This is a genomic window from Nocardia yamanashiensis NBRC 100130 (assembly GCF_001613325.1).
In the GTDB taxonomy this organism is placed as follows: Bacteria; Actinomycetota; Actinomycetes; order Mycobacteriales; family Mycobacteriaceae; genus Nocardia; species Nocardia yamanashiensis.
Genome location: NZ_BDCD01000007.1, coordinates 1 through 57,671 on the forward strand (window position 1 = coordinate 1; position 57,671 = coordinate 57,671).

General features: G+C 68.3%; 51 protein-coding genes (1 of these 51 running past the window's edge). 22 read left to right on the forward strand and 29 right to left on the reverse strand.

Features of this window, described 5'->3' with window-relative positions; all coding sequences use genetic code 11:
* Positions 1-96: 96 nt before the first annotated feature.
* Positions 97-1,872: an SDR family oxidoreductase gene (locus NY1_RS06670; protein ID WP_067709542.1), complete on the forward strand. Its 1,776-nt coding sequence runs from the start codon at positions 97-99 to the stop codon at positions 1,870-1,872.
* 60 nt (positions 1,873-1,932) lie between these two features.
* Here NY1_RS06670 and NY1_RS44430 read toward each other — a convergent pair whose 3' ends face one another.
* A complete protein-coding gene (locus tag NY1_RS44430) occupies positions 1,933-3,318 on the reverse strand; it encodes a PDR/VanB family oxidoreductase (protein WP_067709544.1) in 1,386 nt (461 codons plus the stop codon).
* Entirely contained in the window at positions 3,315-4,193 is an 879-nt protein-coding gene (locus NY1_RS06680; RefSeq protein ID WP_067709545.1) for a metal-dependent hydrolase, read from the reverse strand. Before NY1_RS06680 ends, NY1_RS44430 begins: the two co-directional genes overlap by 4 nt.
* A gap of 162 nt (positions 4,194-4,355) precedes the next feature.
* Between NY1_RS06680 and NY1_RS06685 the strand changes: the two genes are divergently transcribed.
* Entirely contained in the window at positions 4,356-5,822 is a 1,467-nt protein-coding gene (locus tag NY1_RS06685) for an ABC1 kinase family protein (protein ID WP_067709547.1), read from the forward strand.
* On the opposite strand, the gene NY1_RS06690 is transcribed toward NY1_RS06685, so the two are convergent.
* Complete coding sequence (locus tag NY1_RS06690) at positions 5,752-7,296, reverse strand: glycosyltransferase family 39 protein (protein WP_369690429.1); 1,545 nt, start codon at positions 7,294-7,296, stop codon at positions 5,752-5,754. The two genes, NY1_RS06685 and NY1_RS06690, sit on opposite strands and share 71 nt — an antisense overlap.
* Positions 7,297-7,485: 189 nt before the next feature.
* Between NY1_RS06690 and NY1_RS06695 the strand changes: the two genes are divergently transcribed.
* Positions 7,486-7,989: a nitroreductase/quinone reductase family protein gene (locus tag NY1_RS06695; RefSeq protein WP_084534764.1), complete on the forward strand. Its 504-nt coding sequence runs from the start codon at positions 7,486-7,488 to the stop codon at positions 7,987-7,989.
* Here the strand turns inward: NY1_RS06695 and NY1_RS06700 are convergent, their stop codons facing one another.
* Complete coding sequence (locus NY1_RS06700) at positions 7,990-8,370, reverse strand: nitroreductase family deazaflavin-dependent oxidoreductase (protein ID WP_067709551.1); 381 nt, start codon at positions 8,368-8,370, stop codon at positions 7,990-7,992.
* Between the two features lie 122 nt (positions 8,371-8,492).
* Here NY1_RS06700 and NY1_RS06705 point away from each other — a divergent pair, with 122 nt between their 5' ends.
* From NY1_RS06705 to NY1_RS06720, 4 genes are all read left to right on the forward strand, one after another.
* A complete protein-coding gene (locus NY1_RS06705; protein WP_067709553.1) occupies positions 8,493-9,011 on the forward strand; it encodes an NUDIX hydrolase in 519 nt (172 codons plus the stop codon).
* A 170-nt stretch (positions 9,012-9,181) separates the two neighbouring features.
* Positions 9,182-9,805 (forward strand): hypothetical protein, encoded by a 624-nt coding sequence (locus NY1_RS06710; protein WP_067709554.1) that lies wholly within the window; start codon positions 9,182-9,184, stop codon positions 9,803-9,805.
* A 470-nt stretch (positions 9,806-10,275) separates the two neighbouring features.
* Complete coding sequence (locus NY1_RS06715; RefSeq protein WP_157762085.1) at positions 10,276-10,710, forward strand: hypothetical protein; 435 nt, start codon at positions 10,276-10,278, stop codon at positions 10,708-10,710.
* Positions 10,711-10,790: 80 nt separating this feature from the next.
* The gene (locus NY1_RS06720; protein ID WP_157762086.1) at positions 10,791-11,264 is read left to right on the forward strand and encodes a hypothetical protein; all 474 of its coding nucleotides are present in this window, start codon (positions 10,791-10,793) and stop codon (positions 11,262-11,264) included.
* Positions 11,265-11,284: 20 nt separating this feature from the next.
* Here the strand turns inward: NY1_RS06720 and NY1_RS06725 are convergent, their stop codons facing one another.
* The 9 genes from NY1_RS06725 to NY1_RS06765 form a co-directional block, all read right to left on the reverse strand.
* Positions 11,285-12,208, reverse strand: a complete 924-nt coding sequence (locus NY1_RS06725) for an SGNH/GDSL hydrolase family protein (protein WP_067709559.1) — start codon at positions 12,206-12,208, stop codon at positions 11,285-11,287.
* 378 nt (positions 12,209-12,586) lie between these two features.
* Positions 12,587-13,267: a TIGR00266 family protein gene (locus tag NY1_RS06730; RefSeq protein WP_067709561.1), complete on the reverse strand. Its 681-nt coding sequence runs from the start codon at positions 13,265-13,267 to the stop codon at positions 12,587-12,589.
* A 62-nt stretch (positions 13,268-13,329) separates the two neighbouring features.
* Entirely contained in the window at positions 13,330-14,472 is a 1,143-nt protein-coding gene (locus NY1_RS06735) for an ABC transporter substrate-binding protein (RefSeq protein ID WP_067709563.1), read from the reverse strand.
* Positions 14,469-15,242, reverse strand: a complete 774-nt coding sequence (locus NY1_RS06740) for an ABC transporter permease (RefSeq protein ID WP_067709565.1) — start codon at positions 15,240-15,242, stop codon at positions 14,469-14,471. Before NY1_RS06740 ends, NY1_RS06735 begins: the two co-directional genes overlap by 4 nt.
* Positions 15,239-16,087 carry an ABC transporter ATP-binding protein gene (locus NY1_RS06745; RefSeq protein WP_067709567.1) on the reverse strand — a complete coding sequence of 283 codons (849 nt, stop codon included), beginning with the start codon at positions 16,085-16,087 and terminating at the stop codon, positions 15,239-15,241. The genes NY1_RS06740 and NY1_RS06745 overlap by 4 nt, the downstream gene beginning before the upstream one ends.
* A complete protein-coding gene (locus NY1_RS06750) occupies positions 16,084-17,037 on the reverse strand; it encodes an ABC transporter permease (protein ID WP_084534718.1) in 954 nt (317 codons plus the stop codon). The genes NY1_RS06745 and NY1_RS06750 overlap by 4 nt, the downstream gene beginning before the upstream one ends.
* Entirely contained in the window at positions 17,034-18,071 is a 1,038-nt protein-coding gene (locus tag NY1_RS06755; protein ID WP_067709569.1) for a TIGR03842 family LLM class F420-dependent oxidoreductase, read from the reverse strand. Before NY1_RS06755 ends, NY1_RS06750 begins: the two co-directional genes overlap by 4 nt.
* A gap of 32 nt (positions 18,072-18,103) precedes the next feature.
* A complete protein-coding gene (hydA, locus tag NY1_RS06760; protein WP_067709570.1) occupies positions 18,104-19,525 on the reverse strand; it encodes a dihydropyrimidinase in 1,422 nt (473 codons plus the stop codon).
* Positions 19,522-20,358: a nitrilase-related carbon-nitrogen hydrolase gene (locus tag NY1_RS06765; RefSeq protein WP_067709572.1), complete on the reverse strand. Its 837-nt coding sequence runs from the start codon at positions 20,356-20,358 to the stop codon at positions 19,522-19,524. The genes hydA and NY1_RS06765 overlap by 4 nt, the downstream gene beginning before the upstream one ends.
* A 344-nt stretch (positions 20,359-20,702) precedes the next feature.
* Between NY1_RS06765 and NY1_RS06770 the strand changes: the two genes are divergently transcribed.
* Positions 20,703-21,983, forward strand: a complete 1,281-nt coding sequence (locus NY1_RS06770) for an aminotransferase-like domain-containing protein (protein WP_233434233.1) — start codon at positions 20,703-20,705, stop codon at positions 21,981-21,983.
* Positions 21,984-22,137: 154 nt separating this feature from the next.
* Complete coding sequence (locus tag NY1_RS06775) at positions 22,138-22,539, forward strand: hypothetical protein (protein WP_067710095.1); 402 nt, start codon at positions 22,138-22,140, stop codon at positions 22,537-22,539.
* Positions 22,540-22,614: 75 nt separating this feature from the next.
* On the opposite strand, the gene arc is transcribed toward NY1_RS06775, so the two are convergent.
* Positions 22,615-24,375, reverse strand: coding sequence for a proteasome ATPase (gene arc / locus NY1_RS06780; RefSeq protein WP_067709574.1), 1,761 nt, complete (start codon positions 24,373-24,375; stop codon positions 22,615-22,617).
* A 244-nt stretch (positions 24,376-24,619) separates the two neighbouring features.
* Between arc and NY1_RS06785 the strand changes: the two genes are divergently transcribed.
* Both NY1_RS06785 and NY1_RS06790 read left to right on the forward strand, forming a co-directional pair.
* The gene (locus NY1_RS06785) at positions 24,620-25,081 is read left to right on the forward strand and encodes a WKL family lipoprotein (protein WP_233434234.1); all 462 of its coding nucleotides are present in this window, start codon (positions 24,620-24,622) and stop codon (positions 25,079-25,081) included.
* 38 nt (positions 25,082-25,119) lie between these two features.
* Positions 25,120-25,542 (forward strand): MTB12 C-terminal domain-containing protein, encoded by a 423-nt coding sequence (locus tag NY1_RS06790; RefSeq protein WP_067709578.1) that lies wholly within the window; start codon positions 25,120-25,122, stop codon positions 25,540-25,542.
* A gap of 200 nt (positions 25,543-25,742) precedes the next feature.
* On the opposite strand, the gene NY1_RS06795 is transcribed toward NY1_RS06790, so the two are convergent.
* Positions 25,743-26,576 carry a tRNA (adenine-N1)-methyltransferase gene (locus tag NY1_RS06795; protein ID WP_067709580.1) on the reverse strand — a complete coding sequence of 278 codons (834 nt, stop codon included), beginning with the start codon at positions 26,574-26,576 and terminating at the stop codon, positions 25,743-25,745.
* Between the two features lie 85 nt (positions 26,577-26,661).
* Here NY1_RS06795 and NY1_RS06800 point away from each other — a divergent pair, with 85 nt between their 5' ends.
* Positions 26,662-27,495 (forward strand): RecB family exonuclease, encoded by an 834-nt coding sequence (locus tag NY1_RS06800; protein WP_067709582.1) that lies wholly within the window; start codon positions 26,662-26,664, stop codon positions 27,493-27,495.
* A 48-nt stretch (positions 27,496-27,543) separates the two neighbouring features.
* On the opposite strand, the gene hisG is transcribed toward NY1_RS06800, so the two are convergent.
* The 3 genes from hisG to NY1_RS06815 form a co-directional block, all read right to left on the reverse strand.
* Positions 27,544-28,395: an ATP phosphoribosyltransferase gene (hisG, locus tag NY1_RS06805; RefSeq protein WP_067709585.1), complete on the reverse strand. Its 852-nt coding sequence runs from the start codon at positions 28,393-28,395 to the stop codon at positions 27,544-27,546.
* 84 nt (positions 28,396-28,479) lie between these two features.
* Positions 28,480-28,743, reverse strand: a complete 264-nt coding sequence (locus tag NY1_RS06810) for a phosphoribosyl-ATP diphosphatase (protein ID WP_067710097.1) — start codon at positions 28,741-28,743, stop codon at positions 28,480-28,482.
* A gap of 66 nt (positions 28,744-28,809) precedes the next feature.
* On the reverse strand, positions 28,810-29,787 hold the full coding sequence (locus NY1_RS06815; RefSeq protein WP_067709587.1) for a GlxA family transcriptional regulator: 978 nt from the start codon (positions 29,785-29,787) through the stop codon (positions 28,810-28,812).
* A gap of 99 nt (positions 29,788-29,886) precedes the next feature.
* Between NY1_RS06815 and NY1_RS06820 the strand changes: the two genes are divergently transcribed.
* Positions 29,887-30,420: a hypothetical protein gene (locus tag NY1_RS06820; protein ID WP_084534719.1), complete on the forward strand. Its 534-nt coding sequence runs from the start codon at positions 29,887-29,889 to the stop codon at positions 30,418-30,420.
* 10 nt (positions 30,421-30,430) lie between these two features.
* On the opposite strand, the gene NY1_RS06825 is transcribed toward NY1_RS06820, so the two are convergent.
* The 4 genes from NY1_RS06825 to NY1_RS06840 are packed head-to-tail and all read right to left on the reverse strand — an operon-like array spanning position 30,431 to position 34,592.
* Positions 30,431-31,042 carry a TerD family protein gene (locus tag NY1_RS06825; RefSeq protein ID WP_267888396.1) on the reverse strand — a complete coding sequence of 204 codons (612 nt, stop codon included), beginning with the start codon at positions 31,040-31,042 and terminating at the stop codon, positions 30,431-30,433.
* 36 nt (positions 31,043-31,078) lie between these two features.
* Positions 31,079-32,881: a choline/carnitine O-acyltransferase gene (locus NY1_RS06830; protein ID WP_067709591.1), complete on the reverse strand. Its 1,803-nt coding sequence runs from the start codon at positions 32,879-32,881 to the stop codon at positions 31,079-31,081.
* Complete coding sequence (locus tag NY1_RS06835) at positions 32,878-33,708, reverse strand: class I SAM-dependent methyltransferase (RefSeq protein ID WP_067709593.1); 831 nt, start codon at positions 33,706-33,708, stop codon at positions 32,878-32,880. Before NY1_RS06835 ends, NY1_RS06830 begins: the two co-directional genes overlap by 4 nt.
* 11 nt (positions 33,709-33,719) lie before the next feature.
* Positions 33,720-34,592, reverse strand: coding sequence for a HalD/BesD family halogenase (locus tag NY1_RS06840; RefSeq protein WP_067710101.1), 873 nt, complete (start codon positions 34,590-34,592; stop codon positions 33,720-33,722).
* Positions 34,593-34,795: 203 nt separating this feature from the next.
* Between NY1_RS06840 and NY1_RS06845 the strand changes: the two genes are divergently transcribed.
* A complete protein-coding gene (locus NY1_RS06845) occupies positions 34,796-36,181 on the forward strand; it encodes an NAD(P)/FAD-dependent oxidoreductase (RefSeq protein WP_218028322.1) in 1,386 nt (461 codons plus the stop codon).
* Between the two features lie 139 nt (positions 36,182-36,320).
* Positions 36,321-37,238, forward strand: a complete 918-nt coding sequence (locus NY1_RS06850) for a toprim domain-containing protein (protein WP_067709596.1) — start codon at positions 36,321-36,323, stop codon at positions 37,236-37,238.
* Here the strand turns inward: NY1_RS06850 and NY1_RS06855 are convergent.
* The 4 genes from NY1_RS06855 to metH all read right to left on the reverse strand — a co-directional run bounded on the left by NY1_RS06855 (position 37,186) and on the right by metH (position 44,049).
* Positions 37,186-37,599 (reverse strand): MmcQ/YjbR family DNA-binding protein, encoded by a 414-nt coding sequence (locus NY1_RS06855; protein ID WP_067709598.1) that lies wholly within the window; start codon positions 37,597-37,599, stop codon positions 37,186-37,188. The two genes, NY1_RS06850 and NY1_RS06855, sit on opposite strands and share 53 nt — an antisense overlap.
* 60 nt (positions 37,600-37,659) lie before the next feature.
* The gene (locus NY1_RS06860) at positions 37,660-38,331 is read right to left on the reverse strand and encodes an HAD family hydrolase (RefSeq protein WP_267888397.1); all 672 of its coding nucleotides are present in this window, start codon (positions 38,329-38,331) and stop codon (positions 37,660-37,662) included.
* A 102-nt stretch (positions 38,332-38,433) separates the two neighbouring features.
* Positions 38,434-40,326 carry a serine/threonine-protein kinase gene (locus tag NY1_RS41785; protein WP_233434250.1) on the reverse strand — a complete coding sequence of 631 codons (1,893 nt, stop codon included), beginning with the start codon at positions 40,324-40,326 and terminating at the stop codon, positions 38,434-38,436.
* Between the two features lie 144 nt (positions 40,327-40,470).
* Positions 40,471-44,049 carry a methionine synthase gene (metH, locus tag NY1_RS06870; protein ID WP_067709600.1) on the reverse strand — a complete coding sequence of 1,193 codons (3,579 nt, stop codon included), beginning with the start codon at positions 44,047-44,049 and terminating at the stop codon, positions 40,471-40,473.
* Positions 44,050-44,213: 164 nt separating this feature from the next.
* Here metH and NY1_RS06875 point away from each other — a divergent pair, with 164 nt between their 5' ends.
* Together NY1_RS06875 and NY1_RS06880 are read left to right on the forward strand one after the other, a co-directional pair.
* Positions 44,214-45,107: a PAC2 family protein gene (locus tag NY1_RS06875; protein WP_067709602.1), complete on the forward strand. Its 894-nt coding sequence runs from the start codon at positions 44,214-44,216 to the stop codon at positions 45,105-45,107.
* A 70-nt stretch (positions 45,108-45,177) separates the two neighbouring features.
* A complete protein-coding gene (locus NY1_RS06880) occupies positions 45,178-47,730 on the forward strand; it encodes an AMP-binding protein (RefSeq protein ID WP_067709604.1) in 2,553 nt (850 codons plus the stop codon).
* Here NY1_RS06880 and NY1_RS41790 read toward each other — a convergent pair.
* Positions 47,632-47,937 carry a hypothetical protein gene (locus tag NY1_RS41790; RefSeq protein WP_084534721.1) on the reverse strand — a complete coding sequence of 102 codons (306 nt, stop codon included), beginning with the start codon at positions 47,935-47,937 and terminating at the stop codon, positions 47,632-47,634. The genes NY1_RS06880 and NY1_RS41790 overlap by 99 nt on opposite strands.
* A gap of 244 nt (positions 47,938-48,181) precedes the next feature.
* Here NY1_RS41790 and NY1_RS06885 point away from each other — a divergent pair, with 244 nt between their 5' ends.
* Positions 48,182-49,321, forward strand: a complete 1,140-nt coding sequence (locus NY1_RS06885) for a hypothetical protein (protein ID WP_067709606.1) — start codon at positions 48,182-48,184, stop codon at positions 49,319-49,321.
* Here NY1_RS06885 and NY1_RS06890 read toward each other — a convergent pair.
* Positions 49,318-50,292: an alpha/beta hydrolase gene (locus NY1_RS06890; protein ID WP_233434235.1), complete on the reverse strand. Its 975-nt coding sequence runs from the start codon at positions 50,290-50,292 to the stop codon at positions 49,318-49,320. The genes NY1_RS06885 and NY1_RS06890 overlap by 4 nt on opposite strands.
* A 95-nt stretch (positions 50,293-50,387) precedes the next feature.
* On the opposite strand from NY1_RS06890, the gene NY1_RS06895 reads away from it, so the two are divergent.
* On the forward strand, positions 50,388-51,146 hold the full coding sequence (locus tag NY1_RS06895; protein WP_067709608.1) for a DUF2127 domain-containing protein: 759 nt from the start codon (positions 50,388-50,390) through the stop codon (positions 51,144-51,146).
* A gap of 61 nt (positions 51,147-51,207) precedes the next feature.
* Here NY1_RS06895 and NY1_RS06900 read toward each other — a convergent pair whose 3' ends face one another.
* On the reverse strand, positions 51,208-51,630 hold the full coding sequence (locus NY1_RS06900) for a VOC family protein (protein WP_067709610.1): 423 nt from the start codon (positions 51,628-51,630) through the stop codon (positions 51,208-51,210).
* Positions 51,631-51,863: 233 nt separating this feature from the next.
* Between NY1_RS06900 and NY1_RS06905 the strand changes: the two genes are divergently transcribed.
* The 3 genes in view from NY1_RS06905 to NY1_RS06915 are tightly spaced (each overlapping or abutting the next) and all read left to right on the forward strand, a layout consistent with a single transcriptional unit that may run on beyond the window.
* Positions 51,864-53,504 carry a TIGR02677 family protein gene (locus NY1_RS06905; RefSeq protein WP_369690430.1) on the forward strand — a complete coding sequence of 547 codons (1,641 nt, stop codon included), beginning with the start codon at positions 51,864-51,866 and terminating at the stop codon, positions 53,502-53,504.
* The gene (locus tag NY1_RS06910; protein WP_067709611.1) at positions 53,504-54,916 is read left to right on the forward strand and encodes a TIGR02678 family protein; all 1,413 of its coding nucleotides are present in this window, start codon (positions 53,504-53,506) and stop codon (positions 54,914-54,916) included. The genes NY1_RS06905 and NY1_RS06910 overlap by 1 nt, the downstream gene beginning before the upstream one ends.
* A protein-coding gene (locus NY1_RS06915) for an SbcC/MukB-like Walker B domain-containing protein (protein ID WP_067709613.1) crosses the window boundary here: on the forward strand, positions 54,916-57,671 show its 5' portion. Its footprint extends 1,594 nt past the window's final position; the window shows 2,756 of its 4,350 coding nt (coding positions 1-2,756); its start codon is at positions 54,916-54,918; its stop codon lies off the right edge, out of view. The genes NY1_RS06910 and NY1_RS06915 overlap by 1 nt, the downstream gene beginning before the upstream one ends.

Sequence of the window (57,671 nt, forward strand, 5' to 3'; positions counted from 1 at the left end):
ACCCCCGGGAAATTGTCTCAGACAATTCATTGACACCCGGGTGCGCGGCGGCACAAGCTGGACTCGACCCGATGGTCCGAGACAGGGAGTGCCGCAGTGTCGCCGCAGATTTCCGAACCCATCCAGCGCACCGTCCGCAGTGGCGAGGTCGAGCTCGCCGTCTACGAATACGGGGTGTTCGACGGCCCGACGCTGGTGCTGGTGCACGGCTGGCCCGATACGCACCGGCTGTGGGACAACCTGCTCCCCCGCTTCACCGATCGCTTCCATGTGGTCAGCTACGACGTGCGCGGGCACGGGGGCAGCACCGATCCGGGCGATCATCGCGAGTTCCGGATTCCGGAGCTGGCCAAGGATTTCTTCGCGGTCATCGATGCGGTGAGCCCGGATGCGCCGGTGCACGTGCTGGCGCACGACTGGGGTTCGGTGACGGTGTGGGATGCGGTGTGCGAACCGGACGCGGAGCTGCGGGTGGCCTCGTTCACTTCGGTGTCCGGGCCCAATCTCGATCATGCAGGCATTTGGGCGCGGCGGCGGTTCGCCCGGCCGACGCCGGGCAATCTGGCCGGACCGCTGTCGCAATTGGCTTCGGTCGCTTATCAATTCGCGTTCATGACGCCGGTGGTGCCGGGTGCGGTCATGCGGCTCGGTGGCGAGCGGATGTTCCGGCTCGGGTTGCGGCTGGCGCAGGGCACGCCCATGGATCGGGTGACGCTGGCCGAGACCTTCCCCGACGACGCCGCCAACGGGTTGCAGATCTATCGCGCCAATCTGGTGGTGGGCAAGGTGCTTTCGGCGCGGGAGCGGCGTACGAAGGTGCCGGTGCAGTTGATCGTGCCCGCCTACGATCCGGCGGTGCGGCCCGCGGTGTTCGACGATGAAGCCGAATGGACCGAGCGGCTGTGGCGGCGGGATCTGAAAGCCGGTCACTGGGTGCCGTATTCGCATCCCGAAGCGCTCGCCGGCGCGGCGATCCAGCTCATCGACGCGGTGTCGGGCCAGGAACCGGCGCGTGAGCTGCGGCGCGCGGAAGTGGGCCGTCCACGAGGCCGGGCATTCGAGGATCACCTGGTGGTGGTCACCGGTGCCGGATCGGGCATCGGCCGCGAAACCGCCCTCGCCTTCGCCCGCCTCGGCGCGGAGGTCGTGGTCTCCGATATCGACCCCGCCGCCGCACGCGAAACCGCCTCGCTCATCGCCGAATTCGACGGTCTCGCCTACCCGTACGCCCTCGATGTAGCGAATGAGGCCGCGGTCGAAGCCCACGCCGAGGAGGTCGCGGCCGTGCACGGAGTGCCCGATGTGGTGGTGAACAATGCCGGTGTCGCGCAGGCCGCCCCGTTCCTGCGCACACCCAGCGCCAGTTTCAAACGCGTCATCGACATCAACTTCTTCGGTGTCGTGCACGGTTCGCGCGCCTTCGGCAAGTTGATGGCCGAGCGTGGATGGGGCGGGCACATCGTGAACGTCTCCAGCATGGCCGCCTACACCCCGCAGCAGGGGTTCAGCGCATATTCGACCAGCAAGTCGGCGGTCTTCACCTTCTCCGATTGCCTGCGCGCGGAATTGGCGGCCGACGGTATCGGCGTGACCACCGTGTGCCCGGGGATCGTGCACACCAATATCGTGCGCACCACCGAGTTCTCGGGGGTGTCGGCCGAACAGCAGGACCGGCGGCAGCGGATCTTCGACCGGCTCTACCGGATGCGCAGTTATCCGCCGTCGAAGGTGGCCGGGGCGATAGTCGCTGCGGTGCAGCACAATCGGGCGGTGGTGCCGGTCACGCCGGAAGCCTGGGCCGCGTACTACGGCACCCGCCTGACCCCGCCGAGCCTGATGCGTTTCGGCATCGCCCGCGCCCGCCTGGCCTGAGCTGAGTGAACGCCGCGCAGGCCCCCTGCACCCACGCGGCGTCCCATCACACCGGATCGGTCAAAGATCCGGAGGTATCGGGTGATTCAGGTCCAGCACCAGGCGCTCGCCGTGGGGCGCCCGCGAGAGGCAGAGCAGCATGTCGCCCTGCGCGCGCTGGGCGGCATTGAGCACGGTGTCGCGGTGTTCGACGGTGCCCGACAGCACACGCACCTTGCAGGTGGTGCAGAAGCCCTGGCGGCAGGAGTAGGGCACCGCCGGTTCGGCCTCCGCTACCACCGACAGGGCGGTGCGATCGGCGGGGACGTCGAGAACTCTTCCGCCCCTGCCCAATTGGACGGTGAAGGGCGCGCCGTCGACGATCGGCGGCGGTGCGAAGCGCTCACAGTGCAACTCCACGTCCGGTGCGCCGGCCACGCGGGCCGCCACTACCTCGAGCAGCGCCGGTGGGCCGCAGACGTATACGGCCGCCGGCCCGTCGATATCCGGCACCAGCTCGGGCCCCGTGGGCAGCCCCGAGCGGTCGTCGGTGCGCACGGTGACCCGCGACCCGTACCGGCTGATCACGTCCAGAAACGGCAGCGAATTCCGGTGCCGCCCGGTATAGATCAGCGACCAGTCCAGCCCGGCCCGTTCTGCCGCGCGCATCATCCCGAGGATCGGCGTGATCCCGATGCCGCCGGCGACGAACCGCACCAGGTAGCGCGCCCCGGCCGATCGATTCCCGCCCGATCGATTCCCGCCTGACCCGGCCCCGCCGGACCCTGCCTCGCCAGGCTCGGCCCCGCCGGACCGGGCCCCATCGGACCCTGCCTCGCCAGGCTCGGCCCCGGCGGGCCCTGCCCTGCCAGGCTCGGCCCCGCCTGACCCGGCCCCACCGGACTCTGCCTTCACCGACCTCGGCACCGCGCTCTCGACCCTCCGCGACGGTCCGATCACGGTGAACGGGAAGGCGTTTCGCGGGCCGCGCACCCCGACCCGGGTACCGATCGCCAGCGCGTCGTGCAGTTCGACCGATCCACTCCCGCCCGCGATCCGCCGCACGGCGACGCGATAGTGGAACGGGTCGTCGCGGTCCCCGCACAGCGAGTACTGCCGGACCAGCCCCGAGGGCAGCACCAGATCCACGTGCGCGCCCGGCTGCCAGGGCCGCAGCGCCGCGCCGCGCGGGTGCGCGAAGACGAGGCTCACGACGTCGGCGTCCGCGGCCACTACTTGCCGATCCACCAGCACGAGTTCGCGGGTGCCGGTTCGCGGCGGTGCGAGCGGTGGCCGCCCGTGCGGTGACAGCCAGGCCAGCACCCGCGCCCCCGGTGCGATCAGTTTGTCCGCGACCATCAGCAGTGGATCGCGGCGCAATGGCGCCCAGAACGCGGGCGGCACACCGCGCCTGCGCATTTCGGCGATCCGGCCCTCGATGGTCTGCGGCTGGGGAGCCCGGGTCATGAAGCGTGCGCGATCTTGGCCGCAGGCGATTGCGCCAGATACGCGACGGCCTGCGCGGTATCGCCGGTGTCCTGCGGGTCGTAATCGGCCCGCACGAACGACGCGAAACCCCGCCCGATCAACCGCCAGCGTGGCAGCACGCCCCGCCGCATACCGCTGTTGACCTCCCGGACCACCCGCACCGGACCCATACTCGGCAGCGTCGGATCCTGCCGCACCAGCCACCACGCGATGGCGAGCAGCCCGACCGGCAACCCCACACTGACCCCGAGATAGATGGTCACCAAACGCGGCCGCCGCGCCCCGAAGTACCGCGCCACATTCCACGCCACACTGCGATGCTCGACCTCCTCGGCCCCGTGCCAGCGGAACAGATCGGTCAGCGCCGGGTCCGCGCCCAGCGCTTCGAAGTCCTGATTGAGCAGCCAGTCCCCGCCGATCGCGGTGAAATGCTCGATCCCGGCGATGGCCGCGAGCATCTGCACCACCACCCGGTGCCGCAGCGGTTCCGGCAGCGTATCCAGCCGGATGATGGCCCGGTCGAAGAGATATTCGGCCTCGGTCAGGATGGGTTCCGGGTCGATCCCGTGCCGTCGCAGGAATTCCCACGTCGCCTGATTGTGCGATTCGGCGTGCACGGCTTCCTGTCCCATGAAGCCGATCATCTGCTCGCGCAGTTCGTCGTCGGCGACATAGGGCAGCGCCCGCCGGAACATCTCCACGAATCCCCGCTCCCCCAGCGGCAGGATCAGGTTCAGCCCGGAAATGGCATGGGAGGCAACGGGTTCGCCCGGGATCCAGTGCAGCGGCGCCCGCCGGAAGTCGAATCGCACCGCGCGCGGGCGCAGCGCCACCGCGCCCACCTTCTCGTTCATGGTCCTCACCCCTTCGCCGCGGCCGCCGGACGGCCCCGTTGCCGCCCGCGTCCGCCACGGCGGATCGAGTCCCCTCCAGAGTATTACTGTCCCAGACAATTTCGCTACCATGGTCATCCACGGCATGACACACTGGGACGGTCGATCTTCCGGAGGTCACGAATGCCCGAACCGCGCCAGGGTGGATTGCGACGATTGCGCCGTCGCAGCGCGTCCGAGAACACCGGACAACCGCCGACTTCGCCGATCCTGCGAAACGCCAAGATGGCCACGCTGCCGGTGGCGTATGCCGCGCGCAAGGCCGGGGGTCTGGGCCGGCGCGCGACCGGGATCGCCAAAGCTCAGGTGGATCTGGATATCCAGGCGCGCACCGCCCAGCACATGTTCGAGGTGCTCGGCGAGCTCAAAGGTTGCGCGGCCAAGTTCGGGCAGTTGCTGGCGCTCTACGAACTCGCGCTGCCGCCCGAGCTGGGTGCGCCCTATCGGGAAGCGCTGAGCCAGCTGCAGGATTCGGCCCCGGCCATGCTGCCCGCCGCCGTCGATCAAGCCATGGCCGCCCAGCTCGGCCCGGACTGGCGGGAGCTGTTCGCCGACTTCGATTTCCGGGCCACCGCCGCCGCCTCGGTCGGGCAGGTGCATCGCGCGACCTGGCACGACGGGCGCAAGGTGGCGGTGAAGCTGATGTATCCGGGGGCGCGGGAGTCGGTGCGCTCGGATCTGGCGCAGATCCGGCGCATGGCGCCGCTGGCGACCATCTTCGTGCCCGGCGCGGACGTGAACTCGGTGGCCGAGGCCTTCGTCGCCTGCATCGACGACGAACTCGACTACGCCCGGGAAGCCGAGACCCAGCGCGTCTTCGCCGACGCCTTCGCCGACGATCCGGACTTCGTGGTGCCGCAGGTGGTGCATCAGCAGGGCGATGTGGTGATCAGCGAATGGCTGGACGGGATTCCGCTGGGCCGGGTGATCGCCACCGGCGCGCAGGCCGAACGCGATCGGGTCGGCATGCTGGTGCTGCGGTTCGTCATGAGCTCGTTCACCCGCACCGGGCTCATCTACACCGACACCCATCCCGGGAATTTCCGGATCATGCGGGACGGGCGGCTGGGCATCGTGGACTACGGGGCGTGCTCGCCGTTCCCCGACCACTTCCCGCACCTGTTCGCCGAGCTGGCCGATTGCCTGTTCAACGGCACGCACGCCGAACTGGACGCGGCGCTGCGCCGGCACGGCTTCCTGGAGGCGGACCGGGAATTCGATATCGAGGCGTTCGTCGCGCTGCTGGAGCCGATCAGCGCGCTCATGTTCCCGCGCACCGTGCACCTGACCACGCCGTGGTTGCGCGAGCAGGTCAAGCGCGCCACCTCGCTGCGATTGACGAATGTGGCGCGGCAGCTCACCACGCCCGCCGAGTTCACCCCGCTCGGGCGCACGCTGCTCACCACCATCGGGGTGCTGTGCCAGCTGAATGCCGAGGGGGCGTTCCGGGACGAATTGTTCGTCTACTGCCCCGAATTGGCGGGGGTGTACGAGCGTTTCCTGTTGCGTGAGGGCGCCGCTACAGGTGCATCCACTTCGGCCACAGCTGGTCCCACGCTTGTTTCCGTCCCGTGCACTTCCAGATGGTGACGTCCTGGGTATTGCCGGGGAATCCGATGCGGGTGTTCACCTTGCCGACCGGATCGACGTGCTCGAACTGGGTGCGCAGGACGGCTTCGTAGCCGCCGACGGCGATCACGGCGGTGGCGTCGTCGGGCGGGGTGCCGAAGTAGCCGAAGCCGCGGCTGGGGCTGTAGATGGGCGGGAGCTGGTCGCGGCCCATCTGGTCGAGAGCGGCTGCCTGCCAATAGGTGTCGGTGAGGATGATCGCGTGGTCTTTCTCGGCCCTGGGTAGCGCGGCGTAGACGCGGATGACCTCGTCGGTGAGGTCGTGCCAGCCGAAGGAGCCGTAGACGCCGATATTGATGGCGGCCTCGGCGTCGTCCTTGTACGGCTGGATCGAATCGGCCGAGCGCCAGGGAGTGGCGTAGAGCACGAAACCCGTTGCGCCGAGGGCCAATACGGCGGTGGCGGCGATCAGGGTGCGACGCCAGATCGGTTGCAGGCGTTCGGCGGTGGTGACCAGGCCGACCGCGCCGGCGGCGATCATGACCGCGTACATGCCGGCCGCGTAGTAGATGCGGCCGCCGGTGACCAGGAACGCCACGTACAGCAGGATCAGGGTCGCGCCCAGGAATCGGTACGGGCGCAACGACTCCCACAGCAGCAGCACCCACAGGCCCCACAGCAGCAGGAGGGCGCCGAGGTAGCCGGCGAGGCTGACCGACATCGGCACGAACAGCAGGCGACCGCCCAGGATGTCCTGTTCGGCGCCGATCACCTTGCCCATCTCCAGCTGCGGCCAGTCATTGTGCGCTTGCCACAGCAGTTCCGGGATGGTCGCCAGCACCACCACGACCCCGCCCGCCCACAGCAGCGGGCGGCGCACCAGCTCCCGGGGACCGAAAACCAGGCTGCTCACCGCGACCGCGATCCAGAAGAACGGGATCAGCCATTTCACCTGCATGTCCACCGCGGTGACCAGGGCGGCCAGGAACAGCAGGCGGTCATCACGCGTGCGCACCCAGCGCACCACCAGCCAGGTGATGATCACCCACAGGGCGGTGTCGACGGCATTGGTGGTGAGCATGGTGCCCTGCAGCAGCAGGAACGGGGAACTGGCGTAGCCGAGCGCGGCCAGGGTCTGCGCCCAGCGGCCGCCGCCGAATTCGCGGGCGAGCATGGCGCACAGCACGATCGCGAGGACGGTCAGCAGCACCGAGGGCAGGCGCAGTACGAAGAACGAGCCCGGGGCGATGAGGTCCATGAACCGGGCCAGCAAAGGCAGCACCGGTCCCTGATCGGCGTAACCCCACGACGGTCGCCGGCCCGCTGCCAGGAAGTACAGCTCGTCGCCGAAGTATCCATACCGGGTCGCGGACAGCAGCAACACCACAGCAGCCGGTACCGCGACCGCGGCCACCGCGCGCCACGACATGGGCGGGCGATCCTCGGGGGCGGCGTGACGCCCGGATGATCGGGGCTGGGGCGGGCGATCGACCACGTCGGTCAACGATTCTGCTCCTCGACTGCGGGTACTGATCCGGTTACCAGCGAATCTACAGCGCGCGACCGTACCACCCGGTCCGCGAAACACCCCCGGCCATGCGCCCACCGCCCGCGCGTACCAACCGGCCTATAGTCGATGCCGTATCAGCCTGCCGTGCAACGCATTTCCGCGAAGGAGACCGGCATGTCCGAGCAAACCCCCGAAACCAACCCGTACGGCACGCCCACCACCAGTGGCCCCGAGCCCATCCGCTCCTACCAGAGCACCGTCAACAAGGTCGTCCGCACGCTGTTGCGCGTGCCCGTGCTGGGCCGCCAGGTCGGCAAACGCCTGGTCGTGCTGTACGTGACCGGCCGCAAGTCCGGGAAGGTCTACGACGTTCCCGTCGCCTACACCCGGCACGAGGGCGCGCTGCTGGTCGGCACCGCCAAGCATCCGTGGGTGCGCAATATCCGCAAGGACGTGCCGATCCAGATCTCGATGGGCGGCCCGAAGCTCACCGCCGACGCCGAGGTCTTCGAGGACGCCGAATCGGTGGTGCGGCTGTCGACGGTGATCGCCCTGGACAACAAGCAGTGGGCCAAATTCAACGGCATCGGCTTCGATGCGGCCGGTCAGCCCAATAGAGCCGACGCCTACCAAAGCTGGCAGCAGGGCGCCGTCATCATCAGCATCACCCCGCGCTGATCACGCGGCCTTGCGCGCCTGCACGTAGTACTCGACCTTCAAAGCGACCAGGAACTGCCGCACCAGCGGCGGCGCCCAGGACACCGCGGCATCCTGCCCGACGACGGGGTCGGTCAGGGTGATCGTCTTGCCGCGCGTCTCGAATTCGAACTTCCCCGCGGCCCGAATGTTCTTCACCCAGTCCACATCCCGCCCGTAGGTGAGCGCGATCCGGTATCCGCCGTCCCGCGCGAACACCGCCACCGGCACCCGATACACCTTCCCCGACTTGCGCCCCGTATGGATCACGATCCCGAACCCCGGCAGCACCCGCGCCGCCACCCCCAGCACCGGATTCGTCACCCGCTTGTTGATCCTGGCCAGCGCCTGCGGAAATGGCATGAGCTCGTCCTCTCCGACGAAAACTGTTGCGCCCCAGACGCTACGCCCCCGCACCCCGATCCGCCCGCTATCCCGCCGCGCCTCCCGCATAAGGTTCATCACAACGGGAAGGAGCCGCGAAGATGCCGGAATTGATCGCCGTCTACAACGCCGCAGGCAAAGAAGTAGGCGCCGCGGACCGTGCCGACGTCTACGCCCAGGGCCTCTGGCACGCCAGCGCCGGCGTCCTGGTCCGCTCCACCGACGGCAAACGCGTCTACGTCCACCGCCGCACCGACACCAAATCCGTCTTCGCCGGCATGCACGACTGCCTCGCCGGCGGCGTCCTGGCTCCCCACGAAGACCCCGCCGAAGCAGCGATCCGAGAACTCTCCGAAGAACTCGGCATCCACCTCCCACCCCACGCCGACCGCCCCCTCCCGGTCGCCAGCGCCTCCTGGGACGGCGAATGGCAAGGCCGCCCCATGCGCTGCCACCTCTTCGCCTACGAACTCCGCCACGACGGCCCCTTCACCCACCAACCCGAAGAAATCGCCGCCGGCTGGTGGTGGACCGACGAAGAACTCCGCTCCCACCTCGAAAACCCCACCTGGCCCTTCGTCCCCGACACCCGAACCCTCATCCCCGACCTGCTGCGCTGATCGGCGGCGGGACAGTAGGCAATTCGGTAAGCCAGGTCATCGTCTGATCCCACTCAATTACATTGGCTTACAAACGATCCCGTGCTCGAACAGTTGAAACAGCGATACACCATCGAACGATTCGGTTAGTACATCGCTGTTGTGTCGATGCAAAAAAGAGGGGGATCAACGTGATCGAGGTACCGGCAATCGTCGCCTATCTTGCCGGCGCGGCGGGACTTGCAGGGGGACGCTGGATAGACCGCCATTTCGATCTGGCGCTCAAAGCGCTCACCGATGCGGTCATCCGGAAGATCGGCGGCCAGTCTGTCTCGCAACTGCGAGACAACCCGGACAGCGTCCGGGCCCGCAACCAGGTCGCCGACGCGATCACCCGCGAGGCAGCAACCGATGAGAAGTTCGCCCAGGAACTGGCAGAAATCCAGCGAAAGCTCGACAACCTCGACGGACGAGCCTGGATCGCCCGATTCGACAACTCCACCCACATCGTGACCCAGTCCGTCGGAACCGGCCTCGCCGTCGGCAACGACTACACCCACAACGTCAACACCACCGTCGACGTCCCAGGCCCAGACGACCTCTCCAGAGCCCCAGCCTGGACCCGAACCCTCCTCTGGATCGGTTACGCCATCGCCTTCTTCGGCTTCTTCGTCATGATCGCCGCCATGAACCACGGCCCCTCCGACACCAGCGCCCAAACCGGTTTCGCCATCTTCGCCACCGGCGGCGTCCTCGTCGCCTTCGGCCAACTCGGCGCCCAAACCTCCAAACCAGGCCGCAGAGACCGGATATAGCCACGCCGATAACCCAATTGACACAGGGATATTCCACTGTGAGCATCGCGTGGTGGAGACGCTGCGAATTATCAAGGGGGATGCGACGTGTCCTCAGGCCAAGGGGCCGAAGGTCATTGCGCATGTTTGTAATGACCTAGGTGGATGGGGGAAGGGGTTCGTGCTGGCGGTGTCGAAGCGGTGGGCGGAGCCGGAGCGGGCCTATCGCGAGTGGCATCGTGGGCGGGCGGGGAACGCCCGAGGGGTCGCGGTCACGGTGTACGACTTCGACTGACCGATCCAGGGATGCAGCGAGCGGTTACTTCGACCGAAAGCTGTTGACTGCCCATACAATTCGGGGCATCGCGCATTTCTGAAACGCAAACACTTCGCATTAGTCGCGGATTAATCTGCCTACCGTCTACAACCGACGGACAGGTAGGGAATTCGCAATGACTCATGGAATGGGTTGGGCCGTCAAAGGACTCGTGTTGGCGGCGACGGTCGTCGCGCTGACGCCGTCCACGGCGTCGGCCAAGATCTTCAGCGCCTGGGTCACCGATCTGAAATGGAACTCCCAGAGTGAAGTCGTGGTCGGGCAGCAGTACTGGGTGCGCTCGCAAGCCGGGGGTGAACCCCGGCGGGTCAGTTTCTATGACGGCGATACGTGTATCGGAAGCAACGTCACGCCGCCCGATCCGAGCGGGGAGGGGAACTATTCGCAGTATGTCGTCTGGGTTCCGACGACGGCGGGCACGCACACGCTGAAGATCGTTCAGGGGGATGCGGATGTGGTGACGTTGACCATCAACGCGCGCCCGGCCGCTGCCGGGTCGACCCCGGAGGTGCAGCCGAAGCAGGATGCGTGCAGCACCGGCACCGGCAGCTTCGGCAGTGGTTCGTCCAGCGGAAGCTTCGGACTCTGACCGCAAGCCCTACGCCGACCGATTCGCGGGCAGTGGAAGCGATCTCGCGTCCGGAAAACACGCACCAGGAGAACAGAACTGTGGAAGCAAGCACCCCGACCCGCCGTGCAATCAGCTGGGGCATCAAGGGAGTTACCATCGCCGCCGCCATCGCGGCCCTGAACCCGGCTCCGGCAGCTGCCACCATCGAGAAATACTGGGTGGCCGACTCCCGAGGCAACATCACCACCGAAGTAGTTGCGGGGCAGGCATATCGAATTCACGCCATAACCACCGGATCGGTGCAACGAATCGCGTTCTGGGAGGCCGACAAATGCATCGGCAGCGACGTCGCCTCGGTATTCGGCGGCGCCGACGCGACAGCGAGCGTCGTATGGGTGCCCGGAACAGTGGGCGTGCGTTCGCTCGCCATCGTGCAAGCCGGCGCGGACTACGAGAACCTCACCGTGACCGTCGCTCCCGCACCCGCCGGGAGCACCCCGGCCGAGCAGCCGAAACAGGATGCCTGCATCGGCGGTGGCGGGAGCATCGACACCAGAAGCCTCGGCTTCTGAACCGGACCGCCACCCTCGCGCTACGAGGCCGCGCGCGTCAACTGTTCGACAATGATGCGCGCGAAGTTCGTTTCGCCCAGACCAGTCGGGTGCAAGGGGACCACTCCGTCCTGCGGCCGGCGGGCGACGATGCCGTTGACCCAGTTCTCGGTCGGATCGCAGCTGTCGTGTCCGGCGGCGGGGCCGATGAAATCGACGAATTCGGCGTGGTTCTCGGTCGCTGCTTTGCGGGTCAGGTCGGCCAGGCGGTCGACCAAGTCCTGAAGGTAGGTGGCGTCTCGGGGCCAGACCGGTTGCGAGGCGCAGCCGCCGTCGCGCGTGTATAGGCCGTAGCTGGTCACCAGGACGCGCGCCCGGGGCGCTTTGGCATGAATTGCGTTCAGTACGGCCACTATCGACGGTCCGACCGCGTCTACTTCTTGCGCGCCGCGGTCGATGCCGTCGGCGGTGAGGGTGTCGCGGCAGGAGGTGCCGTCGGGTTCGGGCTGGTGGTTGACGCATTGGTTGGCGATGGTGAGCAGACCGGTGTCGTTGCCGCCGATGGTGAGGGTGACCAGCGTCGTGTCCGCAGACAGGGCGTCGAGTTGGACCGGGACGGTCGATTCGGCTGTTCTGCCGGTTTGCGGGGTGGTGAGGATGTTCTCGGTGCGGGCGCCGGTGCAGGTCACGTCGCGGAAGACCTTGACGCCCAGCTGGTTTGCCACCAGTTGGGGGTAGTTGACGGCGCTGCGGTAGCAGGGCTCGCCCTTGGCCGACGGGGAGATCCCGGGGCCTGCGGCGAAGGAATCGCCGAGTGCCACGTACTCGGCCAGGAGTGCGTTGTCCGCCTTCCGCTCGTCACCCGAGGGCGACTCGGCGGAACACCCGCTCACGACCGCCACGCCGATGGTCAGCGCCGCGACTGCGGCACGCACCGGGGTGCGCGGGGAACTCGGCAACCACATACCGACAACCATAGGTGCCCGCGCCGGGGCTTCGGACGGCTCGAGGGCCGGGAACGCAGTGAGCCCACCGGATCCCGCGCGATCCGGTGGGCTCGGGTACTACGGTGCTTACTTGCCCGCAGTTCCGGTGAACAGACCCTGAATGGTCTTGATCAGAACTTCGGACAGGAAATCCGCTGCGGATCCGGACACGTGGTACTCCTCATCTATCTACTGACATGTCAGACGTGTGAAGCATGCATGATTCACATTCTCCGGGGTGGCGTTTTCGCGAAGAAAGTCGGGAAGACCGCCGCCGGTCCGCACGAGGATTCCAGATAGAACGTGTTTCAGCTGGAGTTATGTTCGGTGAGTGGGACTGTGCAGTGGGTCACAGGACTAGCCGCTGGAGGCGGCGGAGCCGGCCCAGGCCGCGAAAGCGCCCGGGTTGCGGGTTTGCAGCAGGACGCGGCCGGGGCCGACGAAGTCGAAAACGAAGCCTTCGCCGGATTTCAGCGATTGCAGGGAGCGGCCGGAGACGGCGCGGCGGATGGTGAAGTTCATGGCCAGGTCGTAGGCGACGACATGGCCGGTGTCGATGGTGACGGGTTCGCCGGGGGCCAGGTCGATGACGTCGATGGCTCCGAAGACGCCGAGGACCACTTCGCCTTGGCCGTGGGCGCGCAGGCCGAAGCCGCCCTCGCCGCCGAAGAGATTGGACAGGCCGCCCCATTTGGCTTCGACCGCGACGCCGTGCGAGTTGGCGATCCAGCCGCCGCGACTGATGAAGAAGGGGCGGTCGGGGGTGATGGCGAGGGCGAGCATATCGCCGGGCAGGGCGGGGGCCACGTCCACCCAGCCGCCCTGGGGCGGTGCGGTGAACGTGGAGACGAAGAACGACTCCCCCGCCAGGACCGAACGCTTGAGGCCGGCGAGGATGCCGCCTTCGGCCTTGGCGGCCAAGGTGACTCCGGCCGAATGCGCGACCATGGCCCCGCTCTCGACCCGCATGGGTTCGCCGCCGGCAAGGAAGCAGCGGGCAATGGTCGAGGAGGGATTGTGCCGCAGTTCTACCTTCATGACCGCGACACTAACAGCGTGGACCGACTATCGTGCAGGGTCGAACAACCTGCTCGCGGTGCCTATTTGCCGCCCTCGGACAGGGTCACCGGCTGCGGTGCGTAGCTCGCGCCGTTCACGTCCACGCCTTGGGTTTTCAGCAGATCCAGGGCTTTGGTGACGTATTCGGTGGAGTAGGCGGCCGCGTCGGGATCCTTGGTCAGCACCGTCGCGCCTTCCTGGTTGCGCGCGGTCTTGGCGATGGACACGGTGCGATCCCAGGCCGCTTTGTCGATCATGCCGATTCCGTTGGGAGACGGCCAGATCAGCTTGTTCACCTCGGTGATCTGCCATTGCTGATGGCTCGCGCCCAGCGTCGACCCGGCCGCCACCGTGATATCGCGGCATTTGTCCACATTGTCCCGGCAGAAGGCCCAGCCCTTCAGCGACGCGGCGATGAACTTCACCGTCCGATCGGCGTAGTCCTTGTCCTGCAGCTTCTCGGTATTGGCCCAGATGGCGTCCTGCAACATGGCCACGCCCTGATCGTTCCAGTCCAGCGCCGTGAAATCGGCTGCGGTGTACAGCTTTCCGGTGGCCGGGTTCTTGGTCTCGAGCAGCTGCGCGTACTCGTTGTAGGACATGGCCTGCGCGGCGTCGATATCGCGGGCCAGGAAGGCGTTCATATCGAACTGCTGCTGCACGAGCTTCACGTCCGTGGACGGATTCAGCCCGGCCTTGGTCATGCCCGCGAAGAGCTCGAATTCATTGCCGTAGCCCCAGTTTCCGACCTTCTTGCCGCGCAGATCGGCCGCACCGTTGATGTTCGCCGACTTGAACGACACCTGCTTGGTGCCCGAGCGCTGGAAGATCTGCGCCACATCGGTGATCCCGGCCCCGGCTTCCCGGGAGGCGAGCGCCTTGGGCACCCAGGCGATGGCGTAATCGGCCTGCCCCTGCGCGAGCACGGTCTGCGGCACGATATCGGTTCCGCCGTCGAGGATTTCGACCTCCAGGCCCTGTTCTTTGTAGAACCCTTGGTCCACGGCGGCCAGATACCCCGCGAACTGCCCCTGCTTGAACCACTGCAACTGCAGCTTGACCTTGGTCAAACCGTCGGCGGTGGTCCCGCTGTCGGAGGCGCTGCATCCGGTCAGGGCGGCAAGGCCCAGTGCGGCGGCGGCCAGGACGGCTCGAAACCGGTATTGCTTTACGGTACTTCTCATTTGGATCTCCCAGGGATGGTGCGGGGTCTGCGGGTGAGCTGCTCGAGCAGCAGCACGGCGGCCAGGAACACCAGGCCGAGCGCCATGGCGGCGACGACGTAGGCCCAGGCGCGCGGGTAGGCGGTATTGGCGGCGGCCGAGGTGATGCGGCTGCCGAGCCCGTGCTGCAATCCGCCGAAGTATTCGGCGATGATGGCGGCGATCACCGCGCCCGGGGCGGCGATGCGCAGCCCGGTGAACAGGTGCAGCAGCGCGGCGGGCAGCCGGACGGTGCGGGTGATCTGCCAGCCGGTGGCGGCATAGGCGGTCATGAGGTCGGCGTGCACGCGCGGGACCTGACGCAATCCCTTTGCGGCGCTGACGAAGACGGGAAAGAACACCACGATGGTGGCGACCAGGCGGCGCGGGGTGTCGGTGGTGGTGGAGTACATGGAGTTCAGCAGCGGCGCGAGCGCGACGATGGGCACCGCCGCCGCGCCGGCCGCGAGCGCGCCCAGGATGCCGTCGGCGACGGTGAACCGCACCGCCAGCACCGCGGCGGCGATCCCGAGCACCGCGCCGACGATCAGCCCGATCAGCGCATTGGATCCGGTGGCGACGGCCGCTTTGAGGATCGCGTCGAAGTTGTCCCCGAAGGCTTTCGCGATCGCCGACGGTGCGGGCAGCAGGAACGACGGCACCCCGGCGGCGACGGTGAGCACCTGCCACAGCAGCAGGATCCCCACCCCGAACACCACCGGCGGCAGCCAGGTCGAGAGCACTCGTCTCATCGAATATCCCGTCCCGCAACGCTTTCGGCATCCCCGTGCCCGTCCCGCAGCGCCGCGCGCACGGCCGCCACGGCGGTAAAGAACTCGTCGCTCGAGCGCACGTCCCCGTCGCTGTCGCGTCCCCATCCGCCGGTGTCCAGCACGGCGGTGATCCGCCCCGGCCGCGGCGACATGACGACCACCCGATCGGACAGGAACACCGCTTCGGGAATCGAGTGCGTCACGAAAACCACTGCGGCCCCGGTCTCTTCGGCGATCCGCAAGAGCTCGCCCTGCATCCGTTCCCGGGTCATCTCATCGAGGGCCCCGAACGGTTCGTCCATCAGCAACAGCGGCGGTTTCCGGGCCAGCGCCCGCGCGATGGCGACGCGCTGCTGCATCCCGCCCGACAGTTCGGCCGGATACCGCGCCGCGAAATCGGACAGCCCGGTGATCTCGAGCAATTCCGCACTGCGCGCGCGTCTTTCGCGCTTTCCCACCCCGTGCAATTGCAGGGGCAGCTCCACGTTCTCGGCGACGGTGCGCCAATCCAGCAGTCCGGCCTGCTGGAACGCGATCCCGTACTCCTGATCGAGCCGGGCCTGCCGCGCGGTCTTGCCGTGCACCACCACGGTTCCCGTACTGGGCTGTTCGAGATCGGCGACGATCCGCAACAGCGTGGACTTCCCGCACCCGGACGGCCCGATGAGCGAGACGAACTCCCCCGCCGCCACGGTCAAGCTGATGTCGCTGAGCGCGGTGACCTGCCCCGCCGCGAAGATCTTCCCCACCGCGCTCAATTCGACGGCGGGCGTCGAATCCGGTCTGGCCGTATCGCTTTCGGCGAGGGGTGTGCCGACGGTCAACGCGAACCTCCTGAAGATTCACCGGTCCCGGCGGGCCGGTTGTACCGGCGCAGCGCGAGTTCGATGAGCGAAACGATCCCGGTCAGCACCACGCCGAGCAGGGCGGCGGCGATGACCGCCGCGTAGAGCCGGGCGGCATTGCCGGTGGACTGCTGGGAGAAGACGATGATCTGCCGTCCGATCCCGCCCGCGGTGCCGGTGGAGATCTCCGCGACCACCGCGCCGATCACCGCCGCGGCCGCGCCCAGCCGCAGCGCGGGCAGCAGATGCGGGACGGCGGCGGGCAAGCGCAGGTGCAGCAGTGTGGCCCACCAGCCGGCGGCACAGCTGTGCAGGAGCTCCACCGCGGCCTTGGATGGTGATTGCAGCCCGCGCAGCATGCCGATGGCGACCGGGAAGAACACCAGGTAGGCGGCGATGACCACGATGCTCATCCACGGCTTCCAGGGCTGCCCGGCGATATGGATCTTGCCGCCCCACCCGGCGACCAGCGGCGCGAGGGCGATGAGCGGAACGGTCTGGGAGACGATCACATACGGCAGCAGGCCGCGCTCGACCCACCCGAACCGCTGCATGAGCACGGCCAGCGCGATCCCCACCACGGTGCCGAGCACCAGGGCCAGCAGGGCCAGTTCGAGGGTGAATCCGGCGGTGCGCAACAGGGTGCCGCCGACGGTGGACTTACCGTCCTTCTCCCCCAGGACGGTCACCACCGCCCACACGTGCGGCAGCGCGCCGTCGGTGGTGCGCGGCAGGATGCGCTGTTCGCCGATGCTGACGCCATTGGCCGGCACCAGGTATTTGATCAGCTCCCACACCGCGATCAGCAGGCCGAACGCGGCGATCGGATAGAGCAGCCCGCGCACCCCGGGCCGGACGCCGCGCCGTCTGGGCAGCACCGCAACCGGTTCCGGGGCAAGCGTTTCCGATAGGTCGGACAGTGCGGTCACGAGATGTTCTCCGTCGCCGTCACCGGATGCGCCAGCCGCGGCAGCACCGATTCGCCGTACGCGTCCAGCGTCGAGGTCTTGGCATCGTGCTGGAGGTAGACGGCGAACTGGTCGACGCCGAGCGCCTCCAGCTCCCGCAACCGCGCGAGATGATCATCGGGCGTGCCGAGCAGGCAGAACCGGTCCACGATCGCATCGGGCACGAAAGCGGCGTGGGTGTTGCCCGCCCGCCCGTGCTCGTTGTAGTCGTAGCCCTGCCGTCCGGCGATGTAGTCGGTGAGCGCCTGCGGCACGTCACTGTCGGTGCCGTACTTGGTGACGATGTCGGCTACGTGATTGCCGACCATGCCGCCGAACCAACGGCATTGCTCCCGAGCGTGTTTCAGGCCCGCGGCGGTGCCGTCGGTGATGTAGGCCGGCGCCGCCACGCAGATGGTGACCGCGTCCGGATCGCGTCCGGCGCGTTCGGCGGCGGCCCGCACCCGGGCGATGGTCCACGCGGTGATGTCCGGGTCGGCGAGCTGGAGAATGAACCCGTCCGCCACCTCCCCGGTCAGATCCAGTACGCGCGGCCCGTATCCGGCCACCCACACCGGCAGCGCCGACGCCGCCGCCCACGGGAACCGCACTTCGACCTCGCCGATCCGTGCGGCCCGCCCATTGCCCAATTCCCTGATCACGCCGATGGATTCGCGCAGCTCGGCCACCGTCGCCGGTTTGCCGCCGAGGGTGCGTACCGCCGAATCCCCGCGCCCGATGCCGCACACGGTGCGATTGCCGAACATGTCGTTCAGGGTCGCGAAGGTGGAGGCGGTGACCGTCCAGTCCCGGGTGGACGGATTGGTGACCATCGGCCCGACCACGACTTTCCTGGTCGCGGCGAGGATCTGGCTGTAGATGACGTACGGTTCCTGCCACAGCAGATGCGAATCGAACGTCCAGACGTGCGAGAAGCCGTGCGTCTCGGCGATTCTGGCCAGTTCCACGACGCGTGAGGCGGGCGGCGTGCATTGCAGCACCACTCCGATATCCATGCGGCACCCTCCTTTTCGTGCGCTGGGGTCGGTCAGATCAAGTTCTGGGAGAGTCCGCGTTTGACGAACCGCCCGTGCCCGGTACTGCCCAGGTACGCGCCGTCGTCGATGATCACGCGCCCGCGCGAGAGCACCGTGTCCACGTGCCCGTCGATCTCCACGCCCTCGTAGGCGGAGTGATCCATGTTCATGTGATGGGTCTTGCCGAGCCCGATGCTGGTGTGCCCGTTCGGGTCGTAGATCACCACGTCGGCGTCCGCGCCCGGGCTGATGACGCCTTTGCGTGGGTACATGCCGAACATGCGCGCGGGCGCGGTGCAGCAGACCTCGACCCATTTCTCCAGCGAGATGCGGCCGTCCTTGACGCCCTGGAACATCAGGTCCATCCGGTGTTCCACGCCGCCGATGCCATTGGGGATCTTGCTGAAATCGCCCAGGCCGAGCTCTTTCTGGCCTTTCATGCAGAACGGGCAGTGGTCGGTGGCGACGCTGGTGACGTCCCCGGTGCGGATGTAGCGCCACAGCTCGTCCTGATGCCCTTCGGCGCGCGCACGCAGCGGCGTCGAGCACACCCATTTCGCGCCCTCGAAACCCGGTGCGCCCAGCTGTTCTTCGAGCGAGTGGTACAGGTACTGCGGACAGGTCTCGCCGAAGACGTTCTGTCCCCGGCCGCGCGCCTGCGCGATCTGCTCGAGGGCCTGCTTGGCCGAGACGTGCACGACATACAGCGGCGCGCCGGTCACCTTGGCCAGCATGATGGCGCGGTGGGTGGCCTCCTCCTCGAGCTCCCACGGGCGTGAGGTGCCGTGGAAATACGGTGCGGTATCGCCCCGCCCGAGCGCCTGCTCGATGAGCACGTCGATGGCGATGCCGTTCTCGGCGTGCATCATCAGCAGCGCGCCCAGCTCCGCGCTGGTCTGCATGGCGCGCAGGATCTGCCCGTCATCGGAGTAGAAGACGCCCGGATAGGCCATGAACAGCTTGAAGCTGGTCACCCCTTCGGACACCAATTCCGCCATGCCCTTGAGGGATTCGGCGTTGACGTCCCCGACGATCTGATGGAATCCGTAGTCGACCGCGCACTGCCCCTCGGCCTTGCGATGCCACAGCGCCAGGGTGTCCTGCACCCGCTCGCCCGGCTTCTGCACCGCGAAGTCCACGATGGTGGTGGTGCCGCCCCAGGCCGCGGCCCGGGTGCCGGTTTCGAAGGTGTCGGAGGCTTCGGTCCCGCCGAACGGCAGCTGCATATGGGTGTGCGCGTCCACGCCGCCCGGGATGACGTACTTCCCGGTGGCGTCGATGACGATGTCGGCGGTGGCGGCCAGGTCGCTGCCGAGCGCGGTGGATCCCGGCTGGATCACCGCCGCGATGGTCTCGCCGTCGATCAGTACGTCCAGGGGCTGGGATCCCGTGGCCGACACCACGATTCCGCCGTGGATGAAGACCTTGCTCACGGCTCCACCAGCTTCCCGTAGGCATCCGGGCGCCGGTCGCGATAGAACGCCCACCGATCCCGGACCACCTTGATCAGATCCATGTCCAGGTCCCGCACGACGAGTTCCGGGCTGGTGTCGGAGGCGACCTCGCCGACGAATTTGCCCTCGGGATCGACGAAATAGCTGGTCCCGTAGAAGTCGTCGTCGCCGAGGTCCTCGATGCCCACCCGGTTGATGGCCCCGATGTAGTACTCGTTGGCCACCGCCGAGGCCGGCTGCTCGAGCTTCCACAGGTAGCTCGACAGCCCGCGCGAGGTGGCCGAGGGATTGAAGACGATCTGCGCCCCGGCCAGCCCGAGGGCGCGCCAGCCTTCCGGGAAGTGCCGGTCGTAGCAGATGTAGACGCCGACCTTGCCGACCGCGGTGTCGAACACCGGCCAGCCCAGATTCCCGGGCCGGAAGTAGAACTTCTCCCAGAAGCCGTACACCTGCGGAATATGGTGCTTGCGGTACTTGCCGAGGTAGCTGCCATCGGCGTCGACGACGGCAGCGGTGTTGTAGAGGAACCCGTCCTGTTCCTTCTCGTACACCGGCAGCACCATCACCATGCCGAGTTCCCGGGCCAGCGCCTGGAACCGCTCCACCGTCGGCCCCGGCACCGATTCCGCGTAGTCGTAGAACTTCGCGTCCTGCACCTGGCAGAAGTACGGCCCGTAGAACAACTCCTGGAAGCAGATCACCTTGGCCCCCGCCGCCGCGGCCTGCCGCGCGTACTCCTCGTGGGCCTTGATCATGGACTCTTTGTCACCGGTCCAGTTCGTCTGGACCAGCGCCGCTCGAACGATTGCCATGCTTTGTGATACTGCACCTGAAACGGATTTGCTTGTGTTACAAGATGAAGGAAACAGTTTCGTGACCGTAAATTGTGTCGGCCGGTGCTCGGCCCCCTCCGTCTTCGCACGCAGAATCACACTGTGACAACCGAACTCGACCCCCAGCAGCTGGATCCGGCGACCGCCCGGCAATCCGGCGCTGCGGTCGGTCGGCGTGTCGCTGCCGGCGCCGCCGCGTTCGATGCCGCCGAATTGCGGGCCGACGTGCACGACCGCACGGCCGCGGGCATCGCCGGGGCGGTCGGGCGCGGATCCGCTCGGGCGCGCTCGCCCCCGGCACCCGGCTGCCGACCGTGCGCGAGGTGGCGCGCGAGCTCAAGGTCTCCCCCGCCACCGTCACCCAGGCCTGGCGCGCGCTGGCCGCCGCGGGGGTGATCGTGGCGCGCGGGCGGGCGGGAACGTTCGTGAACGCGGACCCGCATCCCGCCGGGCCGCCCGCCGCGGGTGGCCGCTACCGGCGGCTGCACCCGCACTCCGACAGCACTTTTCGCATCGATCTCTCGCGCGGGGTCCCCGATCCGGCGCTGCTGCCCGATCTCACCGCCGCGCTGCGGGCGCTCGGCGGGGACGACAGCATCGACGATCTGTCGGCCACCTATCTCGGCGACGCGGTGCTGCCGGAGCTCGAGCGCCTGGTGCGCGCCGACTGGCCGGGCCGGGCCGAACGCCTGACCGTGCTGGACGGCGCGCTCGATGCCGTCGATCGGCTGCTGTCCGCGCACGTGCGGCTGGGCGATACCGTCGTGGTCGAGAATCCGTGTTTTCCGCCGTTTCTGGATCTGCTCGGCCGGCTCGGCGCGCGCCCGGTGCCCGTCGCCATGGACGGCTCCGGGCCGCTGCCGCACGAGCTGGCGATCGCGCTCGCCACCGCCACCCCGGCCGCCGTGCTCCTGCAGCCGCGCGCCCAGAACCCCACCGGCGCTTCGCTTTCCGCGCAACGCGTGCGCGAACTGGCCGATGTGCTGGCCGATGCGGCCGTCACCGCCGGGTCCAGTCCGCCGATCATCGAGGACGACCACAGTTCCGGTATCGCCCACGCCCCGCTGCGGTCGCTGGCGGCCCGCCTGCCCGGGCGCACCGTGCACATCCGGTCCTATTCCAAATCCCATGGCGCGGATCTGCGATTGGCGGTCGTCGGCGGTCCGGCCGCGCTGCTCGATCCCGTCGTCGAACGCCGCATGCTCGGCCCGGGCTGGTCCAGCCGCCTGCTGCAACGGGTCCTGGTGCACATGCTCACCGACCGCGCGGCGCGCGATACCGTCGCCGGCGCGCGCACCGCCTACCGCTCCCGGTCCGAAGCCTTGCGCAAAGCCCTGTCCCAGCATGGCATTCCGGTCGCCCGCGCGGACGGCATCAATCTCTGGGTGCCGGTCGCGGACGAGAACGCGGCGATGATCTCCCTCGCGGCCGCGGGCATCAAGGCCGCCCCGGGCGGCCCTTTCGAGGTCACCGAGCATCCCGAGACCGACCATCTACGCCTCACCGTCGCCGCATTGCACCGCGCGGACGTGGACGAACTCGCGGCGCACTTGGCCACCGCCGCCGCGGCCCTGCCCACCTACCGGCGGGCCCGCCGCGCCTGAGCGGATTCGAATTCGCACCCCGCCGGGTTCGAACCCGCACCGAATGGTTATCACGCACTGTGAGATGGATCATCGAAACCCGTCGGTTCGTCAGAGCGATGAGCTCTACGATGCCGATCAGCTATCGACCAGCAGCATGACGGAGGGAAACGCAATGATCGCACGTACCACCGGCCGGGCAGCCGCACTCGCAGCGACTGCCGGAATCGCGCTCGCCCTGGGCACCGGAGCGGCGCACGCCGACGAATGGCCCGAACAGCAGCCCAACAGCCCGATCTCGGTCTTCGAGACCAAGAACTTCCTCACCCCCGACAACCCCGCCTACTGGAATCCCTTCGATTTCAGCAACCGCCTCACCTCCCCCTACGGCACCAGCACCCGCATCGTGTGCAACAGCTTCCACGGCGTGACCATGTCCTGCTGGCAGGCCGACCAGGACGGCAACCCCCACCAGCTCCAGAAGCTGCCCTTCAACTTCCCCGCCCTCCCGGGCTACGGGCGGCTCGACGGTGGCAGCAATTTCGTCTACCCGGGCTACATCCCCGGAGTCAGCTGAGCGGCAAGCGGTTCGGCCCGGACACACGAAAGCGGCGCATCTCCGAAAGAGGAGATGCGCCGCTTCGTTTCCGGCTTACAGGTACTGGCCGGTGTTCGACTCGGTGTCGATGGCGCGGGAAGCACTCGCGTTCTTGCCCGTGACCAGGGTGCGGATGTAGACGATCCGCTCGCCCTTCTTGCCCGAGATGCGCGCCCAGTCATCGGGATTCGTGGTGTTGGGCAGGTCCTCGTTCTCGGAGAACTCGTCCACGATCGAATCGTAGAGATGCTGGATGCTCAGACCCGGATTGCCGGTTTCCAGGACGGACTTGATGGCGTACTTCTTGGCCCGGTCCACGATGTTCTGGATCATGGCGCCGGAGTTGAAGTCCTTGAAGTACAGGACTTCCTTGTCACCGTTGGCGTAGGTGACCTCCAGGAAGCGGTTGTCCTCGCTCTCGGCGTACATGCGGTCCACCACGCGTTCGATGGTGGCCTGCACGCACTTGCCGCGATCGCCGTCGAATTCCTGCAGATCGTCGGCGCGCAGCGGCAGGGTCTCGGTCAGGTACTTGGAGAAGATGTCCTGGGCCGCTTCGGCATCCGGACGCTCGATCTTGATCTTCACATCGAGACGGCCGGGACGCAGGATGGCCGGGTCGATCATGTCCTCGCGGTTGGAGGCGCCGATCACGATCACGTTCTCCAGGCCCTCGACGCCGTCGATCTCCGAGAGCAGCTGCGGCACAACGGTGGTCTCGACATCGGACGAAACGCCCGAACCGCGGGTGCGGAAGATGGAATCCATCTCGTCGAAGAACACGATCACCGGGGTGCCCTCGGACGCCTTCTCACGCGCCCGCTGGAAGATGATCCGGATATGCCGCTCGGTCTCACCGACGAACTTGTTCAAGAGCTCGGGGCCCTTGATGTTCAGGAAGAACGACTTGGCTTCCTTGGCATCCTCACCGCGCGCCTCGGCGATCTTCTTGGCGAGCGAGTTGGCGACGGCCTTGGCGATCAGCGTCTTACCGCAGCCGGGCGGGCCGTAGAGCAGCACGCCCTTGGGCGGCCGCAGCGCGTACTCGCGGAACAGATCCTTGTGCAGGAACGGCAGTTCCACCGCGTCGCGAATCTGCTCGATCTGGCGCGAGAGGCCGCCGATGTCGTGGTAGTCGACATCCGGCACCTCTTCCAGGACCAGATCCTCGACCTCGGCCTTGGGGATGCGCTCGAAGGCGAAGCCGGCCTTGGTGTCGACCAGCAGCGAATCACCCGGGCGCAGTTTGCGAATCGGGCGATCCGGATCTTCCAGATCGTCTACGTCCACCAGCGCGCTCAGCGGCCCGGACAGCCAGACCACGCGCTCCTCGTCGGCATGCCCGACGACCAGGGCGCGACGCCCGTCGTCGAGAATCTCACGCAGCGTGCCGATTTCACCGATCTGATCGAACAGCCCCGCTTCCACCACGGTCAGCGCCTCGTTGAGACGCACGGTCTGACCGTAAGTGAGAGTGGAGGTATCGATATTCGGCGAACACGTCAGCCGCATCTTGCGCCCGGAGGTGAAAACGTCGACCGTCTGATCGTCGTACGTACCAAGCAGGACACCGTAGCCGGACGGTGGCTGACCGAGCCGGTCGACTTCCTCACGGAGAGCGACCAGTTGCTGGCGCGCTTCCTTGAGGGTGTCCATCAGTTTGGTGTTGCGAATCGTCAGCGAATCGACGCGCGCTTCCAATTCCCGTGTGCGATCCGGCGAGTCGGCGAGTTGCCTCCGGAGTGCAGCCGCCTCGGCACGCACGGCCTCGAGTTCCCTCCAGGCGGCCGAATCGGAATGTTCCATGGGGCTCATGATGCTGCTCCTCCCAGTCCCGGTCTATCAACGCTACCGGGCGATAACCGTTCCCGCTTTCCGACATGGTTTCGTCGTGATCACATCTAGGCTGCGGCGGACCTCTGCGGCAGGCATGTTAGCCTGCCCTAACCTGTTTCCGGCGAGTTAATCGCCGGCCGAGCCGAAAGGGTGCTCTTCGATGCTCCTTCCCGAGAGTCGTACCCGTATATCGGGCAACGCCACGCGGACGCTTCGTGTTTCCGTGGCTACCGTCGCGGCGGCGCTGGCCGTTACCGCAACTTTGGCTGGCTGCGGCTCCGACGACAAGGGTTCCGCGCAAAGCACGACCAGCGTGTCGGCCTCGACATCCGCCGCGGCCGCCGCCCCGGCGCCCACCGCAGCCGAGTTGCAGGGCGTGCTGACCGCCTTCGCCGACCCCGCGAAACCGGCCGCTGACAAGGCGAAACTCGTCGTGGACGGGGATAAGCGGGTGGCCTTGATCGAGACCATGAACAAGGGCTTGGCCAACTATCAGGTGTCCTTCACGGTGGGCGAAATCAAGACCGAGGGTAATAAGGCCGACGCCAAGGTTTCGGTGGTTTCGCCGCACGGCACCATGCCGGATGTGCCGATGAGCTTCCAGTACGTGGACGGGGCGTGGAAGCTGTCCGACGCCGGGGCGTGCACCATCCTCGGCATGGCGCGCGCCGCCTGCCAGCCGTAATACGCATCTCCTACCGCAGTCGAAAGGCACGTTCGCACATGCTCGCTCGCACCGCTCGCATCTCCTTCGCCGCGTTCGGCATCGCCGCCGGACTGACCACGGCCACCGGCCTGGCCGGGGCCGCCGACGCGCCCGCCGCGGCGGAATTGCAGTCCCAGCTGGAACGCTTCACCGACCCGTCGGTACCGACCGCGGACAAGGCGAATCTCATGGTCGGCGGGGCGAACCGGACCGCCAATATCGAGAAGATGAGCCAGGGGCTGGCCAACTACGGCACGATCGGCTGGGGCGTGTCGGGCGTGCAGGCGAACGGCGACACCGCCAACGCGACCGTCGCGATCTCCTCGCCGCACGGCACCATGCCCGGCGTGCCGATGACCTGGACGCACACCGAGGCCGGCTGGCAGCTCTCGGAAAGCACCGCGTGCACCATCCTGGCCATGGGCAAGGCGCCCTGCTAGCCCGCCTCCCCGGGACTTCAGCGCACGGCTGAGAGCCGTCGCCGGTTCTGTACGCGTGCCTGCGTCCAGGTGCCACACCGATTTCGGGCGTACCCGACGAGTTACCCTCTCGTCGCGAAATCAGTTGTCACCCACGACGACGCGAATGCCCCGTCACCTACGGGTGACGGGGCATTCGCGTCTGTTCGCGACAATGCCGACTACCCCTTGGAAGGGCGGCGCTGCGGGCGCGGCGGGGTGACGCCGTCGGCGAGGCGGCGGGCCTTCACCAGGAAGGCGGTGTGGCCCTGCATGCGGTGCTCGGGGCGCACGGCCAGGCCGACCACGTGCCACGGGCGGACCATCGATTCCCAGGCCAGGGGTTCGGTCCAGCACTGCTGGCGGCGCAGGTGCTCGACCACCTCCGACAGCTGCGTGGTGGTCGCCACGTAGACCAGCAGCACGCCGCCGGGGATGAGCGCCTTGGAGACCGCTTCCAGGGTGTCCCACGGCTTGAGCATGTCCAGGATCACCCGGTCGACCTGCTCGCCGGAATACTCGGCCACATCGCCGAGGGTCACCTCCCAGTTAGCGGGACGTTCGCCGAAGAAGCGTTCGACATTCTTGACGGCGTGCTCGAGGTGGTCGTCGCGGATCTCGTAGGAGATGACCTTGCCCTCGGGGCCGACCGCGCGCAGCAGCGAACAGGTCAGCGCACCCGAACCGGCGCCGGCCTCCAGCACGCGCGCGCCGGGGAACATATCGCCCTCGTGCACGATCTGGGCGGCGTCCTTGGGGTAGATGACCGCCGCGCCGCGCGGCATGGACAGCACGTAGTCGGTGAGCAGCGGGCGCAGCGCCAGATAGGGGGTGCCCTTGGCCGAGTTGACCACGCTGCCCTCGTCGGAGCCGATGAGGTCGTCGTGCTCGATGTGCCCGGCGTGGGTGTGGAACTGCTTGCCCGCCTCCAGGATCACCGTGAACTTGCGCCCCTTGGCGTCGGTCAGCTGTACCCGGTCACCGATCTGGAAAGGGCCGGTCCGTCTGGCCGTCATGAAACTCCGTTCTGAGTAGTCGCCGCGATTTCGCTGCCGCGTTGAGCAATGCACCTTGTCGGTGCCTGCGTCTAGCCTGCCAGGTATGTCGGTACCCGCTATCACTACCCCGGAGACGGCGGGTTTCGCCCCGCGTGGTCCGGCGCTGTCCCCTTCGCGGGCAATCGATTTCAAGCAGTGCCCGTTGAAGTACCGGCTGCGCGCCATCGATCAGATTCCGGAGCCGCCCTCGCGCGCGGCGGTGCGCGGGACGCTGGTGCATTCGGTGCTGGAAGCCCTGTTCGACCTGCCCGCCGGGGATCGGAAGCTGCCGGGCGCGGTGACGCTCATCGAACCCGCCTGGGCGCGAATGCTCGAATCCCGGCCCGAGGTGGCCGAGCTGATCGCCGACGACGACCGGGAGGTGTTCCTGGCCGAGGTGCGCGCCCTGGTCGATGTGTACTTCCGGCTGGAGGATCCCTCGGGGTTCGATCCGGAGTCGCGCGAGACGTTCATCGAGACCGAGCTGGCCGATGGGACGCCGTTGCGCGGCATCGTGGATCGCATCGACCGCACGGCCGCCGGGGACGTGCACGTCATCGACTACAAGACCGGCCGGGCGCCGGGCCTGGACTACGAGACCAGGGCGCTGTTCCAGCTGAAGTTCTACGCCCTGGTGCTCCTGCGGATGTTCGGGACGGCTCCGGCCCAGCTCAAGCTGATGTATCTGGCGGACGGCCAGACGCTCACCTACGAGCCGGACGCGGAGGAGTTGTCCCGGTTCGAGCGGATCCTGTCGGCGCTGTGGGCGGCCATCACGACCGCCGCCGAAACCGGGGACTTCCCGCCCAATCGCAGTTGGATGTGCCAGTTCTGCGATTTCAAGGACCTATGTCCCGAATTCGGCGGCACCACACCGCCTTTCCCCTCCGGCTCCTGACCCGCGCGCCCCGCCCGCCGTGTGTCAGCACGGCGGGCGTACCCGCTCTCAGAACGCCCGGCAGGACCGGATGTCGGTGGCCAGGATCGCCTTGGCGCCGAGTTCGGCGAGCTGATCCATCAGCTCGTTGCCGTTCTTGCGCGGCACCAGCGCGCGCACCGCGACCCAGTTCGGATCGGTGAGCGGCGACACGGTCGGCGATTCCAGGCCGGGGGTGATCTGCACGGCCGCGTCGAGGAGTTCCTTCGGGCAGTCGTAGTCCAGCATCAGGTACTGCTGGGCGAACACCACGCCCTGGATGCGGGCGACGAGCTGATTGCGCGCCTTGTCCTTCTGGTCCGCGCCCTTGGCCTCGATCAGCACGCTCTCGGAATCGCACAGCGACTCACCGAAGGCGACCAGGTTGTGCTGGCGCAGGGTGCGGCCCGAGCCCACCACGTCGGCGATGGCATCGGCCACGCCGAGCTGGATGGAGATCTCGACCGCGCCGTCCAGGCGGATCACCTCGGCCTCGATCCCGCGCCGCTGCAGGTCCGCGAGCACCAGGTTCGGGTAGGAGGTGGCGATGCGCTTGTCGTAGAGGTCCTCGACCTTCCATTCCCGGCCCGCGGGCGCGGCGTAGCGGAAGGTGGAGCGGCCGAAGCCCATGGCGAGGCGTTCCTGCACGGGCGCACCGGAATCCAGCGCCAGATCGCGGCCGGTGATGCCGAGATCCAGTTCGCCGGAGCCGACGTAGATGGCAATGTCCTTGGGCCGCAGGAAGAAGAACTCGACCTGGTTGGCCGGATCGAGCACGCTCAGATCGCGGGCGTCGGAACGCTTGCGATAGCCGGCCTCGGCGAGGATGGCGACGGCGGATTCGGAGAGCGCGCCCTTGTTGGGTACGGCGACGCGAAGCATGGGTTGTCCTTTCGGGACGGTGGATGGGAGGAGACGACTACGGACCAGCGAGCGCCGCGCCCGTGAGCGCGGCGATATCAGCCGTCACAGATGTCGGTAGACGTCTTCCAGCCGCAGGCCGCGACCCACCATCAGCACCTGCACCCAATACAGCAGCTGCGAGATCTCCTCGGAGAGCGATTCGTCGCTCTCGTGCTCCGCGGCCAGCCACACTTCACCGGCCTCTTCCAATACCTTCTTGCCCTGCGCATGCACGCCGGCGTCCAGGGCGGCGACGGTCCCGGACCCCTCGGGGCGGTTGACGGCACGATCCTGCAGCTCGGCGAACAGGGCCTCGAAAGTTTTCACGGTCGAACATTCTTTCAGATCGCCGCACACTCCCTGCAACGCACTCCCGGCTCCCGATCTCCGCGGTCAGGACGGCGCCGCCGCGGCGGCCCGCTGCCGTGCCCGATACACCGAAGGGGCGACACCGAATTGCGCGGCGAAGGCTTGCCGCAGCGTCTCGGCGGAGGCGAATCCGCATTGCGCGGCAATATCGTCGAGCCGCAAGCCGGTGCCCGCCAGCAACCGCGCGGCGGCATCCACGCGCATGCGCCGCACATAGCGGGCCGGGGTCTCCCCCAGCTCGGCCACGAACACTCGCGTCAGCTGCCGTTCGCTCAGTCCGGCCGTCGCACCTAGCGCCTCGACGCCCAGGTTCCCGTCCAGGTGTCCGGCGATGTGCTCCACCAGCCGATGCACCAGTCGATGCGCCGGTTCCGGATTGCCCACGAATACGCTGACCTGCGCTTGATCGCCCGGCCGCCGCAGATAGGTGACCAGTCCCATGGAGACCCGCCGCGCCAGCTCCGCGCCGTGGTCTTCTTCGATGAACGCCAGGGTCAGGTCCAGCGCGGAGGTCACTCCGCCGGAGGTGGCGATAGCGCCGTGCCGCACGAAGATCGGCTCGGGATCCACCTCCACCTCGGGATAGGCGGCGGCCAGCTGCGCGGCGTAGAACCAGTGGGTGGTGGCGCGGCGGCCGTCGAGCAGTCCGGTGGCCGCCAGCACGCTGGCCCCGGTGCACACCGACGCGACCCGGCGCGCCTGCCGGGCCAGCCGCCGGATGTGCCCGACGAACCGGTGGTCGGCGGCGGCGTCCAGATGGCCGAGCCCGCCGGAGACGACGAGGGTGTCGATGGCGGCGTTGAACTGTTCGACGGCGCCGTGCGCGCTGAGCGTCAGTCCCGAATCGCATTCCACCGCAACCCCGCCCGGGGTCACGATCGCCATCCGGTAGGGCGGCGCGGCCCCCATCCGATTGGCCATGTCCAGGGTGGAGGTCACCGATGCGATGTCGAGCAGCTCCACCCCCGGGTAGCCGACCACGACGACCAGCCGTTCCGCCATACCGCCGATCCTAGTGAATCCGCCACGAATCCCAGCGATTCCGTCATTCACGGCAGCCCGTCTGGTCCGGCCCCGTGCTGCGGCGCGACGGTGATTGTCATGCACGACACACCGATTCGGCCCCGCGCCGTCACCGTCTGGCCCGCCCTGGCCGCCCTGCTGCTGGCCGCGGCCACCGCTTTCGATCTGAGCACCGGCGTGGATCTGGCGCAGATCGTCGCCGCCTCCGCCATCGTCTATCTGGGCAGCGCCGCGCTGGCCGACCCGCGCGCCGCCTGGCCGGTCTTCCTCGTCACCTTCGTCGTCATCGGCGCGGCCAAAGCGACCGGTTTCGACGGCACCTGGGTGCTGCTGGCGCTCGCGGTTCCGCTCGCCGGCTACGGCCTGCTGCGCCGCCGGGACATCACGCGGCAAGCCGTGGCCATGCTCGCCTTCGGCGCGGTGGCCGTGGCGGCACTGCTCATCGACGAGCGGGCCGGCGCCTACCTGGTGGCCGCGGGCCTGCTCGCCCACACCGCGTGGGACATCCACCATTTCCGCACCGACCGCGTGGTGGTCCGGTCCATGTCCGAGTTCTGCATGGTGCTGGACACGCTGCTGGCGCTGGCCATCATCGCGCTCGAAATCGCTTGAGCGCGTGCGGCTATGCCATGGCGAAGCGCAGCAGGGCCTGCATATCGCCCTGCTTGATCTTGCCCTTGCGGTCCAGGACCTCCAGCTGCCAGTTCGGACCGTTGCGGAAGGCCCGGGCGATGGCATTGGCATTGTCGGTGCCCAGCAGGGACGGCCAGATATCGGCCACCTGCTGGGTGGAGCCGCCGGAGGCGTCGTAGATCTTGAAGGAGATGTTGTTGGCCTTCTCGAAGCTCGAGCCCTTCTTGAAGGCCGAGGCCACGAAGATGATCGAGTCGATGGCCGTCGGGACATTGGCGAAGGTGACGTGCACCGTCTCGTCGTCGCCGGAAGCCGCGCCGGTCTGCTCGTCACCGGTGTGCTGGACCGAGCCGTTGCCCAGCGGGTCCAGCGAGTCCAGCCCGGCGAACCGGACCGGCTCCGCGCCCTGCATGAGGATGGCGACCAGATCCAGGTCGACGCCCTTCTTGCGCTTGGCGATGCCGAGCAGTCCGCCGCTGACGCCGCCCGAGGGATCCCAGCTCACCCCGACGCTCATCTTCGTGATCCCCGCGAGATCCGCTGCACCATCTTCTTTTCGAAGCGTAATCACAGCACACACCCTACCGACGAAATCGGACATGGGTGTGGCGCAGCGGAATCCCCGGGGTGACGAACCTCAGACTTCCAGCAACTCCGCGAGTTCGGCTACCGCGGTACGCAATTCATCGGCGAAGCCGAACATTTGCTGGGACACCGATTTCGGGGTGGCGAGGTAGAGGTTCCAGCGGTCGGGCAGCAGCACGTACGCGATGCCGATGCAGGTGGGGCTGGTGGAACCGAAACCGAAGTACCGGATGTTCACCGAGGGTGCGGAACTGGTGCTGAGGTAGTCGTCGCGGGTGATGCGCCAGCCCGGGCTGTCGTAGAACGCCATGGGCGCGGTGGCGCCGAGCTGCTCGCCGCGGCGGCGCTGGATCATCTGGAGTTCCCACAGGTGTTGTTCGGGCGCTTCGCCGCGCTGGCATTCCTGCGCCCGCCGCACGTGCGCCGCCGCGGCGGTGCGCGCGGCGGCCCGTTTGCCGTCGGCGTCCACCTCCGGATCGAGCATGGCCGCGACGAATTCGAGGATCTCGGGGGTCACCACGCGCATGGCCTCGGTGCGGCCGTTGCGGAACTGGCGGGTCGCGATGGACTCGTAGGTGGCGCCCGTCAGCCCCTTACTGCGGCGGTGTGCCAGCTGATAGCTGAGCTGTGCGAAGGCATCCGGGGAGATGCCGAGACTCTTGGCCTTCGCGGTGCCGAAGTCGAAGGACACGGTGGTGGTGGCGGTGTCGGCGGCGTATTGCGCGAAGGCCGCGGCGGCGGTGGCCACCGTCGTCTTCTGCTCGGCGTCGAGGACGAACTCGATCGGCTCGACCGCGGGCAGGCCCTGCGGTTGCGCTCCCGCCGCCGTGGCGTGCTCGGTCACCGGCGTTTCCAGCAGGGTGTCCACGAAGGACAGGATGGTGGTGCCGTCCAGTCCGCAGTGCTCGACATTGATGCCGGCCTGCCCGTCGGAGAAGACGATGAACGACACCGCCTTGTCGAACCAGCGGTTGCCGCTGTCGCCGTGCAGCAGTTGATCGCAGGCGTGCAGTTCGTCACGCGGCGCGAAATCTTCCAGGCACACGCAGAACAGCGCGGTCTCGATGGTCTCGAACGCGGCGGAATTGGCCGGCTGCAAGGCATTTCGCACCGGCGCCCACTCCACCCGGGCCATGGTGGTCAGATGCCCGGCCGAGGCGCTGATCGGCGGACGGCGGGTGCCCGCCTTCATGACCGCGCGGAGGCCGTCGGCCAGATCCTCGGGCGTATACGGCGCGCCGGCCGGCCCGAGGACATCCATCCGGAACATGTTGCCGCGGTAGAACACCACGATGTGCCGGGCCTGCGACGGCCCCGGCCATTCCTCGGTGTAGGGCACCCGCACGGTGTCCTGCGGATCGTCCGGAATGCGGGTCTCGGAGAACAGGAATTTGTTCTGCGCCATGTTCAGCCGCGTACCGCGCTGGGTGACCGGCGGGATCTCCTCCTTGTCCAGGCGCAGCTTGTAGTCGACCGCAGCGGTCACCAGGGCCGCCGCCCGCTCGGCCTGATCGGCGGTGGTGGAGGTCGCCAGCACCGTGTCGTCGCGGAACAGGAAGAAGAAGTTGGCGTTCAGGGCGATGCGGTCGCGCCGCCCGAGGTAGCGGGTGGGCCAGAATTCGTCCAGCCAGCTGCCCACGCCCGGGGTCGCGTCGAACCGTTGCAGGTCGGCGTGCAGGGTGCGGGCGGGGCTGTCGGGCCGCAGCAGATCTTCGACGGCGGCCGCGGTGGCGGCGTATTCGTCGTCGCCGAGCAGCGGCGCGGACCAGTGCAGGAACCGGGTGCAGCTTTCCTCCAGGGTGGGGAGCGGCACGCGGGGCAGCTGATCGTCGTGGGCGAAGGTCCGTTCGCTCAAGAGAGTTCCTCGGGGTCGATGGATAGGTTCACGGCCGGTCTGGACAGGTAGAGCTGGGCGTACAGCCAGCCGTCGGATTCGAGGCCGGCGGTGTCGATCCCGTTGTCCTCCAGCGTATTCAACACTCCGGCCTGTTCGTCTGCCGAGGCGAATCTGCGCTGCCGGAACGCTCCGGGCATGCGCTGGGTGCGGTACCCGAGCGCGCCCAGCCGGGCGGCGATGGGATCGAAGGCGAACATGCGTAGCACGAAATGCGCCATCCAGGGGAGCTTTCCGCCATGTGCGGTGGCCACGCGCAGCAGGGTGCGGTCGGTGATGTAGCCGACGCAGCCGGTGGAGATGACCAGGTCGGCGGTGGCCAGGACCTGCCGCTGCGGTTCGGTGGGGTCGCCGGCCTCCAGGTCCGCGTGCACGGTGTCGTCGAGGAATCCGGCCTCGTGCGCGTATTTCAGGGCGGGGCCGGAGGCGTCCATGCCGATGAATCGCACCCCGGGCAGCCGGTCGCCGGTGCCGAGCAGTTCCCGGTCGGCCGCGATCAGATCGTCGCCGTCGTGTTCGGAATAGTGCCCGGCCAGTTCGCTCATGCCGAGATCCAGGCGCAGCAGGGCCGCGTTCACCCCGTACGAGCAGCCCAGGTCCAGCACGGTAGGCGCGCTGATGCCGGTGGCGGCGCGATGGTCGGCGATGAACTGCCGGAAGTGCGGTGCCGCCAATTCCGGTATGCGGTAATCCAATTCGGCCATGCGGGCGTAGTAGGCGCGGGGATCGGGCCGGTCGTAGATGTCGTCGAACGAGGCTTTTCCGGTGTTGTGCAACGAAACCGGCATGCGGTCCCCTCTCAGTCGAGCAGTCCGTCGCCACGGACGGTGGCGGCGGCGAGATGATCAGGCAGCACCCGGCCGAAGAGCTGGCGGGTGCGTTCCACGGTGCCGATGACGCCGGGGCTGTCGCTGTAGGCGAAGATCGCCGAATGTCGTTGCACCGTACCGCCTACCGGCGCGACGCGGTGTAGCGAGAACCGGCCCTGGAACAGCTGCAGATCGCCGGGGCGCAATTCCAGCCGCCGGATCAGATGCTCGCCCCGGTCGGTGAGGACGTCATTGACGTCGCCGAGGTTCTCGGCGGTGCGCGAGCGAATGTTCGGGCAATATTCGAACACCCCACCGCATTCCGGCTCCTGGGTGAGCATGCTGACGGTGAACTCGTTGGTGTCGAAGTGCCACGGGTGCGACATACCCGGCGCGACTACGTTCAAGCAGAGCCCGGCCAGCGGATCGGTGTATTCGTGCAGCTCATCGAGGCCGAAGCAGTCCGCGACGAAGCGCTGGAAGGTGCGGCTGGTGTAGAGGCGGTGGATCAGCGCGTCGGGCGGGATCAAATCCCTTGCCACGAAGGCGTTTCCGCGCCGCAGCACGATCCGGCCCGGATGGTCGGCCGGCAGGTCGGCATCGAACGGAATGTTGTAGGCATTAACCTGCTCGACGGTGTAATACGCCTGCGGCGCCATCGCCACGCCCTCGGAGCGCAGCGTCCGGATCCGCTCGGGCGTGATGAACCCGCGCAGCACGCAACACCCGTCCGCCGCCAGCTCCGCCCGCGCGGCGCGCACCACGGCTGCCCAGCGTTCACTGCCCGGTGCGTCCAACGGATAACGAACGAAATCCACGCCGGGTACATCGCACGCGTCTACCCAGCCCCCGGTCCCAACCATGACGACCATTCTGGACGCAGCAACCGCCGACACGCCCGGAATGTCCATCGATTGTGGATTGCCACTTTTTCTGTGTGCCAATAATTTTCATGCGATCGTGACTTGACACAAATCCCGCCGCTTCGCCGCGCCGGGTGGACAGTCGTGTCCGCTGAACGACCCCCGAGATGCCGAATGCTCACAGATAGCCGAGGATGCCTGATATGTCCTTCGTCAATGGTTCGGTGTCGTATTGGTTCCGCGAGCTCGGGGAGGTGCGCGCGGGGGCGCCGCTGTCCGGGCACGTGCAGGCGGATGTATGCATCGTCGGGGCCGGGTACACCGGGTTGTGGACCGCCTACTACTTGAAGAAGGCGCAGCCGGATCTGCGGATCGTGGTGCTGGAGAAGGAGTTCGCGGGGTTCGGGGCGTCGGGGCGCAACGGCGGGTGGGTGGTCGGGGAGATCGCAGGATCGGCGGAAGTGTACGCGCGGCGGCACGGGCGCGATGCGGCGGTGCGGTTGCAGCGGGCCATGTTCGAGACGGTCGAGGAGATCGTGACGGTCGCGGCGGGCGAGGGAATCGACGCCGATATCGTCAAGAGCGGGCAGACCACAGTGGCACGGAACGCGGCGCAGCAGCGGCGGCTGAGCGAAACGCTCGCGCATGCGCGGGACTGGGGTTGGGGTGCTGACGATCTCATGATCGTCGAGCCCGAGCAGCGAATCCGGGTCGCGCACGCGACGGGGGCGCTGTGGACGCCGCATTGCGCGCGGGTGCAGCCGGCCAAGCTGGCACGCGGGCTGGCCGAGGTGGTGCGCGGGCTCGGCGTGGTGATCCACGAAGGCACCGAGGTCGAATCGGTGCGGGCCCGAACGGGTTCCGCGCCGGCGGCGGCCGTCACGGCGCGCGGGACGGTGACCGCGGACTACGCCATCCGGGCCACCGAGGGCTTCTCCGCGGCGTTCGGGGCGAGCCATCGCGATTGGCTGCCGATGAACAGTTCCATGATCGTCACCGAGCCGTTGCCGGCGGCGGTGTGGGACGAGATCGGCTGGGCGGGAGCCGAATTGCTGGGCGATATGGCGCACTACTACATGTACGCCCAGCGCACCGCGGACGGGCGGATCGCCTTCGGCGGGCGGGGCAAGCCGTACCGCTACGGCAGCCGGATCGACGACGCGGGCCGCACCCAGGAGTGGACGGTCGACGTGCTGCACGGCATGCTCGCCGACTTCTTCCCGGCCGCCGCCGACGTCCCCCTGGATCACGCGTGGTCGGGGGTGCTGGCCGTGCCGCGCGATTGGTGTTCGACCGTGGCGCTCGATCACGCCACCGGCCTGGCCTATGCGGGCGGCTACACCGGCCACGGCGTCGCCGCCACCAATCTCGCCGCGCGCACCCTGCGGGACCTGATGCTGCGCCGCGACACCGAATTGACGAGTTTGCCGTGGGTGAACTGGCCGGTGCGGCGGTGGGAGCCGGAACCGCTGCGCTGGATCGGCGTGCAGCTGATGTACTCGCTGTACCGGGCCGCCGACCATCGCGAATCGCGGCTGGGCCGGACCTCGCGGATCGCCAAGGCGGCCGATCTGATCTCCGGGCGCTGACCCCGCACCGGTGCGCGCACCCGCGCGCACCGGTGCAAGCACACCCGTACGCACCGCATTTCCGCTGCGTAACAATGCTTTTGGTGCCGTTTGACAGTTCTCCGGATCCGGGTACACCGGAAGGGAGAGGACTTTCGCCATGGGTATCGACGGCTCCTGGAACACCATCACTCGCGCGTTGAACGAGGTCAGCGGCCCCGGGCGGCGCGGCACGGAATGGACCACCTACCTGTGCCCGGTCCACGAGGCCGACGGCCGCCGCCATCATCCTTCGCTCGGCGTCGTCTACAACCATCAGCGGCAGCGCACGGTGGTCCGCTGCTTCGCGGGGTGCTCCGATGCGGATGTGCTCGAGCGGCTGGGCCTGCACGTGCGCGATCTGTTCGATCGCCCGCCCGATCCGCAGGCTCCCCGCCGTCCCGGGCCGCCCCCGGCGCTCGCCGTCGCGGACCGCGCGATCCTGGCCGCGGGCCTGCCGTTGTCGGTGCACAAGCCGAACCCGGGCCCGCGCCTGCGCCGCCCGATCCGGGTCGCCGCCTACATCTATCGCCGCCCCGACGGCAGCGCCGCGGGCCGGGTCATCCGCCTGCGCACCCTGCACGCGCGCGGCTTCGCCAAGTCCTTCTATCAGGAGCGGCGCACCGAATCAGGGTGGGAGCCCGGCGGTTTCCCGCGCTTCCCGTTCCAGCTCCCGCAACTGCTGGCCGCCGTGCGCACCGGCCGCGATATCTACGTCTGCGAAGGCGAAGCCGATGTCCTGACCGCCACCCACGCCGGTCGCACCGCGACCTGCAATGCGGGCGGCGCGAACGCCTGGCACCCCGAGCACGCGGCCTGGTTCCGCGGCGCGCACCGGGTCTGGATCGTAGCCGACCGCGATGCGCCCGGCTACCGGCACGCGGCGCGGGTGGCCGAATCCCTGCGCGACCTGGTGGGCGAGCTGCGGGTGGTGCAGGCCCGCGACGGCAAGGACCTCACCGATCACTGCGATGCCGGGCACCAGATCAGCGAGCTGGATCCGGTGCCGATCCTGGATCAGCACTACCGCGCGCCGTGACCGGTTCCGAATCCAGCTGGGCCACCAGCGTTTTCGGCGCGACCATCCGGTAGGCGTCCTCGACGATCTCCGCGATCTCAGCCCAGTCCACCGCGACGTCCAGCCCGACGCCGAGCCACCCGCGATGCCCCACATAGGGCGGCCGGAAGAACCGCTCCGGCTCGCTGCCGACCAGTTCTTCCTGCACGCCCGGCGGTGCGGCGCACCAGAATCCGAGCCGGCCGCCGTGATGCTCGTTCGAGAACATGACGAACGTCTTCTTACCGCGCACGAACCAGGTCGGTTCACCGTGGCTGAGGCGTTCGGTCACCTCGGGCAGCGCCAGGCACAGGGCACGCAGCGGCTCCAGGACATCGGTCATAGTCGCAGGCTAGGCCGTCGCGGGCGGCCGGCGCTTGGAGAAATGGGAACCGCGGCGGGCTCAGGCGTGGCGGGCGCGCACCAGATCGTGCAGATGGTCGGCGGTCAGGCCGATGAGCGAATCGCGGAAGATACGACCGGGCGCGTCGGGGACCGCGATCTCGCACGGAATCACGATCACCGTGCAGCCCGCGGTCTCCGCCGACATCGCACCGGTCGGCGAATCCTCGATGGCGATGGCCCGCTGCGGCGCCACACCGAGCAGCTCGGCCGCCCGCAGATACAGATCCGGCGCCGGTTTGCCCTGCGCGACCTCGTCCGCGCACACGGTGGCCACGAAGTTCTCCCGGCCGAGCGTATCGAGCCCGTACTCGGTGAGCGAGCGTTTGGTATTGGTCACCAGGGCCATCGGCACACCCGCCTCCCGGAACGCGGCGAGCGCGTCCTGCGCGCCCGGCCGCCATGGGATCGGATCATGGAACAGCTCGACGACCCGCCGCTCCAGCCACTCCCCGGCCTCCAGCACCGCATCCGGCGTGGGATCCAGACCCAGGCTGTTGAACAGGATCCGCAAGGCGTTCGGCCCGGAAGCGCCGATCAGGGCATGCCGGATCTCCTCGGTCATCTCGCGCCCGAGCTCCACCGACAGCTCGCGCACCGCGATATCCCACAGCTTCTCCGAATCCAGCAGCGTGCCGTCCATATCCCACAGCACCGCGTCCGCCCGCGTCACCGAATCACCCGTCCCTTCCACTGCCCTGACCCGCACAGAACCTGACAACGGCCCGCACGCGGCGGGCCGTTGTCCAGCCTAACCAGGGACGACCGTCGCCGCTTACCCGCGCTGTGAGTCGGCGATCACCAGACGGCCGCCGTCACCGGTCACCCGGAACCAGCGGCGTTCGGATTCGGAGTAGCCGTTCTTGTGGGTGTAGGTGACGGTGCCGACGACCGTGTCGCCCTGCTGGGTGAGCCCGGATACGCTCACCGCGCTGAACTGGCCGAAGAACGCGGAGTAAGAATTGAATCCGCCCGCAGCGGCCTGATATCCGGGCGAGAGCATGGCCCACGCGCCGTTCACATTGCCGGGGAGCTGACCGTAGTAGCTCTGTACGAACGCGGTCTGCGCGGCCGCGTTCGGCGGGCCGAAGGGCGTGCTGGTCGGCGGGGGTGTGGTCGTGGTGGTCGGTTTGCCCGAGCTGGACGGTGGCGGGGTCGAGGACGGGGGCACCGTGCTGGACTGCTGCGGGACCTGCCCGGCGGCGCTGGTGCGCGGGGGCTGTTGTCCCGCACCGCCGTCCGAGGCGCCGCTGCCCGCCGAACCGCCGGTGCCGCCGCCCGTGCCGGAATCGCCGCCGGTGTTCGGGTCGGCCGGGGCCGACACCGACGCGCCGCCGGTCGCGATCGGCGGGTTGTCGCCGCTGCCACCGCGATTGAGCGAGGTCGCGATCACCACGGCGATGAGCACCGCGGCCGCGACGCCCAGGGCGATCAGGGCCAGTCGACGCCGATTCCCGTCGGCCGCACCGGAATTCGAGCCGAACGGAACCGGCGGCACCGGAACGCCGGGCGCGGTGCCGCGGCCTGCGCCTTGGCCCGTGCCGATGAACTCGGTCGCGTCGCCGGAGTTCGCGGTGGAACCCCCGGTACGGGAACCGGGCAGGACGGTGGTGGCGTCCGAACCCGCCCCCGCCGCAACGGCTCCGGCTCGTCCCGCGTCTCCCCCGGTGCGACCGGCTTCACCAGGACGGCCCGGATCGGTGCCGGTGCGACCGGAGCCCGTACGACTGGCCGCGGCGGCCATGCCCGCGGCTCCGGCGGCGATCCCGCCCCCGGTGCCGCCATTGCGGCCCTTGCCACCGGTCCGCCCGCCGGTCCCGGTGGGACGCGGCCCGAAACCGCCTGTCCCCGGACCGGATTCGTTCTCCCCGGCCACCGGCAGCACCTTGGTGGCGTGCAGCGGCGCCACGGCCCGCCCATCGGCGACGGCCTGTAGTCGCTCGGCCGCCTGTTCCATGGTCGGCCGGTCGTCGGCGTCGGCGGCCAGCAGATCGATCAGCACCGGCCACAGCGCGGCAGCGTTCGCGGCCACCGGAACCTGTGCCCGCGCCACCGAATGCAGCACCGCGAGGGGATTGTCGCCCTCACCGAACGGCGGCGCACCCTCCACCGCCGCGTAAAGCGTTGAGCCCAAAGCGAATACGTCGGACGCCGGTTCCGGATTCTCCCCGCGCGCCACCTCCGGCGAGAGGTACGCCGGTGTCCCGGCCAGGAATCCGGTGGAGGTGACGGTGACGTCGCCGGTGGCGCGGGAGATCCCGAAGTCGGTGATCTTCACCGTGCCGTCGTCCGCGACGAGAATGTTCGCGGGCTTCACATCGCGATGCACGATCCCGGCCTTGTGCGCCGCGGCCAGCGCCGCGGCCACTTTCGCCCCGATCCGCGCCACCTCGGCGGGTTCCAGGCGCCCCTTCTCCCGCATCAGCGCGGCCAGGCTGACCGCGTTCACGTATTCCATCACCAGCCAGGGCTGGCCGTCCTCCTCGGCGACGTCGAACACGGTCACCGCATTGGGATGATGCAGCCGCGCCGCGATCCGCCCCTCGCGCATGGCCCGCATCTTGGCCTCGATGGCCGCCGACCGGGTCAGGCCCGGTCCGAGCAACAGCTGTTTGACGGCGACCGTTCTCCGCAATCGCACGTCGGTCGCACGCCACACGACCCCCATCGCACCGGTGCCGATCGGATCCGTTAGTCGGTACCGCCCCGCAATCAACCGGTCAGAACTCATGTGGTTGGACCCCTCCTGCTGGCTATCGCGCCGAGCAACCCCTGCAACTCTGCGCGATAGCCCGGAAACCTCTTGAAAATCTTAGGCGTTGAAGTACTTCGCTTCCGGGTGCAACAGGACGAAAGCATCCGTCGACTGCTCCGGATGCAGCTGCAACTCCTCCGACAGCATCACTCCGATCCGTCCCGCGTCGAGCAGGTCGACGAGCTTGGCGCGATCCTCCAGGTCGGGGCAGGCGCCGTAACCGAACGAGTACCGCGCGCCACGGTATCCGAGTTTGAAGTAATCCAGCACATCGGACGGATCCTCATCGGCGACGGAATGTCCCTCCAGGGTCAGTTCTTCCCGGATCCGCCGGTGCCAAAACTCGGCGAGGGCTTCGGTGAGCTGAACGCCGATGCCGTGCACCTCGAGGTAGTCGCGATAGTTGTTGTCCGCGAACAGTTCATTGGCGAAGTCGGCGATGGGCTGACCCATGGTGACCAGCTGGAACGGCAGAACGTCCACCTGGCCGGTCCGCTCCGCGTCCTCCCGCGAGCGAATGAAATCCGCGATGCAGAGGAACCGGTCGCGTTGCTGACGCGGGAAAGTGAAGCGATACCGTTCCGGCGCATCGGGTTTCGGCTCGGTGAGAACGATCACATCGTCGCCCTCGGAGACCGCCGGGAAGTAGCCGTAGACGAGCGCGGCATGCTGCAGCACGCCCGAGGAGGTGAGCCGGTCCAGCCAATACCGCAGCCGCGGACGGCCTTCGGTCTCCACCAGTTCCTCATAGGACGGCCCGTCGCCGCCGCGCTGGCCGCGCAGGCCCCATTGACCCAGGAACAGGGCGCGCTCGTCGAGCAGACCGGAGTACTCGTTCACCGAGAGCCCCTTGACGATGCGGGTGCCCCAGAACGGCGGCACCGGCACCGGCAGGCCGGCCGCCACGTCCGAGCGCGCCGGCACCTCCACCGGCACCTCGGCGGCCTTGCGCTGCTCCGCGATTCGCTTGGAGCGCTCATGCCGGGCTTTACGTTCGGCGGCCTTCTCGCGTTCGGCGATGGCCTCCGGCGAATTGCGGTCGATGCCCCCGCCGCGCTTGACGGTCATGATCTCGTCCATCAGCCGCAGGCCTTCGAAGGCGTCGCGCGCGTAGTGCACATCGCCCTCGAACACCTCGGTCAGATCCTGCTCCACATAGGCGCGGGTGAGCGCCGCGCCGCCGAGCAGCACCGGGAACTGTTCGGAGACACCGCGGGAGTTCATCTCCTCGAGGTTCTCCTTCATGATCACCGTGGACTTCACCAGCAGCCCGGACATGCCGATGACGTCGGCCTTCTTGTCCACCGCGGCATCCAGGATGGCCGAGATCGGCTGTTTGATACCGAGATTCACGACCTCGTAGCCGTTGTTGGACAGGATGATGTCGACCAGGTTCTTGCCGATATCGTGCACGTCGCCCTTGACGGTGGCGAGCACGATGCGGCCCTTGCCCGAGTCGTCGGTGGCCTCCATATGCGGTTCCAGATGCGCCACCGCGGTTTTCATCACCTCGGCGGACTGCAGCACGAACGGCAGCTGCATCTGACCGGAGCCGAACAGCTCACCGACCGTCTTCATACCGGACAGCAGCGTTTCGTTGATGATCTGCAGCGGCGGAACCTCTTTCATGGCCTCGTCGAGGTCGGCCTCGAGGCCGTTGCGCTCGCCGTCCACGATGCGCCGCGCCAGCCGGTCGAACAGCGGCAGCGCCGCCAGCTCCTCGGCGCGCGAGGCCTTGGAGGAAGCCGTGGACACGCCCTCGAACAGCGCCATCAGCTTCTGCAGCGGGTCGTAGTCCTCGGTGCGCCGGTCGTAGACCAGGTCCAGGGCGGTCTGGCGCTGCTCCTCGGGAATCCGCGCCATGGGCAGGATCTTGGAGGCGTGCACGATGGCCGAATCCAGTCCGGCTTCCACGCACTCGTGCATGAACACCGAGTTGAGCACCTGCCGGGCCGCGGGGTTCAGGCCGAAGGAGATATTCGAAAGACCCAGCGTGGTCTGCACATTCGGGTGCCGGCGCTTGAGTTCGCGGATAGCCTCGATGGTTTCGATGCCGTCGCGCCGCGACTCCTCCTGGCCGGTGCCCAGGGTGAAGGTCAGCGTGTCGATGATGATGTCGGACTCTTCGAGCCCCCAGTTGCCGGTGATATCGGCGATCAGCCGCTCGGCGATGGCCACCTTGTGCTCGGCGGTCCGTGCCTGGCCCTCTTCGTCGATGGTCAGCGCCACCACGGCCGCACCGTGTTCGGCGACCAGCGCCATGGTCTGCTGATACCGCGAGTCCGGTCCGTCACCGTCCTCGAAGTTGACCGAGTTGACCGCGCAGCGCCCGCCCAGATGCTCCAGACCGGCCTTCAGCACCGGGGTTTCGGTGGAGTCCAGCATGATCGGCAGCGTGGACGCGGTGGCCAGCCGGGAAGCCAGCTCGGTCATGTCCTTGGTGCCGTCGCGGCCCACGTAGTCGACGCACAGGTCGAGCATGTGCGCGCCGTCGCGGGTCTGGTCCTTGGCGATGTCCAGGCACTTCTGCCAGTCCTCGGCCAGCATGGCCTCGCGGAATGCCTTGGAGCCGTTGGCATTCGTGCGCTCGCCGATCATCAGGATGGTGGCGTCCTGCTCGAACGGCACCTGGGTGTACATCGAGGACACGCTGGGCTCGTGCACCGGCTTGCGCACCGCCGGCGTCACCTCGCGCACCGCCTCGGCCACCTGCCGGATGTGCTCGGGGGTGGTGCCGCAGCAGCCGCCCACCATGGCCAGCCCGAACTCGGACACGAACTGGGTCATGGCGACCGCGAGTTCCTCGGCGGTGAGCGGATATTCGGCCCCGTTCGCGCCCAGGATCGGCAGGCCGGCGTTCGGCATCACCGACACCGGCAGCTGGGCATGCTTGGACAGATGCCGCAGGTGCTCGCTCATCTCGTCCGGGCCGGTGGCGCAGTTCAGGCCGATCATGTCGATGCCGAGCTTCTCGAGCGCGGTGAGCGCCGCGCCGATCTCCGAACCGACCAGCATGGTGCCGGTGGTCTCCACGGTCACGTGGGTGATGATCGGAATCCGGCGCCCGGCCCGCAGCATGGCGTTGTGGCTGCCGGTGACGGCGGCCTTGACCTGCAACAGGTCCTGGCAGGTCTCGATCAGGATGGCGTCCGCGCCGCCGTCGAGCATGCCCAGCGCGGCCTCGGTGTAGGCGTCGCGGAGCGTGACGTAGGGCGCGTGGCCCAGGGTCGGCAGCTTGGTGCCCGGGCCCATCGAGCCCAGCACATAACGCGGGGTGCCGTAGCTGGTCGGCCCCATCTCGTCGGCGACCTCACGGGCCAGGCGGGTGCCGCGTTCGGACAGATCACGAATGCGGTCGGCGATGTCGTAGTCGGCAAGGTTCGGGAGATTGCATCCGAAAGTATTGGTCTCGACGGCGTCGGCGCCCGCCTCGAAATACGCGCGGTGAATGTGTCGCAGCACGTCGGGGCGGGTTTCGTTGAGAATCTCGTTGCAGCCCTCGAGGCCACGGAAATCGTCCAGCGTGAGATCCGCGGCCTGCAGCATGGTGCCCATCGCACCGTCCCCGATCACGACCCGTTGTTTCAACGTGTCCAGTAGGGTGGTGTCGAATTCGGCGCGGCTGCGTACAGACATGTACTCAAGAGTAGTGGGCACCCCGGACAATCCGGCCCCCGGCCGTGCGGGATTGTCCTGCGCTTCATCCGCGCACCCGGATGTCCGCTTATCGCCGATGGCGCGGCCCTCCGCGATTGCGCGTCGCTGATACGTGCGAGGACCGTACGCACTAGGCTGACCGGGTGAACGCCAGTGAATCCCCGGTGCCAGCCGAATCGGACCTGCCTACGCTGCGGGATCCGGTCCTCGTCGCTGCTTTCGAAGGGTGGAACGACGCCGCCGATGCCGCCAGTGGGGCGGTCGAACATCTGGAGCTGATCTGGGACGCGCAACCCCTGGCGGAACTCGACTCCGAGGATTACTACGACTATCAGGTGAACCGGCCGACGGTGCGCCAGGTGGACGGTGTGACGCGGGCCATCCAGTGGCCGTCGGCCATGCTCTCGGTGTGCTCGCCGCCAGGTAGTGATCGCGATGTGGTTTTGCTGCGCGGGGTGGAACCGAATATGCGGTGGCGCTCCTTCTGTAATGACATTCTCGAATTCGTGGAACAGCTGGGCGTCTCCACCGTGGTGATCCTCGGGGCGCTGCTGGCCGATACCCCGCACACCCGGCCGGTGCCGGTCACCGGAACCGCGTACAGCAAGGAAGCGGCCGAGCGGTTCAACCTGGAACAGACCCGCTACGAGGGCCCGACCGGTATCACCGGGGTGCTGCAGGACGCCTGCGTGCGCGCGGGCGTGCCGGCCATTTCGTTCTGGGCCGCCGTACCGCACTACGTCTCGCAGCCGCCGAACCCCAAGGCGGTCATCGCGCTGCTGCACCGGGTCGAGGACGTGCTGGATGTGGAGGTCCCGCTGGGCGGACTGCCCGAGCAGGCCGAGGAGTGGGAGGCCGCGGTCAATGAAATGACCACCGGCGATGAGGAAATCGCGGAGTATGTGCGCTCGCTCGAGGAACGCGGCGACGCCGACGTGGATCTGAACGAGGCCATGGCCAAGATCGACGGGGACGCCATCGCCGCCGAGTTCGAGAAATACCTGCGGCGCCGCGGCCGCGGCGGCTTCGGTCTCTAGCGGAATTCATTCGCGCGTCACTTGGATGTGGTTGCCCTAACCTAAAAAGGTTGTCGCTACACTCCTCGCAATGACCTCGCCTCGGATCGTCGCGCACCTGAACGCATTCGGCGACCGGTCGGCAGTAGTCGGTGACGGGGTCGGCGAGCTGACATATGCGCAGCTCGCGGCCCTGGTCGCCGAGTTCGCGGACCGGCTGGGCGGCGAACGCCGGCTGGTCGCGCTATCGGCCCGCAACGACATCGGTTCACTGGTGGCGTATCTCGGCGCGCTGCACGCCGGATGCGCGGTGTTGCTGACCGGTTCGATCACCGATGAGCTGCTGCGCGTCTACGATCCGGATGTCGTGGTCGAATCCGGTGATACGGACGGGATTCCGCAGGCGCGGGCGCGGCGGGCCGGATCGGCGCACGTCCTGCATCCGGATCTGGCGTTGCTGCTGAGCACTTCGGGGTCGACGGGGTCGCCCAAGCTGGTGCGGTTGTCCTATACGAACCTGCTGTCCAATGCCGCGGCCATTGCCGAGTACCTGGAGATCGGGGAAACCGACCGGGCGGCAACCACACTGCCCTTCTATTACTGCTACGGGCTCTCGGTCGTGCATTCGTATCTATTGCGCGGCGCGAGCCTGCTGATGACCAACCGGTCGATCCTGGAGCCGGAGTTCTGGGACGCGTTCCGATGTCACCGCGCGACCTCCTTCGCCGCCGTCCCCTACACCTTCGACCTGCTCGAACGCGTCGGCTTCGAGCGAATGACGCTGCCGCACCTGCGCTATGTGACGCAGGCGGGCGGCAAACTGGCCGCCGATCGGGTGCGGCACTACGCCGGCCTGGGCGAGTCCCGGGGCTGGCGTTTCTTCGTCATGTACGGGCAGACCGAAGCCACCGCGCGCATGGCGTACCTGCCGCCGGAGCTGGCCGCCGCGCACCCGGACTGCATCGGAATCCCGGTCCCGGGCGGGTCTTTCACGCTCGAACCCCTGGCGGAGGGCGGGGACGAGCTGGTCTATCACGGCCCCAACATCATGATGGGCTACGCCGAATCGACCGCCGAACTGGCGCTCGGACCGGCGCTGACCGGCCTGCGCACCGGCGATCTGGCCTGCCGCACCCCCGAGGGCCTGTACCGGGTGATCGGCCGCCGGTCGCGGTTCGCCAAGATCTTCGGGCTCCGGATCGACCTGCAACGCATCGAATCCGGGCTGAGTGCGGCCGGATACACCGCCCTGTGCACCGATGACACCGAAACCCTGGTGGTGGCGGTCGCGGGCCGCAATGCCGCCGCGGCCACCCAACTCGCGGCGCAATTGTCTGGATTGCCGGTTTCTGCGGTGCGGGTGTGCCTGGTCGAGGCCATCCCCCGCCTGCCCAATGGCAAACCGGATTATCAAGCCATCAGGGAACTTCCGGGCATTGCGCCCATACCACGCGCCGATGTGCGCACCCTGTTCGCCGATGCGCTGGGCCTGGACACCGCCCAGGTCACACCCGAATCCACCTTCGCCGACCTGGGCGGCGACTCGCTCACCTATGTCGCGCTCTCGGTGAAACTCGATCACGCCCTGGGCCAGCTGCCGGTCAACTGGCAGACCATGACGGTGGCCGAACTCGAAGCGCTCCCCCGCCGGCGCCGCCGCTTCGGCCGCTCCCTGGACACTTCTACCCTGTTGCGCGCGCTCGGCATCATCGCCGTAGTCGGCTCGCACATCGGGGTTTTCATACTGTGGGGCGGCGCGCACGTGCTGCTGGCGGTGGCGGGCTTCAATTTCGCGCGCTTCGCGGTGACGGCCGCTCCGGCCCCGGACCGGCTGCGCCGCACGCTGCGCACGGTCGCGCTCATCGCCGCGCCGACGGCGGCCTGGGTGGCGGGCACCCTCCTCTTCAGCGATTACTACGGCTGGCAGAACGTGCTGCTGCTCAACAAGATTCTGGGCCCGCACGACAGCCAGACCGCCGGTCACCTGTGGTTCGTCGAGGTGGCGGTGTACTTCATGCTGGCCGCCGCGCTCCTGGTGCGGATCCCGTTCGCCGATCAGCTCGAGCGCCGCGCGCCGTTCTGGTTCGCCTTGGGGCTGTTGGGCATAGCGCTCGTGGTGCGTTACGAACCGATGAGTTTCTATACCCCGCACGATATTCCGTTCTCGCCGCTCACCTTCTGGTTCTTCATGCTCGGCTGGGCCGCCGCCAAGGCCACCACGGCGCCGCAGCGGGTGCTGCTCAGCGGCGTGGCCTTGCTCACGGTGCCTGGCTATTTCGGTGAGCCGGAACGGGAACGGCTGATCCTGGCCGGTCTGCTCCTGCTGGTGTGGCTGCCGTCGGTGCGGGTGCCCGCACTGCTCGCCGGGGTGGCGGCGGTGCTGGCGGACGCGTCACTGTTCGCGTATCTGCTGCACTGGCAGGTGTATCCGCTGTTCGGCGAACGGCATGGGCTCGCGCTGGCCGCGTCGCTGGCCGCCGGGGTGGCGGCCGCGCGACTCATGGCCTGGGCGCGGAGCGTGGCGGCCGCGCACCGGCCGAGCGGGTCAGTGTTCGACGGCCCAGACCTGGGCCGCCGCCTCATGAGCCAGTTTCGCGATCAGGATGTCTCGCGGAATCGTCTGGCCGGCAAGGTGATCGAGTGACGGCACCACCACGTGGTGGGCATCCGCGCGCTTGAGTTCGGCGGTCAGTTCCGCGAACGCGGTGCCGTCGCCAGGGGTCGATTCATGGAAGGTGGCGGCGAAGCACATACCGGCCGACTGAGCGAGGCCGCACATGGCGTCCTCCAGCTCGTCGGTCCGGCCGTCGGCCAGATCGTCACGCACGTACCCATAGATCAACGCTTCCACCCGAACCTCCGTTGGATTGGGGATCGCTGTTCTGAAGTGTGCCCGTCTCAAGCTTGGCGTACTCGAAAATGCAATTGCAGATGTCAACCCACTGACATCCAGATGCCCTATCCGGGTCCATCCGGCGTTAACTGGTGAGATACTACAGAGCGTGTCCGCAGGTGACGATCGACCCGTCTGGGCTGTCCGAATGCGTGCCGAACGCGATGCTCGGGGGTGGTCACAGGCCGACGCGGTACGCGCCATGAGAGGCAAATCGACCCACAATCTGCCAACCGACAGCACACTCTTGCGCAACTGGCGGCGGTGGGAGTCCGGGGAGTCCCGGCCCGACGATTTCTACGCCCCCATCATCGCCGCCGCCTTCGATACGGTGACGGCGGCGTTCTTCCCCAAGGCGCGGCCGAACCGCGACGACGAGCTGCTCTCGGCCACCGGCATGGACACCCTGGAGTTCATCGGCCGGCTGCGTATGTCCGATGTCTCTTCCGCGACACTGGATGCCATTCGCATTACCGCCGACCGGCTGTGCTCGGAGTATCCCTGCTGCGACCCGCACGAACTGCACGCCGAGGGCACCGCCTGGCTGCGGCGCATCACGTCGCTACTGGACGGTCGTCTCACTCTGGCCCAGCATCGCGAGGTGCTCGTACTGGCCGGTTGGGTTGCTCTACTGGTCGGTTGTGTCGATTACGACCTGGGCTGGCGCACCGCCGCCGAGGCCACCCGCCGGGCCGCGCTATCCCTGGGCCAGGAGGCCGAGCACGCCGAAATCATCGGCTGGGGTGCGGAAATGGCCGCTTGGTTCGCACTCACCCAGGGCAACTATCGCGGGGCCATCGAAACCGCCGAGGCCGCGCACGGGGCCACCGAACGGCTCGGGGTGGGCGTGCAGCTGGCCGCCCAGCGCGCCAAGGCCTGGGCCCGGCTCGGCGACCGCAAAGAAGTGGAAATCGCGCTGGGACAGGGCCGTTCGATCCTGGACCGGCTCGACAATCCCGCCAATCTGGAGAATCACTTCGTCGTCGACCCGCTCAAGTTCGACTTCTACGCCATGGACTGCTGCCGGGTAGCCGGTGACAATCGCCTCGCCGAAAGCTATGCCCGCCAGGTCATCTCCAACTCCACCCGGCCCGACGGCAGCATTCGCAAACCCATGCGGGTATCGGAGGCGCATCTGACCCTGGCGGTGGTGGCGGTGCGCGAACGCAATCTGGAGCTCGCCCTGGACGAGGGCATCCGGGCCTTCGCGGGCAAGCGGCGCTCGCTGCCCTCGCTCATGTGGATCGCGGGCGAGGCGGCGCGGGAGATGATCGAATACTTCCCCGGGGATCCGCGCACTCGCTCCTACCTCGAGCAGCTGCGCGCACTGGCCGCGAGTTAGGCGGGCAGGCCCAGGCCCTTGGCCAGCACCGGCCAGGAGGCGAAGAACTCTTCCCGGAACAGGCCCCAGGCGTGCATGCCGACCGGGGCGAGATGCACGGTGACCGGGATGTCCAGGCTCGCCAGGCGGTCGGCGAAACTGCGTGTGCAGTAGGAGGTTCCGGCTTCGGTGGGACCGTCCACCACGAAATGCTCCGCCAGATCGGACAATTCGGAGTATTCGCCGCCGATGTCGTACGGGCCGGGCAGGCCGGTGCCGCTGGCGATGAACAGCTCCATGCCGCGCAGCTGTTCGGCGTGCACGTAGGGATCGTTGGCGGCCCAAGCGGGGTCACCGACCGGTCCATACATATTGTCGGCATTGCCGCCGTACACGCCGACCACCAGGCGCACGAAGGCATTGCCGACCGGATCGCTGATCTGACTGCACCCGCTGTAGGCCGCCGCCGCGCGAAACCGGCCCGGCGCGGCGATGGGCAGCGCGAAAACGGCGGTGGCGGAACCGGACACGCCCGCGACGGCGTTGACGCCATTGGTGCCGAGCAGGCTGTCGATCAGCGGGGGCAGCTCCCACAGCAGGAAGGTCTGCCATTTGTTCACGCCCAGTTTCGGGTCCGGCGCACGCCAATCGGCGTAGTAGGCGGCCCGGCCGCCCACCGGCTGCACCAGATTCACGTCCCGCGCGGCCAGGAAGTCCAGCACCTCGGGCGCGCGGGCCCGCCAGCTCTTGTCGGTGAGCCCCGCGTCGGCGCCGTTGAACAGATACAGCGTGGGCCGCGGCCGGGAATCGTCGGCGGGGCGCTGCACGTCGACACGGATGTCCTTGTCCATGGCCGCGGAGTACACCCACAGCGTCCAGTGCTTGGCGTCGGACCGCTCGAGCTTCGAGATCCGGGAGCCGTCGGCGGCCACGACGGTCTCGCCGGCGGGTTGCGCGTGCGCCGCGACCGGCCACAAGGCGGTCGCGATCACGAACCATCCGGCTGCCCAAGCTGTTCCGATCCGGCGCATGCTGCCCCCTGCCCGTACGTCCCGCGGTGATCTTAACTCCGATTAGGCTTCCGGCCATGGACTTCAGTCTGTGGACCTGCGCCTTCCGAGGCCATGAGACGTACGCGCCGGACGAAACCGACCTCGCCGACCGTTTGCACGTGGCCACCCCGGCCGGGGAATCCTGGCGCTGCCTGCGCTGCGGTGATTTCGTGCCGGGCGAGCCGCGCCGGCGCGGTCCCGCCGACGACGCGCCGGAGGTGCCGCGCGGGCGGCTGCTGCGCGATCGCATCATCATGCGGCTGCTGGCGGCCGAGCGGGTGGGCCGGGCGCTGGTGCTGATCCTGCTCGGGGTCGGCGTGCTGAAGCTGCGCAGCTCCCAGGAATCCTGGAAGGCGGCCTGGGACAAGGAACTTCCGCTGCTGCGCCAGCTGGCCGATCAGGTCGGCTGGGATCCGGACCATTCCAAGCTCGTGCACTGGATCGACGAGGCGTTCAGCTTCTCCCCCACCACGCTGGCCTGGGTGGCGGTGGGCATCTTCGCCTACGCGGGCATTCAGATCCTCGAAGGCGTCGGGCTCTGGCTGGTCAAGCGCTGGGGCGAGTACTTCGCGGTGATCGCGACCTCGATCTTCCTGCCGCTGGAGATCTACGAACTCACCGAGAAGATCACATTCCTGCGAGTGGCCGCATTACTGGTCAATCTGGCCGCCATCATCTGGCTGCTGTGGTCCAAACGACTCTTCGGGCTCAATGGCGGCGCGACGAAGTACTACGCCGAACATCACACCGAAAGCCTGCTGACGGTGGAACGTTCGGCCGCGGCCGCCCAATAGCGGCCTACAGCAAAGGGACCCGGTACATTGCGCGTGTACCGGGTCCCTGCGCGTTCGCGGCTCAGCCCAGCGGCTGGGAGAAGCGCAGGTGGTTGCCCCACGGATCGGCGAAACCGCAGTCGCGCATGCCGTACGGCTGGTCGACGAGCGGCTGCTCGACCGGCACCCCGGCCTCCGACAGGCGCGCGAAAGTGGCATCGACATCCTCGGTGCTGAAGATGAGGGTGCCCATGGCGCGGCTGGCCAGGCGGGCCAGGGCGGCTTCCTTGGCGGCCTCGTTCGGCACCATGTCGGGGCATTCGAGCAGCAGCTCGAGGCCGGGCTGGGCGGCGGGGCCGACGGTCAGCCAGCGGACGTTGCCGAAGAACGGCATGTCCTGGCGGACCTCGAAGCCGACGACGTCGCGGTAGAACTCGAGCGCCTGGTCCTGGTCACCGACCAGGACGGCGACGTGGGTGAGGTTGAGGTCTTTGCCGATGGTCATTGCTGTCCTTCTCTCTTGCGGGGTGGTGCGGAACCGTATCGTCGATACAGACGGGACCGCGTGGCAAAACTAATCGACGGCGCCGACGAATCGGGGTAGCCGAACCGAACGAATCGGGCGGTGGGCGCGCCGACACCCACGGCAATTCGGGACCGGTCGGTGCGCGGTATTAACCTTCTCCGGTGACCGAGTCCGCTGACGGATTGCTGCCCGACCCGAGAGGGGTCGGTGCCGTGGAGTTCGCGCATGCCGACCGGCTCCGGTTGTTCTCCTTCGCCACGGCCGAGAAGCGGGGGGACTACCTGTGGGTTTTGCGTGCTTTCGATACCGCGCGGGCCGCCTACATCGTGTTGCTGCACGCCTCCGACGTGGTCGAGACGCTCAATCGTTGCCCGGGCGCACCGGGATTCACCGCCACCGAGGTGGGGCCGCTGCTCGAGCAGTTGCACCAGTGGGGAGTCCTGGAACGCAGCTATGACGGGACGCGCGCGGCCACGCTGGCCGAGTACCGGAACCGGCATTTCGTGTACCAGTTCTCCCAGGCCGGATATCAGGCATATCGGGCGGTGTCGGATGTGCTGGAGGCGCGGCTGGACGAAGCGTCGCTCTCGCGGCTGGTGCTGCCGGAACTGCTGACCGATCTGCACACGCTCGCCGAAGCCAACCGGACCGGTGACGCGCCGCGCGTGTACCGGCTGCTCAATCGCCTGGATCGGGCGCTGACCGATCTCGCCGAACGCGCGGCCCACTTCTATCTCACCCTCGGCGATCTGGTGCGCACCACCGAGGCGACCCCGGAGGCGTTCCTCGCCCACAAGGACGCGCTGCTCGCGCACATGCGCGAATTCTCGATGGACCTGGCCCGTTTCGCGCCGCGCTTGGCGGGCGCGATCCTCGAGGTCGAGGCCACCGGCGTGGACGACCTCATCGAACGCGCCGCCCGCATCGACGAACGCGTGCTGCTGAATTTCGAAGAGCGCGAAGCGGATTGGCGCGCCCGCTGGTCCGGCCTGCGCGGCTGGTTCCTCGCCGACGGCGAAGGCGGCGTCACCGAATGCGAACGCCTGCGCGAGGCCACCATGAGCGCCATCGCCGCCGTGCTGTCGCTGCTGCGCCGGGTCACCGAAACCCGCAAGGGCGGGGTGAGCCGCGAATCGGCCCTGCGCCACCTGGCCGGCTGGTTCACCGCCGCCCCCTCCGCCGAAGCCGCCCACGCCCTCTTCGACGTCGTCTTCGGTCTCGGCAAACCTCGCCACCTCGCCATGCAGCATCCCGACGCGGACGTCATCCCCGCCATCCGATCCTGGTGGGACGCACCACCTTTGGAGATCGCCCGCACCCTCGCCGAAACCGGCCGGCCCCCGACGCCCGGTGCCCCGGCGCGCCTGCAACGCAATGACGCGAGCATCCGCCGCCTCCGCGAAGCGCAGTTGGACGCCCAGCGCGCCCGCGCCGCCGCGGCACGCTCCCTCGCCGCTTCCGACGTCTACGAACGCGAACTCGACGAGGGCGAGACCGAAGTACTGCTCAAACTGCTCGACGCCGCCTCCACCGCATGGGTCCCGGTCAGCGGCAAGGTCGGCACCACCGGCTCCGACAATGGCGTCACCCTCACCGTGTCCCCGTACGAAGGCTCCACCGCGATCCGCACCTCCCGCGGCCTACTACACCTCAACGGCCGCAAACTCGAGGTCCGCGAAACCGCCGCGCTGCGCAAAAGCAAGGCGGCTCGAGGAGTCTCCGGCCGCGGCCGCACCGGTCGCGACAGCCGCAGTGCGACGAGCGAAGGCGGGGCGATGCCGGAGGTCGGGAGCGGCTCGGCGGCAACGTCCGATACCGCCGCCACGGCTGCCGAGCGAGAGGACGTGGGCTGATGCATGCGCGGTCCGTCGATTCGCTGGCGCTGGACAGTTATCAGCGGGCGGCGCGGGTGGTGCTGGCCAATCATCTGATCACGCGGAGTTATCCGGATCGGATTGCGCTGCCGTTGATTCGGCGGTGGGCGACCGAGTTGCGGGAGGACTTGGCCGAGCTGTTCGGGTATCGGCTGGAAGTGACCGAGACGACGGCGCGACTGTTTCCGGTGCTGGATCAGCTGGAGTCGGGGCGGCCGGCGCGCACGCCCGCCGAGCGGGTGTTCGATCGGCGGCGGTATGCGTATCTGGCGCTGGCCCTCGCCGCGCTGGGTCGGGCGGGCGATCAGATCACGTTGTCGGAGTTGGCCGATCAGGTGGCCGCGTATACCGAGCGGGTGGAGGGGCTCGAGCTCGCGCCGGACCGGGCGGCCGATCGGGATGCGTTCGTGGACGCGGTGGGATGGTTGTCCGCGCGCGGTGCGGTCACTCTCGCCGATGGCGACGCGGGCGGCTGGGCGAGCGATCCCGAAGCGGGAGAGGCGCTCTACGACATCGACCGGGCCGTGGTGTTCGCGCTGTTCCGGCCGCCGCGCGCGGTGCAGCATCTCAACAGCGTGACCGGGCTGCTCGGGGAGGAGGCCGGGGGCGGCGATACCCGCGCTCCCGCACAGGCTCTCGCGGCGCGCAAGGTGCGGCGAGCGCTGGTGGAGCAGCCGGTCGTGTATGCCGACGAACTCGATCCGCCGGGCCGGGAGCTGCTGGCTCAGGAGAAGCTGGTGCGCGAGGTCGAGCTGGTCACCGGGTTGCGGGCGGAACGGCGGGCCGAGGGGGTGGCGTTGATCGACAGTTCGGGGCGGCTGTCGGATGTGCGGTTCCCGAGTACCGGCACGCTCGCGCAGGTGGCGCTGCTGCTGGCCGGCGAGATCGCGGACCTGGTGCTGGATCTGGACAATCCGGTGGCGCGGCGGCCACGGCCGGAGACGCCGTTCACCGATCTGGCCGAGCAGCTCGACAGCGCGATTCCGTTCACCACCGTGTTCGCACCCCTCGCCGATCCGGTGGAAATGTTCGTGCCGGACGAGGATTCCGACGACGAGGACCAGGAACCGGAGATTCCGGACTATCCGTTCGTCGAATCGTCGTGGATCCGCGACACCGTGCAGATGCTCACCGGCCGCTACGGCAATACCTTCTCCGCGCAATGGCAGGCCGACGTGCCGGGGCTGACCGCCGAGGCGGTCGGGCTGCTGGAGCGGCTGCGGCTGGTCGAACCGGTGGACGGCGGGCTGCTGATCCTGCCGGCGCTGGCCCGGTATCGCGGCGCCATCGTCACCATCCGCACGCGCGCGGAAACCGAATTGTTCATCTCGCCTACGCAAGTCGGCACCGAGGACGACACCGCCTCGATCGAGAAGGGATCCCGGAACTGATGTCCGACCTCATTCACGGTGGCGTCCGCTTCGTTCCCACTCGCGCGGGCATCGTCAACCTGTGGGACTACCGCGATCAGGAGTTCTGCTTCGCCGACGGGCGCCTGGTGCTGCGCGGGCCGAACGGGTCCGGCAAGACCAAGGCCCTGGAAGTGCTGTTCCCGTTCGTGTTCGACGGGCGCATCGAACCGCGGCGGTTGAATCCGTTCGCCGGTGAAGAGCGCACCATGAAGTCGAACCTGTTGTACCGCAAGCAGGAATCGGCGTACTCGTACGTGTGGATGGAGTTCGCGCGCGGCGACTGGGCCGAACCGGAGGTCGTGACCATCGGCATCGGCATGCGGGCCACCCGCTCCCAGGACAAGGTGACGCGCTGGTATTTCGTCGCCGACGGGCGGGTGGGCGTGGACTTCTCGCTGCTCGGGCCGGACGATCGGCCGCTGACGCGGAAGCAGCTGGCCGAGCAGATCGGCTCGGACGCCATCGTGGACCGCCCGGTCGAATACCGCGCCGCCATCGACGCCCGCATGTTCGGTCTCGGCCAGCAGCGTTACGACCAGCTCATCAATCTCATCCTCACCCTGCGCCGCCCGCAGCTGGCCAAGAACCTGGACCCGCGCGGCCTGTCGCAGGCGCTGACCGACGGCCTGCGGCCGCTCGACGAGCAACTCATCCTCGATGCCGCCCGCTCCTTCAGCGATATGGAGGAGGTCGGCCGCACCCTCGAGGGCCTGGTCCAGGCCGACAGCGCCACCCGCGCCTTCGTCGGCGTCTACCGCAAATACCTTGCCGTCCAAGCGAAAACCGATATCGACCAGGTCCGCGCCCGCCTCGACGCGGTCACCCACGCCGGCACCGCCCTGCACGCCGCCGCGGCCCTGCGCCAGCGCCGCGACGCCGATCGGGCCGCCGCCGAAACCCGCGCCGAGGACGCCGACCGCGCCTACGAACAGGCCCTCTCCGACCGCGAAACCCTGCAGCGCTCCAGCGCTTACGAAGGCAAACAGCAACTCGACGACCTCGCCGACGCCGTCCGCCGCCTGGAAACCTCTTCCGCCGTCCACCGCGACAAGGCGTTGAAGGCAGGCCAGACCGTCGACCAGCGCGCCGAGGAATCCGAACGCGCCCGCGCCGCCGTCGCCCACGCCGCCTCCGCCCTGGCCCGCGGCGAGGACGAACTGCGTTCCGCCGCCGAGGAAGCCGGCATCAACTGGACCGCCCTCCCCGAACAGGCCCGAGCCGACCACCTCACCACCACCGTCCGCTCCCACGCCGAAGAACGCGACGCCGACGTCCGCGCCGTCCGCCGCGCCCTCACCCTCGTCGATCAGGCCGCCAACGAACGCACCCGAGCCGAACGCGCCGTCCAGCGCGCCGCCGAACTCAAGGACTCCGCCGCCGCCGAACTCGCCGAAGCCGAAGCCTCGGTGGCCCTGGCCCGCTCCAATACCGCCCTCGCCCTCCGCGATTGGTGGGACACCCACCGCGACGTCTACTCCCCCATCCGCACGGGACTGTACGAGGCGATCAGCGACGCCCTCGCCCAGACCGGAACCGAACCCGCCACCGGCGATCTGCCCGCGACGCCCGCCGAGGTGCTGGCCGAGCGGACCGAGCCGCTCACCGAGGAGATTCGTACTCGGCGGCAGGAGGCGCGCACTCGCGCCGCGCAGGCCACCGAGCTGGCCGGTCGACTGCGCGCCGAGCGCGATCGGGTCGCAGCCGAACGGGATGACGCGCCACCGGCTTTCGCGGGCCGGACCGATGTGCGGACCGAGCGGTCCGGTGCGCCGTTGTGGCGGTTGGTGCGGTTCGCCGATCACGTCGAGGCCGGTGCGGCCGCCGGCATCGAAGCGGCTTTGCAGGCGGCGAACCTGCTCGATGCCTGGGTGTGCGCGGAGGACGAGCTGCCCGCGCATGCTTCCGAGCAGTTCCTGGTTCCGCTTCCGGCCGCCGAACGACCGGCCGGTCCGACGCTGGCGGACGTGCTGGTCGTGGAGGACGACACCGACACGCTGACCGTCCCGCGTGACACGGTGGCCGGCGTCCTCGCCTCCATCGCGCTGCATCGCGTCGCCGGGAATGGGACGAAGTCCGCGAAAGCGACAGCTGCACAGCGGGGTTCGGACACGAGCGAATCGACGCTGTCCGGCGGTTCGGCGACGGCAGCCGAGGCGCACGCGGTATCCGGAGCCGAGGCGCAACCGGTGGCCGACGGTGGCGGGGCGGTTGTCTCGGCGGATGGGCGGTATCGGTTCGGGGTGCTGGTGGGGCGGCATTTCAAGGGGGATGCGGAGTTCATCGGGACGACCGCCCGGGCGCGGCGGCGGGAATTGCGGTTGGTGGAGTTGGCCGCGGCCATCTCGACGGCCGAGCAGGACGCGCTGGATGCCGCGAGCGAGGAGCGCACCGCCACCGAGGACCTCGGGCGGATTTCGGCGGCGGCCAAGGCACTGCCGCGGACCACCGCCATCACCGCGGCGCTGCGGATGGTGTCCGAGGCGGCGGGTGTGCTGCGCACCCGGGCCGAGGGGACGGCGCAGGCGGAGCGGGAACTCGATCAGGCTGTCGCCGAATACGCTGCCGCGGACAAGAAGGTGCGCGGGATCGCGGCCGATCACAAGGTGCCCAGGGATCCGGCGGAACTGGACGCATTGGCCGCCGCCGTCCGGCATTTCGAGAACGCGGGCACCGCGCTGCTGCGATTGCGCGGGGACCATCAGCGCGAGCACGAGCGGTCCCGGGAGGCCGGGGA

Bases quoted from the DNA above. Each gene is read 5' to 3' on its own strand.
- NY1_RS06900 (WP_067709610.1), bottom strand. From the start codon at position 51,630: ATGACCATCGGCAAAGACCTCAACCTCACCCACGTCGCCGTCCTGGTC.
- NY1_RS06835 (WP_067709593.1), bottom strand. From the start codon at position 33,708: ATGCCGGTTTCGTTGCACAACACCGGAAAAGCCTCGTTCGACGACATC.
- NY1_RS06800 (WP_067709582.1), top strand. From the start codon at position 26,662: ATGTCGGTACCCGCTATCACTACCCCGGAGACGGCGGGTTTCGCCCCG.
- hisG (WP_067709585.1), bottom strand. From the start codon at position 28,395: ATGCTTCGCGTCGCCGTACCCAACAAGGGCGCGCTCTCCGAATCCGCC.
- NY1_RS06755 (WP_067709569.1), bottom strand. From the start codon at position 18,071: ATGGATATCGGAGTGGTGCTGCAATGCACGCCGCCCGCCTCACGCGTC.
- NY1_RS06880 (WP_067709604.1), top strand. From the start codon at position 45,178: ATGACCTCGCCTCGGATCGTCGCGCACCTGAACGCATTCGGCGACCGG.
- NY1_RS06790 (WP_067709578.1), top strand. From the start codon at position 25,120: ATGCTCGCTCGCACCGCTCGCATCTCCTTCGCCGCGTTCGGCATCGCC.
- NY1_RS06680 (WP_067709545.1), bottom strand. From the start codon at position 4,193: ATGAACGAGAAGGTGGGCGCGGTGGCGCTGCGCCCGCGCGCGGTGCGA.
- NY1_RS06895 (WP_067709608.1), top strand. From the start codon at position 50,388: ATGGACTTCAGTCTGTGGACCTGCGCCTTCCGAGGCCATGAGACGTAC.
- NY1_RS06705 (WP_067709553.1), top strand. From the start codon at position 8,493: ATGCCGGAATTGATCGCCGTCTACAACGCCGCAGGCAAAGAAGTAGGC.
- NY1_RS06695 (WP_084534764.1), top strand. From the start codon at position 7,486: ATGTCCGAGCAAACCCCCGAAACCAACCCGTACGGCACGCCCACCACC.
- NY1_RS06735 (WP_067709563.1), bottom strand. From the start codon at position 14,472: ATGAGAAGTACCGTAAAGCAATACCGGTTTCGAGCCGTCCTGGCCGCC.
- NY1_RS06855 (WP_067709598.1), bottom strand. From the start codon at position 37,599: ATGACCGATGTCCTGGAGCCGCTGCGTGCCCTGTGCCTGGCGCTGCCC.
- NY1_RS06775 (WP_067710095.1), top strand. From the start codon at position 22,138: ATGATCGCACGTACCACCGGCCGGGCAGCCGCACTCGCAGCGACTGCC.
- NY1_RS06840 (WP_067710101.1), bottom strand. From the start codon at position 34,592: ATGGTTGGGACCGGGGGCTGGGTAGACGCGTGCGATGTACCCGGCGTG.
- NY1_RS06740 (WP_067709565.1), bottom strand. From the start codon at position 15,242: ATGAGACGAGTGCTCTCGACCTGGCTGCCGCCGGTGGTGTTCGGGGTG.
- NY1_RS06700 (WP_067709551.1), bottom strand. From the start codon at position 8,370: ATGCCATTTCCGCAGGCGCTGGCCAGGATCAACAAGCGGGTGACGAAT.
- NY1_RS41785 (WP_233434250.1), bottom strand. From the start codon at position 40,326: ATGGGGGTCGTGTGGCGTGCGACCGACGTGCGATTGCGGAGAACGGTC.
- NY1_RS06885 (WP_067709606.1), top strand. From the start codon at position 48,182: ATGAGAGGCAAATCGACCCACAATCTGCCAACCGACAGCACACTCTTG.
- NY1_RS06845 (WP_218028322.1), top strand. From the start codon at position 34,796: ATGTCCTTCGTCAATGGTTCGGTGTCGTATTGGTTCCGCGAGCTCGGG.
- NY1_RS06725 (WP_067709559.1), bottom strand. From the start codon at position 12,208: ATGTGGTTGCCGAGTTCCCCGCGCACCCCGGTGCGTGCCGCAGTCGCG.
- NY1_RS06795 (WP_067709580.1), bottom strand. From the start codon at position 26,576: ATGACGGCCAGACGGACCGGCCCTTTCCAGATCGGTGACCGGGTACAG.
- NY1_RS06825 (WP_267888396.1), bottom strand. From the start codon at position 31,042: ATGTCCGATTTCGTCGGTAGGGTGTGTGCTGTGATTACGCTTCGAAAA.
- metH (WP_067709600.1), bottom strand. From the start codon at position 44,049: ATGTCTGTACGCAGCCGCGCCGAATTCGACACCACCCTACTGGACACG.
- NY1_RS06910 (WP_067709611.1), top strand. From the start codon at position 53,504: ATGCATGCGCGGTCCGTCGATTCGCTGGCGCTGGACAGTTATCAGCGG.
- NY1_RS06820 (WP_084534719.1), top strand. From the start codon at position 29,887: ATGCACGACACACCGATTCGGCCCCGCGCCGTCACCGTCTGGCCCGCC.
- NY1_RS06765 (WP_067709572.1), bottom strand. From the start codon at position 20,358: ATGGCAATCGTTCGAGCGGCGCTGGTCCAGACGAACTGGACCGGTGAC.
- NY1_RS06815 (WP_067709587.1), bottom strand. From the start codon at position 29,787: ATGGCGGAACGGCTGGTCGTCGTGGTCGGCTACCCGGGGGTGGAGCTG.
- NY1_RS44430 (WP_067709544.1), bottom strand. From the start codon at position 3,318: ATGACCCGGGCTCCCCAGCCGCAGACCATCGAGGGCCGGATCGCCGAA.
- arc (WP_067709574.1), bottom strand. From the start codon at position 24,375: ATGAGCCCCATGGAACATTCCGATTCGGCCGCCTGGAGGGAACTCGAG.
- NY1_RS06850 (WP_067709596.1), top strand. From the start codon at position 36,321: ATGGGTATCGACGGCTCCTGGAACACCATCACTCGCGCGTTGAACGAG.
- NY1_RS06685 (WP_067709547.1), top strand. From the start codon at position 4,356: ATGCCCGAACCGCGCCAGGGTGGATTGCGACGATTGCGCCGTCGCAGC.
- NY1_RS06730 (WP_067709561.1), bottom strand. From the start codon at position 13,267: ATGAAGGTAGAACTGCGGCACAATCCCTCCTCGACCATTGCCCGCTGC.